Consider the following 56876-nt stretch of genomic DNA (forward strand, 5'->3'; position numbering starts at 1 on the left):
GGCCGCTCCTCCCTCTCCTCCCTCCCGGCCGTTCCCCGGGGGGATCCCGGAAGTCTTGTGGCGTTTCGGGGTGGGTCGGTCGGTCAAGGGTGGCCGAAGGCCATCGCGTAGCGACGCGACCGCAGGGAGCGCCCTTGAGGGACCGGCCCGCACCGAAAGGACACTGGACTGCCGGGCTCCCCCCGGACCCTCTCGAAGCCGAGCGCCGGCCCGCAGCACAAGGCCCACCCCCAAGCCCACCTCCCCCACCTCCCCCACTTCCGGGGTAGTGGCCGGAAGCCGCTAGCGGCATGGCACGCTTGGGGCATGGCCGTTCAGATCAATCCCAGCATCTTGTCCGCCGACTTCGCCCGGCTCGCCGAGGAGGCGAAGGCCGTTCAGGGGGCCGACTGGCTGCATGTCGACGTCATGGACAATCACTTCGTCCCGAACCTCACGCTCGGCGTGCCGGTCGTGGAGTCGCTGAGCCGGGCCACGGACATCCCGCTCGATCTGCACCTCATGATCGAGGACCCCGACCGGTGGGCCCCCCAGTACATCGAGGCCGGTGCCGGCTCCGTGACCTTCCACGCCGAGGCCGCCGCCGCGCCCGTGCGGCTCGCGCGGGAGATCCGGGCCAAGGGGGCGCGGGCGTCCATGGCGCTGAAGCCCGCTACGCCCATCGAGCAGTACGAGGACATCCTTCCCGAGCTCGACATGCTGCTGATCATGACCGTGGAGCCCGGCTTCGGCGGTCAGCCCTTTCTCGACATCATGCTGCCCAAGATCCGCCGTACCCGTGAGCTGATCTCCCGGCACGGTCTGGAGCTGTGGCTCCAGGTCGACGGCGGTGTCTCCGCCACGACCATCGAGCGGTGCGCCGAGGCGGGTGCGGACGTGTTCGTGGCGGGCAGCGCCGTATACGGAGCGGTCGATCCGGCGGCGGCCGTACGCACGCTGCGTGACCAGGCGGGTGCGGCGATCGCCGCGGCGCCCTGGGCTTGCAACCACTGAAACAAGGCTTGGTGAACAGCTCGGTGAACGGGAGCTGTCCAGGCTGATCAACGGCCGTCGGATCTGACAGGATGAACGGCGAGTCGAGAGTGTGAACACGAGAGTGTGAACAGCAGTGAGGAGAACGCGGTGTCTGCAATGTCGGCGGGACGGTCAGCCCTGCGGATGGGACCCGCGGAGCTCGTGCAGGCGGCGGCCATGGCGCGCCGTTTCTACCTGGAGGGGAAGTCCAAGATCCAGATCGCCGAGGAGTTCGGCGTGAGCCGCTTCAAGGTGGCCCGGGTCCTGGAGACCGCTCTGGAGCGCGACCTCGTACGCATCGAGATCCGCGTACCGGCGGAGCTGGACGCGGAGCGGTCCGACGCGCTGCGCGCCCGGTACGGGCTGCGGCACGCGGTGGTCGTCGAGTCCCCGGCCGATGCCACCGAGGACGCTCCGGACCCGGAGAACCTGGGTGCCGTGGCCGCCGATCTGCTGGGTGAGCTCGTCAATGAGGGGGACGTGCTCGGCCTCGCGTGGGGGCGGTCGACGATTCACATGGCCGCCTCCCTGCACCGGCTGCCTCCCTGCACCGTCGTCCAGCTGACGGGCGTGTACGACGCCGGTACGGCCGAGCGCGGGTCCGTGGAGGCCGTGCGCAGGGCCGCGCAGGTGTCGGGCGGCGACGCCCACCCGATCTACGCGCCGATGCTCCTGCCCGATCCGGCCACCGCGGCCGCCCTGCGCAACCAGACGGGGATCGCGCGGGCCTTCGAGTACTTCGACAAGGTGACGGTCGCCGCGGTCTCCATCGGGTCCTGGGAGCCGGGCATCTCGACCGTCCACGACATGCTGAGCGACGAGGAGCGGGCGCACTACGCCTCGCTGGGTGTCGCCGCCGAGATGTCGGCCCACCTGTTCGACGCCGAGGGGCGTCGGGTCGGGCGGGACCTCGGCGAGCGGTGCATCACCGTGGAGGCCGACCGGCTGCGCCGGATTCCCGAGGTCGTCGCCATCGCCGGCGGGCTGCGCAAGGCCTCCGCGATCGGGGCGGTGCTGCGCTCGGGGCTCGTGACCAGTCTCGTCACCGACACCGCCGTCGCGGACTACCTGCTGACCGAATCGGAGCCCGGTCTGCGGCCGGCGCTGGAGCGGGCCGACCCCGACGAGTGATGGTGCGGATTGGTCCGATTGTCCGGACGAATGCCGGTCAAACGCGCGCGCGTGAGGTTCGCCGATGCGGATGGTGCCGTAATTGAGATCCGAACGGCGGACCGTTCGACGGCCTGCTGGGCGCATACTGGGTGCAATGACAAAGTCCGCAGTACCTCGCCGCCATCTGCCGTCCAGCCCGTTCAAGGCCCCCGTGGAAGCGCCCCTCAGGCACTTCAGCGTCGGCGACCGGGTGTCTCACGATGAGCACGGCCTCGGCCGTGTCGTCGCCGTTGAGGAGGGGATCGCTGTCCTCGTTGAATTCGGGCCCGAGGTCCGTAAGCGCATCCTGAGTCCGTACACCAAGATGTCCGCCCTCTGAAGACACCGCGCAATTCGCGGAAGAATCGGATATTTGGCACGATCGGTGCATGATCTTTCGGAACGTGCCCCGATCGTTGCTGCGTGTGCTGGGGGCCGTGTTCCTCTGCGCGGCGCTGGTCGGTGCGGTGGGTTGCAGCGGGAAGAAACCCGCGCCTGCCGCGGCCACCAGTACGAGCGCGAGCGCCGGCTCCGGCGTTGACGTTGCCCCGAGCGGGGCGGCGCATTCGGCTGTGCCGACGCCCGGATGGGCGAAGGGCATGGCGACGGTACGGGCCTCGGCATTGCCGCAGCAGGCCCGGGACGTGCTCGCGCTGATCGACAAGGGCGGGCCGTACCAGTACCGGCAGGACGGGACCGTCTTCGGCAATTTCGAAAAGGTCCTGCCGCAGAAGAAACGTGGCTACTACCACGAGTTCACCGTGAAGACGCCCGGTGAACGGGACCGTGGGGCCCGGCGCATCGTGACCGGTGGGGGCGGGGAGTTCTTCTACACGGACGACCACTACGAGACCTTCAAGGCGGTTCTCCGATGACCTTGGACCCGCGACCCCTGGCCCCCGCGCTCGAAGCGGCCGAGGCCGCCGGGTGGACGACCGTACGGCTGGACCTGGACGGCGTACGGAGCAAGGCGGAGCTGATGCGGCGGTGCGGGGCGGCGCTGGCGGTTCCCGACTACTTCGGGGGGAACTGGGACGCGCTGGCCGATGCGCTGCGGGATCTGTCGTGGTGGCCGGCGGCGCCGGGGCGGCTGCTGGTCGTGACGTCCTGGCGGGGCTATGCGCAGGCGCGGCCCGCGGACTGGGAGACCCTGAGCGAGATCCTGGAGGAGGCCGTCGACTTCTGGCGGGCGGAGGCCGAGGACGAGGCCGAGGGGCCCGGGCTGACGGTGCTGCTCGCCGAGTCCGGCCCGGGGCCGGATGCCGGGGCTCCGCCCCGGACCCCGCGCCTCAAGCGCCGGCGGGGCTGAATTTCCCCTGGTGGGGCCGGATGGTGCGGCGGGGCCGAAGGTTTCGGGGGCTCCGCCCCGGACCTCGCGGCTCACACGCCGGCGAGGCTGGATTCGGCGGGCGGGCCGGCAGGGCCCGGCGGAGCCGAGGGTTCGGCTCCGCCGGGTTCCCGTATCAGGACTTCGGGATCCAGGGCGGGGTCTGGCCCCAGGACCAGACCGGGATGTCGGCCGCGTCGACCGGGGGCGGGTTGGGGCCCGAGTAGATCAGGGCCATGCGGGTGCCCCACTCGATGTAGTACGCGAAGACCGCGCGGAACTCCGGGTCCGTGGGCAGGCCCACCTCGTCGGCCGTGTCCGCCAGCAGGTCCACCCAGCGGCGGCGCTGCTGTTCGGTGATGCCGCGGCCCAGGTGCTTGGTGGCCATGTGCTGGTGGCCGCCGTGGGACGCGGTGTACTGCTTCGGGCCGCCGAAGACCTCCGCCAGCCAGACCGCCACGTGCTGCGGGTGCTCGGAGTCCATGCCCGCGAAGACCGGGGCCAGGATCTCGTCCTGCAGCGCGTGTGCGTAGAAGACGTCCGTGAGGCGGTTCAACGCCTCCTCGCCGCCCATCCACTCGTAGATCGTGGGCGTCGGGGGCTTGGTGGCCGGCGTGGTGTCGGGTGTGGTGCTCATGACGGGGTGGAAGCCTTTCCGGGGCCGGCCACCTTGGTGACGAGGTAGTGCTGCATCTCCTCGATGGCCGTGACGTAGGGGCGGATCGCGCCGAAGAAGGCGGGGAAGTGCTCGCCCTTGCGGAATCCGTTCAGGTGGGCGTCGATCGAGGTCCAGCGGATGCGGAGGATGTAGCGCTCGGGCTCCTCCTCGCAGCGGGCCAGCTCGTAGTCGATGCACTCCGGCGAGGCGGCGAGGGCCTCGGCGGCCCTGACGTACGCGTCCTCGAAAGCGGACTGATCGTCCAACGCGATCCGGTATCGGATGTATTCGACGGTGGTGGTCATGGTGCGGGCCTCTCCCTGGGGTCGGGCGTTGATCGCCGGTGGTCCGTGCCAGGCTTGCGCGATCTTGCGGGCGCGGGGAGATCTTTCGCCGTTATGACCCGGACTTCTGGGAGTCGGCGAGGTCCGGACCCTCGGCGCGGACCTGCTGGACCCGGTCCAGGGACTCGCGCAGGTCCGTCAGCCAGGTGTCGGTGTTGCGTCCGACCAGGCGGACGCACCAGGCCAGGGCGTCGGCGCGGCTGCGGGCGACGCCGCCCGCGACCAGGGTGTCGAGGACCTGGCGTTCGGGCTGGCGCAGGCGGGTCATGACGGGGACCGCGAGGTGGGTGAAGAGGGTCCGCTCCTCGCCCGACTGGGCGGCCCAGGACACCTTGCGGCGGTAGAGCTCCTCCGCCTCCCGGGCGACCTCCATGCGCTGCTCGCGGGTGCGCTCGCGGAAGGCGGCGACCGATTCGGTCTCGGGGATCGCGCCGACGACGGTGATCTCCTCCCGGTCGACCGTGACCGAGAGGAGGGAGGTGTAGACGTCCACCGGCAGGTGCTCGGCGAACCAGGTGCGGAGCTGTTCGTTCTGCTCGGATGTAATCATGTAATCAACGGTGCGTCCGGCTCCTCCTTGATCGCAAGTGGCCCGGCGCGCTGTTCGCTCTCAGCCCAGCGAAATCAGCCGGCGAAGTCGGCCCGGCGGAGTCAGCCCATCGAGCGGTAGCGGTGGATCAGGGAGACCGCCATGGCTCCCTCGCCCACGCCCGAGGCGACGCGTTTGACCGAGTGGGCCCGTACGTCCCCGGCCGCGAAGACCCCGGGAACGCTGGTCTCCAGCGGGTACGGGGCGCGCTCCAGGCTCCACTCCGCCGGGAGTTCGCCGCCGTTGGAGATGAGGTCCGAGCCGGTGAGGACGAAGCCGTACTCGTCGCGCTCCACCACCCCGGCCAGCCACCCCGTGTGCGGGCGGGCGCCGATGAAGGTGAACATGAAGCGGGCCGCGACCTCCCTGTCCTCGCCGGTCTCCGAGTCGTGCAGGGTCAGCCGTTCGAGGTGGTCCTCGCCGTGCAGGCGGACGACCGTCGTGTGCACCCGCACCTCGATGTTGGGGGTGCGCTCGATCTCGTCGATCAGGTAGCGGGACATGCTGTCGTCGAGGGAGGCCGCGCGGACCAGGATCGTGACCCGGGCGGCGTACTTGGCGAAGTGCACGGCGGCCTGGCCGGCCGAGTTGGCCCCGCCCACGATGAACACGTGCTGCGAGATGCACGCCGAGCTCTCGGTGGTCGCCGCGCCGTAGTAGAGCCCGGCGCCCTCGAAGCGGTCGGCGCCGGGGGCGTCCAGGCGGTTGTAGGACACCCCGGTGGCCAGGAGCACCGTCTCGGCGCTGATCTCCGTACCGTCGGCCAGCGTCAGGATCTTCGCCGGGTCGTCGCGGGTCAGCGAGGTCACCTCCACCGGGTGCAGGATCTCGGCCCCGAAGCGGGAGGCCTGGATGGTGGCGCGGCGGGTCAGGTCGCCGCCGGAGAGGCCCGAGGGGAAGCCGAGGTAGTTCTCGATCAGGCTGGAGGTGCCGGCCTGGCCGCCCGGGGCGCGGGAGTCCAGCATGAGCGTAGACAGGCCCTCGGAGGCCGAGTACACCCCGGCCGCGAGGCCCGCCGGGCCCGCGCCGACGATGACGCACTCGTAGTGCGGGCGCGAGGCGGTGGTGGCCAGGCCCAGGCGCTGGGCGAGCTGGGTGTCCGTCGGCGCGGAGACCACCGAGCCGTCCGGGAAGCGGACCAGGGGCAGGGCGGCGTCGGGCTGGGCGGCGGCGATCACGGTCAGCGCCTCCGGGTCCCGCTCCACGTTCAGGAAGCGGAAGGGCTGGCCGTTGCGGGTGAAGAAGTCCCGGACGGCGTGCGTGCCGGGGGAGACCAGGTGCCCCGCGACGATGATCCCGTCGTACGCCGGGCGGTAGGTGGCGAGCCAGTCGGAGAGCAGGTCGTCCAGGACCGGGAAGAGCCGCTCGTGCGGGGGGTCCCAGGGCTTGAGCAGGTAGTAGTCCAGGCGGACCCGGTTGATGGCGGTGATCGCCGCGTCCGTCTCGGCGTACGCGGTGAGGAGCACGCGGCGGGCGTCGGGGAAGCGGCTGACGGCCTCCAGCAGGAACTCCACCCCGGTGACGTCCGGCATCCGCTGGTCGACGAGGAAGAGGGCCGGATCGTGGCCGCGCTCGTCGAGGGAGTCCAGGATCTTCAGGGCGTCGGCGGCGGACGAGGCGCCGAGCACCCGGTAGCGGTCGCCGTAGGCGCTGCGCAGGTCGCGGCGGACGGCGCGCAGCACCTGCGGGTCGTCGTCCACGGCCAGGATGACGGGCTTGCGGTTCTCCGCGCGCGCCGCGGCTTCGGCGGTCGCGGTGGCCGTGCTCGTGGGCGCACTGCTCGTGGGCGCGTTGCCCGTGGGCGGGGTGCCCGCGGCGGCGCTCTCCGGGGCCGCGCTCACGCCGGGTCCAGCATCAGCTTGTCGGCGTAGCACCAGGCCCAGTCCTCACCGGGCTCGTGGGACGCGGCGATGGGGTGCCCGGTGGCCCCGTAGTGCCGGGTGGCGTGACGGTTCTTCGAGGAATCGCAGCAGCCCACGTGCCCGCAGCTCAGGCACATCCGCAGGTGCACCCAGCCGTCACCGGAGACGAGGCACTCCTCGCAGCCCTCGGTCCCGGGTTTCACCGGACGTATCGACTCGATGTGGGTGCACAACAGGTCCATCGTCATCGTCCCCGTCCCTCTCTCGCGCATCAGCGCTCTCGCGCATCGCGCCCGTGATTGCATTGCGCCCGTGATTCCGGCGCGTCCAGACCATAAGGCGGAGCCCCGGCGGCGGTTCAGGGATTCGGACGAAGTCAGGTAGTCCTGAAGCTACTTCATGACATCGCCGGACGACTTCATGAGGTGCCCCCACGACCTGGGCGACTACCTCACCAAGTCGCACACCAGCGCTTTGACGGGAACCCCGGGCGCGGCCAGTGTGGGGGACGCCAACGACAACAGGCGGCGCCTGGAGGAATCCGTGAGCAGAAAGATTCTGGTCATTGTCTCCGAACACGGTTACTGGGCCGAGGAACTGATCGGCCCCGTATCGCAGTTCGACGAGCAGGGCTATGAAGTCGTATTCGCCACGCCGACCGGAAAGCGTGCCCACGCTCTCCCGCCGAGCCTCGACGCGAACTACATCGATCCTCCGCTGGGACGCTCGGTCACCACGGAGGAGAACGCCCGGCTGGGCCGGGAGTTCGAGCAGTCGAGCCGGCTCGACTCCCCCCTCGACATCGAGGCGTGGGCCCCCGAGCGCCCGTACACGAGCGACTCGGCCTATCTGCCGAAGCTGGAGCAGTACCACCGCGATCTGGACAAGCTCCAGGCCGACATCGCCGGCTTCGACGCGGTGCTGGTCGTGGGCGGCAGCGGCCCGATCGTCGACCTCGCCAACAACGAGCGCGTGCACGCCCTGATCCTCGCCTTCAAGAACGCCGGCAAGGTCGTGGCCGCCGAGTGCTACGGCGTGGCCTGCCTGGCCTTCGCCCGGGACTGGGGCGACCGGCGCAGCATCATCTGGGGCAAGCACGTGACTGGCCACTGCAAGGAGTACGACTACAAGGACGGCACCGGATTCCTCGGTACCGATTTCAACATGGGGCCGCCGCCGTATCCGCTGGAGTACATCCTGCGCGATGCCACCGGGCCGCGCGGCGCGTACCACGGGAATTTCGGTCACCCGCTTTCGGTCATCGTCGACTTCCCCTTCGTCACCGGTCGTTCGACCCCCGACTCGTATCTCACGGGGCAGAAGATCGTGGAAGTCCTGGAGAACGGCCTCACCCGGTACGGCTGGTAATTGGCGGAAGCCCCGGTAACCCCGGTAACCCCGGCAACCCCGACAACTCGGTAACCCGGAACGACGGTACGCAAAGGAGGGGGAGTTCGATGAGTTCTGGAGCCACTCCCGGACGGGAAAGGCTGATCGACCAGTTCAAGGCCGACGGCCTGAACGTCATGTTCGGAAATCCGGGGACGGTGGAACAGGGATTCCTCGACGCGGTCGACGCGGCGGAGGACTTCCACTACGTCCTCGCCCTCCAGGAGACGGTGGCCGCCGGCATCGCCGACGGCTACGCCCGGGCCACCGGCGGGGCGGCGCTGCTCCAGCTCCACTCCGGAGTGGGCCTGGGCAACGGCATCGGCATGCTCTACCAGTCGCTGCGCGGGCACACCCCGCTCGTCGTCGTCGCCGGCGACGCCGGGGTGCGCTACGACGCCATGGACGCGCAGATGGCGTCCGACCTGGTGGCGATGGCGAAGCCGGTGACCAAGTACGCGACCCGGGTCACCGACCGGCACTCCGTGCTCCGCACGATCCGCCGGGCGGTGAAGATCGCCCTGACCCCGCCGCGCGGACCGGTGTTCGTGGCGCTGCCGATGGACGTGCTGGACGAGCTCAACTCCGAGCTCGTCCTGCCCGCCACGGTGCCGCTCACGGACGTGGCCCCGTCGGCCGCCTCGGTGGGGCGGGCGGCCGCGCTGCTGGCCTCCGCCGAGCGGCCGGTCGTTCTCGTCGGGGACGGGGTCGCGCTCTCCGGGGCGCAGCGCGAACTCGTCGCCGTCGCCGAGCTGCTCGGCGCCGACGTGTACGAGGTCGACTCCTCCGAGGTGAACATCGCGGCCTCGCACCCGCTGCGCCGCGGTCAGACGGGTCACATGTTCGGCCCGCACAGCAAGGAGCTGATCGGCCGGGCGGACGGGGTGCTGATCGTCGGCACCTACGTGTTCCCCGAGGTGTTCCCGGAGCTGGAGAGCCCCTTCCGGGACGGCGCGCGGGTCGTGCACATCGACCTGAACGCCTACGAGATCGCCAAGAACCACCCGGTGGACCTCGGGCTCGCCGCCGATCCGCGGCAGGCGCTGCGCGCCCTGGCCGGCGTACTGGAGCACGTGCTCACCCCCGCGCAGCGGGCGGCGGCGGCCGGGCGGCTGGACGCGCGGATCCGGGAGCGGGTGCGGGCGGACCAGGCGGAACGGGAGGCGAAGGCCTCCGACGAGGCGGACGGCTCGCCCATGGCGGTCTTCCTGCGGACCCTGGCCGAGCGCACGGGCGGGGACCTGATCGTCTTCGACGAGGCGCTGACCACCTCCCCGCTGGTCACCCGGTACCTGCCGCCGGAGCGGCCGGGGGACTACCACCTCACCCGGGGCGGATCGCTGGGCGTGGGCTTCCCGGGCGCGGTCGGCGTGAAGCTGGCCCGGCCGGAGCGGCTCGTCGTCGGCTTCGCCGGTGACGGCGGCTCGATGTACACGTACCAGGCGCTGTGGACCGCGGCCCGGCACGGCATCGAGGCCAAGTTCGTGGTCTGCAACAACCGCAAGTACCGGCTGCTGGACGACAACATCGCCCAGTACTGGCGGGAGCGGGAGATTCCGCAGCACGGCTTCCCGGGCTCCTTCGACCTCTCGCACCCCGAGATCGACTTCGCCGCCCTGGCCCGGTCGCTCGGGGCGGGCGGGATGCGGGTGGAGAAGGCCGACGAGGCGGTGGCCGCCGTGGGCCGGATGCTCGCCCACCCCGGGCCGTTCCTGGTCGACGTACAGATCTGACACCGAGCGCACGGACAGACGGACAGACGGACAGACAGGAGGAGACCGCATGCCCGCCGAGCGGCTGACCGAGGACGCGATCCGCGCCTTCGCCGAGAAGTGGTACGTGGCCCTGGACCAGCACGTCCAGCCGGCCGAGGTGCTGGCCCTGATCACCGAGGACCTGGAGTTCAAGGTCCCGGAGGACACCTTCCTCGGCCACCAGGGCTTCGGCCGCTGGTACGAGGCGGTCACGAACCGCTTCTTCGACGAGGTGCACACGGTCACGAAGGTGGAGCCCGTCATCGAGGGCGACCGGGCGATCGTCCGGGTGCTCGTCAACTGGCAGGCCAGGATCTGGGATCCGCCGGCCGCCCGCAGCGTGTGGCTCGGCTTCGACGCCGACCAGACCTGGACCGTGGTCGCCGGCCCCGACGGGCCGCTGATCAGGCAGTACACCGTCAACGAACTGGCGCCCATGCCCGGTTCCGCCTCCCTCTGAGCCCTGAAGGAGAAGCGACGATGACCGAAGTGACACGGGAGAGGGTCGAGGCGGCGTACCGCGCCCTCGGCTCCGGCGACCGGGCCAGGATCCTGGAGTACTACGCGGAGGACCTGCGCTGGCAGGTCCCCGGCAACCATCCGCTCGCGGGCTGGTACGAGAGCCTGGACGCCTTCCTGGAGCTGATGGGCCAGACCCACAAGCTCACGGGCGGCACCTTCCGCATGGACATCGAGGCGGTCCTCGTCGGCGAGGACTGCAGTGCGGACGTCTGCCGCAACGTCGCCGTGCGCGGTGGCGCCGACGAGTCGAGCGGCTCCCCGTACGAGCGGATGGACTACCCGGTCTTCCACTTCATGCGCTGGCGCGACGGCCGGATCGTCGAGGGCCACGACGGCCTGTTCGGCGACACGGCCACGGCCTTCAGCCAGTTCTGGGCGCCCTTCGCGCCCGACGGAACCCGCAGGGACCAGTAGGGGGTTGAGCGCCATGGACGCGCGGCAGATCTTGCAGAAGTACTACGAGTACGCCAACGCCGGTGACTGGGACAGCTGGTGCGACCTGTTCGCCGAGGACCAGGTCATGGACGAGCAGCTCGCCGGCCACATCGAGGGCCTGGAGACGCTGCGGTCGATGATGAAGGGCATGGGGACCATGTACCGGGTCTTCCGCAACGAGCCCGTGCACTTCCTCGTCGACGGGGAGAAGGCCGCGGCCGTCTCCCACCTGACCGCGGTCACCCCCTCCGGGGAGGAGATCGAGGCCGAGGTCATGAACTTCTTCCGGATCGTGGACGGAAGGATCGCCTACATGGCGAACTACCACGACACGGTTCCCTTCCAGGTGCTCGGCCAGGGCTGAGGGGGCGCGCGATGGCCGTGGATGAGTACGACTACATCGTCGTGGGATCCGGCACCGCCGGCAGCGTCCTGGCGAACCGCCTCTCCGAGGACCCGGACGTCACCGTCCTGGTCCTGGAGGCGGGAGCGGGCCGCATCCCTCCCGAGGTGGACGATCCGTCCTCCTGGTACAAGCTGCTCGGCGGGCCCGTCGACTGGGGTTACACCAGCGTCCCGCAGCCCGGCCTGGACGGCCGCCGCACGTACGAACCGCGCGGCAAGGCCCCCGGGGGCAGCAGCAACCTCTACATCATGATGCACATCCGGGGCCACGCCTCGGACTTCGACAACTGGGCCTACCAGGGCGCGGCCGGCTGGGCGCACGAGGACGTACTGCCCTACTTCGCGCTGCTGGAGGGCCAGGAGGACGCCACCGCGCCGACCACCGGCACCCGCGGGCCGCAGCGCATCACCCACGCCGGGCGGCACGGGCCCAACCCGGTTTCCCGCGCCTTCATCGACGCGGCCGTCGAGCTCGGGCACGAGGAGATCGCCGACTTCAACACCGACGGGCCGCGGCGCGGACTCTTCGGCACCGGCTGGCACCACATCGACGTGGCCGACGGCCGCCGCCAGGGCGTCCTCGCCGCCTACCTGGAGCCGGCCCTCGACCGCTCCAACCTGACCCTGCGCACCAGTGCGCAGAGCACCCGGCTGCTCTTCGACGGGGACACCTGCACGGGCGTGGAGTACGTCCAGCTCCAGGCCCCCGCGGAGATACCGGGCCGGACCGTGCGCGACGGGCACAGCGCCGCCTCCGAGCCCGGGCTGCACACCGTACGGGCCCGCCGGGAGGTGATCGTGGCCGCCGGGGCGATCGAATCGCCGAAGCTGCTGCTGCTCTCCGGGATCGGGAACCCCGGGCAGCTGGGCGAGCACGGCATCGCGACCGTCGCGGAGCTGCCGGGGGTCGGCGAGAACTTCCACAACCACGTACTGACCGGGCTGATGGCCGAGGTCACCCAGGAACTGCCGCCGCCGGCGCAGAACTTGTCGGAGAGCGCGCTGTTCCTCTCCTCCCGGCCGGGACTGCCCGCGCCGGACCTGCAGATCGCCTTCGTGCACGTGCCGTTCGACGTGATCGTCGGCCAGGACCACCCGAACACGGTGTCCATCCTGCCCGGCGTGGTCCGGCCCGTCTCGCGCGGCTGGATCAGGCTGGCGAGCGCCGATCCGCTGGCCCACCCGCTGATCAACCCCAACTACCTGGGCGACCGCTGGGACCTGGAGCGGATGGTGCAGGGCGTCAAGACCGCCCGGGAGCTCTTCGCGACCTCCGCCTTCTCGCCCTGGTACAAGCAGGAGCTCCAGCCCGGACCCGGTTACGTGTCCGACGAGGACCTGCGCACCTTCGTGAAGCAGAAGTCGGAGAGCTACCACCACCAGGCCGGCTCCTGCCGGATGGGCATCGACGACCTCTCCGTCGTCGACCCGGAACTGCGGGTGCACGGCGTACGGAACCTGCGCGTCGTCGACGCGAGCGTGATGCCCGCCGTCCCGTCGGGCAACTGCCACACCGCCATCGCGATGATCGCCGAGCGCGCGGCGGACTTCCTGAAGGGGGTGTCCCGTGCCTGACGTGGTCCTGCGCGAGGGTGCGCTGAGCGGAACCAGGATCGCGGTCCTGGTCGAGAGCGACTTCTACGAGCCGGAGATCTTCTACTACGGCCACCGGTTCGCGGAGGAGGGCGCCGAGGTCGATTTCCTGACCCGGCTGTGGGGCAACGACTCCATCACCTTCTCCGGGCACGAGTACCGGGCGCCGTTCACGGCGACCCAGTCGCTGGAGGGGCTGAGCGACGAGGACCTGCGGCGCTACTCGGCGATCATCGTGCCCTCGGGCATGGTGGCCGACCGGCTGCGCTACACCGAGGACGTGGACGTCCTGGCCCCGGCGACGGAGCTGCTGCGCCGGGCCTTCGAGGAGCCCACGGTCCTCAAGGGGATCATCTGCCACGGCATGTGGCTGGCCGCCTCGATCCCGGACAAGATCCGCGGCCGCAAGGTCGTCTGCCACAACAACCTCATCGGCGACGTCCGCAACATGGGCGGCGAGTACGTGGACGAGGACGTGGTCGTCGACGGCGACCTGGTCACCGGCCGCACCGGGGCCCACCACCACCTGTTCGCCCGCAGGATCATCGAGCTGATCGCCGCCGACCGGGGCGCGCGAGGCGCTCGCGGCGCCGGCTGATGGCCCCGATGGTCTGGTCGCACGTGGGCCTGAACTGCGCCGACCAGAAGACCACCGAGGAGTTCTACACCCGGTACTTCGGCTTCACCCGGGCCCGGGTGGTCGACCTCGGAGACGCACAGATCATCTTCCTCCGCCAGGGGGACGTGTACCTGGAGCTCTTCGCGGCGGGCACCGTGCCGGCCGACACGCCCCAGCACGACGGCCCGGCGGCGCCGGGCCGGATGCGGCACCTGGCCTTCCAGACCGACAGCGTGGACGGCTTCCTGGCCACGCTCGGCGAGGCGGCCGAAGTGACCCTGGGACCGCTGGACTTCGACGACTTCATCTGCGGCTGGCGGACCGTGTGGGTCCGCGATCCCGACGGGGTGATCGTCGAGGTCAGCCAGGGATTCGAGGACGAACACGGTCAACACGACAAGGACGGTGCATGACATGGCGGACGCCGTGAGCTTCTCCTTCTCCGACACGATCGCCGGCTACGTCGGCCGCTTCGACTCCGGGTCCCGGCTGCTGAGGCTGAAGACCTCGGACGGCCGCGAGTTCGACGTCTCCCTCGCCGGGGACCCCAGCGCCGAGCTGGTCCGCAACCTGGACGAGCCGTACATCGACGCCTCCGGGCACATCGACGAGATGCTCTCGCCGGGACGGTTCCTCTACGTCTACGGGGTGCACTACCCCGAGCAGGGCGGCCGCTTCGAGGCCAAGCGCCTGGTGTTCCTGGGCCGCGGGGCCGAGGACTACCGCTTCGAGGAGCCCAGCTGGTGGATCAAGCAGATCGAATCGCTGGCCGACTTCTACAAGCGGGCGCAGTTCGGTGACGGGCCGGTGGACTTCACCGAGTACCGCACCGAGATCCGGCTCGGCGGGGACAAGACCGCCAGTCATGTCCAGGAGACCGACACGATCTCCCGCCTGGTCTACGGCATGGCCTCGGCCTACCTGCTGACCGGCAAGGACGAGTACCTCGAGGTCGCCGAGCGCGGCACCGAGTACCTGCGCAAGCACATGCGCGTCGTGGACAGCGAGGAGGACGTGGTCTTCTGGTACCACGGCATCAGCGTCGACGGGGACAGCGAACGCAAGCTGTTCACCTCGGAGTTCTCCGACGACTACGACGCGATCCCGATGTACGAGCAGATCTACGCGCTGGCCGGCCCGATCCAGACCTACCGCGTCACCGGCGACATCCGGATCAAGAACGACGCGGACGCCACCATCCGGCTGTTCGACAAGTTCTTCAAGGACCCGGAGCAGGGCGGCTACTACTCGCACATCGACCCGATCCTCTTCAGCGCCGACCACGAGTCCCTCGGGGAGAACGCGGAGCGCAAGAACTGGAACTCGGTCGGCGACCACGCGCCCGCGTACCTGATCAACCTGTACCTGGCGACCGGGGAGCAGCGCTACGCGGACTTCCTGGAGTACACCTTCGACACGATCGCCGACAAGTTCCCGGACTACAAGAACAGCCCCTTCGTCCAGGAGCGCTTCTTCCGCGACTGGTCCCACGACACCGCGCACAGCTGGCAGCAGAACCGCGCGGTCGTCGGCCACAACCTCAAGATCGCCTGGAACCTGATGCGGATGAACTCGCTGAAGGCCAAGCCGGCCTACGAGGAGCTCGCCCGCAAGATCGGCGAGATCATGCCGGCCGTCGGCAGCGACGTGCAGCGCGGCGGCTGGTACGACGTGGTCGAGCGCGTCAAGCACGGCGACGAGGAGACGTATCGTTTCGCCTGGCACGACCGCAAGGCCTGGTGGCAGCAGGAGCAGGCGATCCTCGCCTACCTCATCCTGAACGGCACCGTCGGCGGCGACGGATTCCTGCGCGAGGCCCGGCAGGCCCAGTCCTTCTACAACACCTTCTTCCTCGACCACGACGAGGGCGCCGTCTACTTCAACGTGCTCGCGAGCGGGACCCCGTACCTGCTCGGGACCGAGCGGCTCAAGGGCAGCCACTCGATGTCCATGTACCACTCGGCGGAGCTCTGCTACCTGTCCGCCGTCTACAACAACCTGCTCGTCAACGGCCGGGAGATGGACTTCCACTTCCAGCCCGACCCGACGAACCTGCCCGACCGCGTGCTGCGCGTCTCGCCCGACCTGCTCCCCGCCGGCTCGGTGCGGATCGCGTCCGTCGAGATCGACGAGAAGCCGTACACGGACTTCGACGCCGACGCACTCACCGTCCGGCTGCCCGACGTCCAGGGCCGGGTCAAGGTCAAGGTCCGGCTCCGCCCGACCGCCCAGTAGCGCTCAACGGGGGCGCCCCACCCAGAGGGGAAAGCAATGACCCTGAACGTGAAGGAACGCCGCAACAAGGCGGGCACCGTACTCGTCGCCACCGGCGAGATCAACAGTGAGACCTCCGGATCGCTGCTGCAGAGCCTGCTGCCGCTGGTCCGCGAGGGCCGGCCGCTGCGCATCGACCTGACGGCCGTCACCTACGTCTCCAGCGCCGGGCTGCGCACGCTGCTCGTCGTCTACCGCGAGGCCCAGCACGCCGGGGTCGCCGTCACCCTCTACGGGGTGAGCGAGGAAGTCCGGTTCGTCATGTCGGCCACCGGGTTCCTCGACTTCTTCTCCACCGGCGAGGCCGAGGCGGCCGCCGCCAAGGCCGCCGCCAAGGCCGCGGTCAAGACGGCCGCCAAGCCCGCCGCCGCCCGGGCCGCGCGATGAGCGAGTCGTCGTCCGAACAGGTGCTGCGCGTCGACGCGTACCCGACCCACGAGGTGGGCGGGTACCGCGTCCGCGCCGGCAAACCGTTCCCCTTCGGGGCCAACGTGGTCCCCGGCGGGGTCAGCTTCTCCGTCTTCTCCGACCAGGCCACCTCCATGACCCTGGTCATCTACAAGCGCGGAGAGCCCGAGCCGATGGCCGAGCTGGAGTTCCCCCAGGAATTCCGCACCGGAAGCGTCTTCGCGATGACGGTCTTCGGCCTCGACCACGAGAACATCGAGTACGGCTACCGGGCCGACGGACCCTACGACCCCGTCACCGGCCACCGCTTCGACGCCCGCCAGGTGCTCTCCGACCCCTACGCCCGGCTGATCGCCGGCCGCGACGTGTGGGGCGTGGAGCCGGACCGCAGCCGCGGCTACCAGTACCGCTCCCGCGTCTGCCTCCAGGACTTCGACTGGGGCGACGACACCCCGCTGGGCACGCCCGCCGAGGACCTCGTCGTGTACGAGACCCACGTGCGCGGCTTCACCCGCCACCCCTCCTCCGGGGTCACCGCCCCCGGCACCTTCGCGGGGCTGCGGGAGAAGATCCCGTACCTGAAGGAGCTCGGGATCAACTGCATCGAGCTGCTGCCGGTGTTCGAGTTCGACGAGAGCGACAACATGCGCTCCAACCCGGAGACGGGCGAGCAGCTCTTCGACTACTGGGGCTACAACACCGTCTCCTTCTTCGCCCCCAAGGCCGGCTACGCGGCCACCGGACGCTACGGCATGCAGGGCGACGAGTTCCGCACCCTGATCAAGGACCTGCACGCGGCCGGCATCGAGGTCATCCTCGACGTCGTCTTCAACCACACCGCCGAGGGCAACGAGCTGGGCCCCACCATCTCCTTCAAGGGGCTCGACAACGCCACGTACTACATGCTCACGCCCGAGGGGTACTACTTCAACTTCAGCGGCACCGGCAACACCGTCAACTGCAACCACCCCGTCGTGCGCAACTTCGTCCTCGACTGCCTGCGCCACTGGGTCGCCGACTACCACATCGACGGGTTCCGCTTCGACCTCGCGGCCATCCTCGGCCGCTCCGCGGACGGCACCCCGCTGCCCAACCCGCCGCTGCTGGAACTGCTCGCCTACGATCCCGTCCTGCGGCACACCAAGCTCATCGCCGAGGCCTGGGACGCCGGCGGCCTCTACGAGGTCGGCAACTTCCCGGCGTACGGCCGCTGGGCGGAGTGGAACGGCAAGTACCGCGACACCGTGCGCAGCTTCCTCAAGGGCGACCCCGGGGTCACCGGGGAACTCGCCACCCGCGTCGCGGGATCGCCCGACCTCTACTCCACCCGCGGAACCTCGGCCTCGGTCAACTTCCTGACCGCGCACGACGGTTTCAGCCTGGCCGACCTGGTCGCGTACAACGACAAGCACAACGAGGCCAACGGCGAGGGCAACAACGACGGCGGCAACGACAACGCCAGCTGGAACTGCGGAGCCGAGGGACCGACCGACGATCCCGAGGTCAACGCGCTGCGGCTGCGCCAGATGAAGAACGCCCTGGCCATCCTCTTCACCAGTCAGGGCATCCCGATGCTGCTGTCCGGCGACGAGGTGGCGCGCACCCAGCAGGGCAACAACAACACGTACTGCCAGGACAACGAACTGTCCTGGTTCGACTGGAACCAGGTCGACGAGAACTCCGAACTGCTCCGGTTCACGCGGGAGATGATCGCCTTCCGCAAGCACCACCGCGAGCTGCGCTCCACCCTGCACCCCACCGGACAGCTCCGCGACAGCCTCGGGCTGCCCGACATCAGCTGGCACGGGGAGCGGGCCTGGCAGCCCGACTGGTCGGCGGACAGCCGGCTGCTGGCGGTGGCCCGCTGCGGCACCGGTGACGACGACGTGGTGTACGTGGCCATGAACTCCCACTGGGAAGCGCACGACCTGGAACTGCCCGCCCTCCCGGGCGGCCGCAGCTGGCACCTCTTCGCGGACACCGGGGCCCCGGCCCCGTACGACATCCGCACCCCCGGCGCCGAACTCGAACTGGAGAACGCCGGCAAGTACCTGATCGGTCCGCGCTCGGTCGTGATCCTCGTCGGCCGCACGCCCGACACCGAGCTCTAGCCCCGCCCCCGTACGAAGGAGACCTGACATGCCGCTTTCCGTGTCCCTGAGCATCGAGGGCGACACCACCGTGATCGAGCTGGAGGGCGAACTGGACGCCAAGACCGCGCCGGACTTCCACCAGACCATCGAGAAGGCCGCCGGCCACGGCACCAGCACCGTCGAGATCCGCATGGCCGGCGTCGGCTACATGGCCAGCGCCGGACTGCGCTCCCTGGTCTTCGCCCAGCAGAAGGTGGGCAACCACGTCACCATCAAGGTGGTCGGCGCCATCGAGCCCGTCTCCCGGACCATCCGGACGGCCGGGCTCGACCGCAGCATCGTGCTCTCCGACGACTGACCCCGATGGACGAGGCGGTCAAGACGGCGAGGACGTCCGCCGAGCTCGAAGTGCCCGCCACCCTGGAGGCACTGGGCGACATCGCCGCGCTCGTCCTGCGGCTGGCCGGGAGCGCGGGCCTGGGCAAGGGAGCCTCGTACCGGATCCGGCTGGCCGTGGACGAGCTGGCCACCAACATCGTGATGCACGGGTACCGGGGCGGCGACGGACGGATCACCGTCCGCGGCCGCTCCGGCCCGGGCCGGGTACGGATCTCCCTGGAGGACCGCGCCCCGGCCTTCGACCCCCTCCGGGGGCGACTGCCGCCCGAACCGCACACCGCTCCCGAGCGGCGCCGGATCGGCGGACTCGGCATCCACCTCGCACTGACCAGCGTGGACGAGTTCGACTACGTACGCAGGGACGGCCGCAACATCAGCACGCTGACTGTGATGGCTGAGGGGACGGACCCATGCCCTCCACAACCGTGATCATCCTCGACGAGTACCCGCCACCTCCCCTGGAACTCCTCGGAGCACTGGAGGAGATGGGCGCGGCACTCGTTCCGCGCACGCTGGCCGAACTCCTGGCCGGCCCCCTGGAGGAGCTGCCCGAAGCGGACGTACTGCTCGCCCCGGCCCAGGCCGACGGGGAGTCCGTACGGACCGCCGTGCGCCGGCTGCGCCGCTGGGCCGGGGCCCCCATCGTCGTCGTCTGGACCGTGACGGAGTTCGCCGCCCTGGAGGAACACGTCCGGATCGGGCACGACTACCTCGTACCGCCCTTCCTGCCCGCCCTCGTCGGGGCCCGGCTGCACAGCTGCTCGGAGCGCGCCGGACTCGGCCGCACCCTGCGCGAAGCCGACGCCCGCGCCGAACTGATGGGATACGAGAAGGAGTTGGAGATCGGCCGCGAGATCCAGGCCGGATTCCTGCCGGAATCCCTGCCGGTCCCCGAAGGCTGGGAGATCGACGTGTGCTTCCGGCCCGCCCGGCAGGTCGCCGGGGACTTCTACGACGTCTTCGAGCTCTCCCGCGGCAGACGCCTGGCCTTCGTCGTCGCCGACGTCTGCGACAAGGGGGTCGGAGCCGCGCTCTTCATGGCGCTCATCCGCTCCCTGCTGCGGCACACCGCCGAGAACAGCGGCCTCCAGCACCTGGTGGCCGCCGGCCGGACCGGCAACAGCCGGCGCATTCCCGTGGTCGGCGCCACCCCGCTGCTCAACGCGGTCACCGCCACCAACGGCTACCTGACCCGCAACCACCTGCGGCAGGGCTACTTCGCCACCCTCTTCTTCGGGGTGCTCGACCCGCTCACCGGATCCCTCGTCTACATCAACGGCGGCCACAACCCGCCGCTGCTGCTGGACGGGGACGGCGGCGAGCCGCGCACGCTGGAGGTCACCGGCCCGGCCGTCGGAGTGCTCCCGGACTGTGTGTACACGCTCGGCTACGCACAGGTGAACCCGGGCGACACGCTCTTCGTGTTCACCGACGGAGTGCCCGAGGCGCGCTGCCCCAGCGGCGGCTTCCTCGGGGACGAGCGGATGCTGCAGCTGCTGTCCGGCCCCCCGGTCAGCGGCAGGGAGGTGGTTCATCGCATGGACACGGCCGTACGCGAGCACACCGGAACAGCCGAACAGCACGACGACGTCACCATGCTGGCCCTGCACCGGCCACGCGCGGCGCGGGGGCCGCACGCGGGCGGGGCCGATTGCCAGGTCGTGGCCTGATGACCCGGACCATCGTGGTGCACTCGTACCGCGGCGGTACCGGAAAGTCCTCGGTACTGGCGAACCTGGCCCTGCTCCTGGCGGGCGAGGGACGCCGGGTGGGGGTGATCGACACGGACATCCAGTCGCCCACCCTGGACCTGCTCTTCCGGCTCCGCCCCGGCCCCTCGCTGGCCGACTACCTGCTCGGCCGGTGCGAGATCGAGGCCGCCGCCCAGGAAGTCGTCACGGGCTGCGGCCGCACCCTGTACGTCGTACCGGCGCGGACCGGGACGGCGGCCCTGCGCGAACTCATGACCACCGGCTACGACGTGGGGCTGCTGCCCGAGGGCTTCGACCGGCTGGCCGTGCACCACGCCCTGGACGTCCTGCTGCTCGACACCCACGCCGGGCTCAACAACGAGTCCGTCACCGCGATGGCCAGCGCCGACGTCCTGCTCATCATGGCCCGGGCCGACCGGATCGACCTCCTCGGCGTCGAGGAGACCATCGCCCTGACCGGCCGGCTCGCCTGCCGGCGGACCCTGGTGATGAGCATGGCGCCCGAGGGCATCGACCGGGCGGCCGCCCGGCGGCGGGCCGAGAACGTCTACCGGACGCCCCTGGCCGGAATCCTTCCCTATGTTCCGGAAATGGCCGCACTCTACGGGGAACGCATATTCTCCGAAGCTCATCCCGACCATCCACTGGTCGGTGAATTCCGCACCATCATCTCGGCGTTGGACGCACGTGACGAAGTATCACGGGCCTGACGCCTCCCCCTTACGCCCCTAGCGGGGGGCGTGTTGAATCGGCAGCGAATCCAGACGGACCAAGGAGAAGAGTCATGAAGATTCTCGTCGTCATGACGGCCAAGGCCACGCTTCATCTGCTGGACGGGGAACAACACCCCTCGGGTTTCTGGGCCGAGGAATTCGCCGTTCCCTACACCCTCTTCAAGAACGCGGGCCACACCGTGGACGTGGCGACGATCGCGGGCGAGACCCCGACGGTCGACGCGACCAGCATCGACCCCCAGTTCCTCCAGTGGGTCCGCCCCCAGGGATCCGCCGACACGGACGCGGCCAGCGCGGCGGAGTACACCCGCGTCATAGAGAACACCCCGCAGCTGAGAAACCCGATCGCCCTGGAGAGCCTGGGCGAGAAGGACATCGCCGACTACGACGGGATCTACATCAGCGGCGGCCACGGAGCCATCGGGGACCTGCCCAAGTCCGACGAGCTCGCGCAGATCCTGCGCTGGGCCATCGCCCAGGACAAGCCCCTGGCCACGGTCTGCCACGGGCACACCGCCCTGCTGGCCCTGCGCGACGGCGAGGGCCAGTGGCCCTTCGCGGGGTACCGGATGACGGCCTTCTCGCACAGCGAGGAGCTCGTCACCAACATGGCCGGCCGCCTCCCGCTGATCCTGGAGGCCGAACTCACCCGGCTCGGCGCCCGCTACGAGAAGGCCGACGCGATCTGGGACTCGCACGTGGTGGTGGACCGCAAGCTCACCACCGGCCAGAACCCCTACTCCTCCAAGGCCCTCGCGGAGACGTTCTTACGTCAGCTCGCGCAGGGCTAGCCGCCCAGCCCCTCGCACCCGAAACCGGAAGGCAGCCACCGCCATGCCCCAGCGCGCGCTCAGCGACCAGCCTTTGGCCAACCCCGGGAAACTGTTCATCGGCGGCACCTGGGTCCCGGCCCAGGACCACCGCACCGAACCGGACATCAGTCCCGTGGACGGCCAGGAGATCGTGCCGGTGGCCCAGGCCTCCGCCGTCGACGCGGACGCGGCCGTGGCCGCCGCCCGCACGGCGTACGAGGAAGGTCCCTGGAGCAGACTGTCCGCCCAGGAACGCGCGCTGAGGCTGAACCGGGTCGGGGAGCTCATCGAGCGCGACCTGGAGGAGATCGCCCTGCTGGAGACGGTGGACATGGGCAAGCCGTTCGCCTTCTCCTCCACGGTCGACGCCCCCATGGCCGCCCAGCTCATGCACTACTACGCCGGCGCCGTGACCCGGGTGGACGGCTCCTCCCGGGCCCCGGCCGGCGGGCAGCTCGCGTACACCCTGCGCGAACCGCTGGGCGTGGTCTGCGCGATCACCCCCTTCAACTTCCCGCTGCTCCTGTCGATGACGAAGATCGCCCCGGCCCTCGCGGCCGGGAACACGGTGGTCCACAAGCCCTCGCCCGCCACCCCGCTGACCGCCCTGAAGATCGCCGAGCTGTTCCAGGAGGCGGAGATCCCGGACGGGGTGCTGAACGTCATCACCGGTCCGGGCGTGGAGCTGGGCGAGACCCTCACCGGACACCCCGGCATCGACAAGATCGCCTTCACCGGCTCCACCTCCGTGGGCCAGTCGATCATCCGCAAGGCGGCCGGCACCCTGAAGAAGGTGACGATGGAGCTCGGCGGCAAGTCCGCCAACATCGTCTTCGCCGACGCCGACCTCGACGCCGCCGAGGAACTCGCCTTCTTCGGCATCTACTACAACAAGGGCGAGATCTGCACCGCCGGCTCCCGGCTGCTGCTGCACCGCCCGATCCACGACGAGATGGTCGAACGGCTCGTGGCCCGCGCGGCCGCCCTGCTGCCCGGAGACCCGCGCGACCCGGCCACCCTCTTCGGACCGCTCGCCCACCGCGGCCAGTTCGACAAGGTCAGCTCGTACATCGAGGTCGGCGAGAAGGAAGGCGCCGTCCTGCGCACCGGCGGCACCGGCTGGACCCCCGAAGGGGCCTCCTCCGAAGGCCTGTACTTCCTGCCGACCATCTTCACCGGGGTCGACAACGGCATGCGGATCGCCCAGGAGGAGATCTTCGGACCCGTCCTGTCGATCATCCCCTTCGACACCGAGGAGGACGCCGTGCGCATCGCCAACGACAGCGCGTACGGCCTCGCCGCCGGAGTCCACACCAAGGACCTGCGGCGCGCCCACCGGGTCGCCTCGCAGATCAAGGCCGGCACGGTCTGGGTCAATTGCTACAACCAGTACGACCCCTCCGTGCCCTACGGCGGCTACAAGGCCTCCGGTTACGGGCGCGAGTGCGGCCCCGAGTCGCTGGAGAGCTACACCCAGACCAAGTCGGTCTGGATCGGCATGGACTGACGTCCCCGCCGACGGCCCGGACCGTGTTGCGGCCGTGTCCCGGCCGTGTCCCGGCCGTGTTCCGGGCCGACGTCCCGCGCTCGTACTGAGACCACCTGAGGAGCCCTCATGCGGATCGGCATCATCGGAACGGGCCGGATCGGATCGACCCTGGCCAGGATCCTCGTGGCGGCGGACCACCAGGTCGTGCTCGCCAACGCCCGGGGCCCGCAGAGCCTCGCGCCCCTGCTGGCCGAACTGGGCCCCGCGGCCTCGGCGGCGTACCCCGCCGAGGCCGCGGCCCGCTCCGAAGTCCTCGTCCTGATGCTGCCGTTCGACGGCGTGCAGGGGCTGCTGCCCCCGGAAGCCGTACGGGACACCGTGCTGGTGGACGCCACCAACGCCTTCGACGGCCCGGGCAACGCCCGGAACCTCGGCGGCCGGGGATCCAGCGAACTCGTCGCCGAATGGTATCCGGGGACCCGGATAGTGAAATCCCTGAACACCATGCATTTCGAGACGCTCGCCGTCGCCGGCACCGCACCGGGCCCGCGTCTGGCCCATTTCACGGCGGGCGACGACGGGAAAGCCAAAGAAATAGTCGCGGGAATCATCACGGATCTCGGATTCGCTCCCGTGGACACCGGTCCGCTGCACTCCGGAGGAATTCTCCAGCAGCCCGGCGGGCCCCTCTTCAACCGGCCGCTCACGGAAGCGCAGGCGCTGGCATGGACCTCTCACTGAACGTCAACGGAAGACCCGAGCAGTTCTCGGCGCAGCCGAACGAACTGCTCGTGGAACGGCTCCGCGAGGGCCTCGGACTGACCGGCACCAAGGTCGGCTGCGACACCGGCCAGTGCGGCACCTGCGTCGTCCGCCTCGACGGCCGCTCCGTCAAGAGCTGCCTGATCCTCACCGCGGCGGCCGCCGGCTCCGCGGTGACCACCATCGAGGGGGTCACCACCCCCGGCGGTGAACTCACCGGCCTCCAGGAGGCCCTGCGCGAGGAACACGGCACCCAGTGCGGCTTCTGCACCCCCGGGATGGTCATGGCCCTGGGGGAACTGGTCGACAACACCTCCGACCGCGAAGCGCCCACCGAGCCCGAGATCCGCGAATGGCTCACCGGCAACCTGTGCCGCTGCACGGGCTACCACAGCGTCGTACGGGGCGTGCAGCGCGCCTGCTCCGCGGCCCGCGCGCAGGTGCCCGTGGAGCAGGGCACCGCGCAGCCGGCCACCGCCGCCGCGTCCGGACAGGAGGGGTGAGGGAGATGACCGCAGTCACGGGGGAGACCCCGCTCCAGGCGCCGGTCCAGGGCAACGGCCTGCTCGGACAGCCGCTGGACAGCCGCGAGGACCCGCAGCTCCTGCGCGGCGAGGCCACGTACGTGGGAGACATCGACCTGCCGGGCACCGCCCACATGGCGATCCTCGGCAGCCCCGTCGCCCACGCCAGGATCCTCTCCATCGACACCAAGGCCGCCGAGCAGCTGCCGGGCGTGCTGAAGGTGGCCACCGCGGCCGATTTCACCGACGTCATGCCGCTGCCCTGCATCTGGATACCCGGCGGGGTCGAGAGCCACTTCCCGCCCCACCCCTACGGACTTCCCGGCTCCCGCCCGGTGCTGTCCGGCGACACCGTGCGCCACGTCGGCGACCCCGTCGCCGTGGTCGTCGCCGAGACCCCGCGCCAGGCCGCCGCCGCGCTCACGGCCATCTCCGTCGAGTACGAACCGCTGCCCGTGGTGACCCGCGCCGACGAGGCCCTCGCCGAGGGCGCGCCCCAGCTCCACGAGGCCGTCCCCGGCAACCTGAACGCGTACTGGACCTGCGGCGACAAGGACCGCACCGACGCGGCCATCGCCGCGGCCGAGGTCACCGTCGAGCTGGACCTGGTCAACCAGCGCACCATCAACAGCCCCATCGAGCCGCGCGGCGCGGTCGGCGACTACAACCCCGCCACCGGCGAGTACACGCTGTACGCCTCCACCCAGGGCCCGCACAACCACCGCTTCCTGCTCTCCGCGCTGGTCCTCGGCATCCCCTTCAACAAGCTCCGCGTCGTCGCCCCGACCGTCGGCGGCAGCTTCGGCACCAAGGGGTACCTGTACCCCGACATGCCGCTGGTCCTGCTGCTCTCCAAGGCGCTCGGCCGGCCCGTGAAATGGGTCGACACCCGCACCGGGCTGATGAACTCCACCGTCCAGGGCCGCGACCACCGCCAGCACGTCACCCTGGCCGGCACCCGCGACGGCCGGATCACCGCCGTGCGCTGCACGAGCTACGCCAACCTCGGCGCCTACCCCTCGACCATCGGCCCCGGCGTCGCCACCGCCCTGATGGGCCGCTCCATCAGCGGCATGTACGACATCGACGCGGCGTTCTGCGAGGTCTACGCGGCCTTCACCAACACCGTCTCGCTCGGCGCCCAGCGCGGCAGCGGGCGGGCCGAGGCCGCGTTCCTGATGGAACGGCTCGTGGACCGCTACGCCTCGGAGATCGGCATGGACCCGGCGGCGGTGCGCCGCCTGAACCTGGTGCCGAAGGAGAAGTTCCCGTACGACAACGGGCTCGGCTGGACCTACGACTCGGGCGACTACCAGCTCAACTTCGACCGGGCCATCGAGCTCTCGGGCTACGCCGACATGCCCGCCCGCAAGACCGAGGCCCGCGCCCGCGGCAAGCGGCTCGGTGTCGGCATCGCCTCCTACGTGGCGATCTGCGGGGTCGGCCCCTCCACCCGGATGTCCAAGGAGGGCATGCTCGGCGGTACGTGGGAGAGCGCGAACATCCGGGTGCACCCGACCGGCGAGGTCACCGTCACCGTCGGCTCCGCCTCCACCGGCCAGAGCCACGGCACCGTCTTCGCGCAGGTCGCCGCCGACGAACTCGGCATCGACCCGGCGACGGTCCAGGTGTACGAGGGGGACACGCTCAAGGCCCCGTACGGGCAGGGCACTTACGGCTCGCGCTCCTACAGCATGGCCGCGCCGGCCATCGCCCTCACCGCCCGGAAGATCAAGAGCAAGCTGGTCAAGGCGGGAGCCGTCTTCCTCGGCGTCCCCGAGGACAAGGTCGTCTACGCGGACGGCAAGGTCTTCGAAGAGGGCAACGAGGAGAACACCAAGACCTTCGCCGAGCTGGCGATGGCCATGTGGTACGGCTGGGGCCTGCCCCCCGAGATCGAGCCCGCCCTCGACGAGACCACCCACTTCGACCCGCCGGACTTCAACTACCCCTTCGGGACGCACGTGGCGGTCGTCGAGATCGACGAACTGACCGGCGAGACCGAGGTGGTGGCCTACACCGCCGTCGACGACGCGGGGAACATCGGCAACCCGAAGATCGTGCTCGGCCAGATCGAGGGCAGCATCCTGCACGGCCTCGGCCAGGCCCTCATGGAGCACGCCGAGTACGACCCGGACGGGCAGCTCGTCAGCCGCGACCTGAACCACTACGCGCTGCCGCGCGCCGCCGACGCACCCTTCTTCACCCTCGACAAGACCACCACGCCCTCCCCGCACAACCCGCTCGGGGCCAAGGGCGCGGGCGAGATCGCCACCGTGCCGCCCGCCGCGGCCGTCGTCAACGCCGTCGTCGACGCCCTGTCCGACCTGGGCGTGCAGCACATCGACATGCCCGTCACCCCCGAGAAGGTCTGGCGCCGCCTGAGAGGGGAAGCCCAGTGATCCTCACCGAGTTCGACTACGTACGCCCCGTCGGCCTCGACGAGGCACTGACCCTGCTGGCCGGCCGTCCCGGCGCCCGGGTGCTGGCCGGCGGGCAGAGCCTGCTGCCCGGCCTGCGCGCGGGGGAGGAGCGGGCCTCCCTCCTCGTCGACCTGCGCCGGCTGGAAGAGCTCCGCGGGATCGAGCCGGTCCCCGGGGGGCTCCGGATCGGCGCCCTGACCACCCTGGCCGAACTGGCCGCCGACCCCCTGGTGCTGGCCGGGGCCCCGGAGATCGCCGCCGCGGCCCGCGCCAACGGCGACCCCCAGGTCCGCAACCTCGGCACCGCCGGGGGCAACCTCGCCGCCACCGGCCGGGCCACCGACCTGCCCGTCGCCGCCCTCGCGGCCGGCGCCACGGCCGAACTGGCCGGTCCCGGCGGGGTGTCCACGCTCACCGCCGAGGAACTGGCCGCCTCCGGGGTCCCGGCGGGCAGGGTCGTCACCGCCCTGCTCGTCCCGGTCGTCGCCGGCGGCGGCGCCGCCTTCGAGAAGACCGCCGACCGGGCGACCCGCTACCCGGTCTGCGCCGTCGCCGTACGGATCACCCCCGACGGGCCGCGCATCGCGGTCACCGGGGCCACCGCCCGCGCGCAGCGGCTGCGCGGGGTCGAGGAACGGATCGGCGGGGGGCCGTACACCACGGAGAACGTGCTGGCGGCCTTCCGCGCCGAACCCCGGGAGCTGTTCGTCCCGGGGCGCGGCACCTCGGCCGAGTACCTCGGCCACCTCGCGGGCGTACTCACCGCCCGCGCGCTCACGAGGGCCGTGCAGGCACCCGCCTGACCGCCCACGACGGGGGAGTTGAAGCAGTGGAACCGTTGCCCACGACAGCACGGACCGCGCCGTCCACGACCACCACGGGGGTCCCCTTGCGTCCAGCCGCCGGCGCCGCGGGCGCACCGGGAAGCTCCGGCTTCTGGGTGGTGGGCGCGGTCCTCGTCCTGCTGATGCTCTCCTCCTCCGTCCCCTCGGCCCTCTACGTGCTCTACCAGCAGGAGTGGGGCCTGTCCTCCGGCATGATCACGGTGGTCTTCGCCCTGTACGCCGTCACCGTGCTCGCCGGACTCCTGCTGTTCGGCTCCCTGTCCGACACCCTCGGCCGGCGGCCCGTCCTCGCCGCCGGGCTGGTCCTGGCGATCGTCGCCATGGGGCTGTTCGCCTCGGCCCAGGGGCTCGGGCTGCTGCTCGCCGCCCGCGCCGTGCAGGGGCTGGCGGTGGGCCTGGCCACGGGGGCCATGGGCGCCGCCCTGCTGGAACTCGCCCCGAGGTCGCGGCCCGCGCTCGGCGCCCAGGTCAACAGCGCCGGCCCGACGGTGGGCATCGGCCTCGGCGGCATCGGGGCCGGGCTGCTGGTGCAGTACGCACCCGCTCCGACCGTGCTGACCTACCTGCTGCTCGTGGGGGCCTTCGCCGTCTCCCTGGTCGGCGTGGCCCGGATGGCGGAGAGCGCGCCGGGGCGGGCCACGGAGGGCGCGGCCGGGCGGGCGGCGGGGAGTGCGTCCGGGCCGGCGCCACGGGGCCGTTTCACGCTGGCCCCGCACCGGATCCACATCCCCGCCGCCGTGCGCGGCCGCTTCGCCGTGCTGATCCTGACCATCGTGGCCGTCTGGTCGGTCGGCGGGTTCTACCTCTCGCTCGGCCCGCACCTGGCCCTGTCCCTGCTCAAGAGCACCAACTACCTCGTCGGCGGAGCCACCGTGGCCCTCCTCGCCGGAGCCGCCACCGCCGCCCAGCTCCTGCTCGGCCGCACCGAGGCCCTGCGCACCGCCGTCCTCGGCCTGCTCGGGCTGCTGAGCGGGCTGGCCCTGGTGCTCCTCGCGCTCGGGCTCGGCTCGGCCCCCGTGTTCCTGGTGGCCACCGCCGTACTCGGAGCCGGCTGGGGCGCCGCCTTCCTCGGCTCCTTCCGGGCCCTGAGCGCCCTGGCCGAACCGGCCCACCGGGGCGAACTCACCGCGGCCGTCTACGTGTTCGCGTACCTCGCGATGAGCGTGCCGGCGGTGCTGGCCGGACTGCTCACCAACATCCACGGACTGCACCGCACCTCGGTCGGCTTCATGGCCACCGTCGCCGCGGTGTGCGCCCTGGCCCTGCTGGCCACCCTGCGGCTGGCGGCCCGGAACAGGACGGAAGGGAGCACCGCATGACCGGAGCCCCGGACACGGCCGCGCTGCGCACCGCCCTGCGCGGGCTGGAGATCTTCGAGGGCCTCACCGAGGAGCAGCTGGACTGGCTGGTCTCGGTCTCCGCACCGCGGGTGCTCGCCGACGGGGAGGTCCTGTTCCGCGACGGGGAGGAGGCCACGGGCTTCCACGTCCTGCTCTCCGGGGGCCTGGTGGTCACCAAGGTCGTCGACGGCCGCGAGGAGGTCCTGACCCGGCACTCCACCGAGGAGGAGAGCGCGGCCGCCGAGGACCACGACGGAAAGCCCTCGGCCGCCCACCGGTTCACCGGCGAGCTGCCGCTGCTGACGGACGGGGCGTACGTGGCCACGGCCGCGGCGAGCGGGCCGGCCACCACCGTGGTGGCGTACGCGAAGCCGGTCTTCTTCGAGATGCTGACCCGCTGCCACGGGGTGGCCGCCGTACTGATCCCCGTGCTGGCCTGGCGGATCAAGTCCTCCGAGGTCCAGGCCCGCAAACGGGCCACCGTCGAGGCGCTGGGCACCCTGGCGGCCGGCCTCGCCCACGAGCTGAACAATCCCGCCGCCGCCGTGGCCCGGGCCGCGCAGGAACTGGCGCCCGCCCTGGACCAGCTCACCCGCACCGCCCGGGCCTGGGGCGCGGCCGCGACCGGCGCCGAGTGCGCCGTGTTCGACCAGCTCGCCGAAGAGCTGGACAAGGCGGCGCCGCCGGAGGTCACCGATCCGCTGGCGCAGGCGGACGCCGAGGAGGAGATCGCCGACTGGGCCGAGGAGGCGGGCGCGGAGCGGGCGGGACTGCTCGGCTCGGGCGTCTCCGACCTCGGACTGAACCTGGGCGGGCTGCTGGAGCGGCTGGAGGGGGTCGGCGAGCGGGCCCTGCCGGCGGCCCTGGACCATCTGGCGGCCCTCCTGGAGATCCGCTCGCTCGCCGCCGAGCTGCGGGCGGCCGGTCCGCGGATCTCGCAGCTGGTGGCGGCCACCCGCGATTACGCCAATCTCGACCGGGCCCCCGAGCAGCGGTTCGCGGTGACCGACGGGCTGGAGAACACGCTGGTCGTCCTGCGTGCCAAGCTCGCCGGCATCGGGATCGTGCGCGCGTACGACCCGGACCTGCCCGAACTGACGGGCTATCCCAGCGAGCTGAACCAGGTGTGGACCAACCTGGTCGACAATGCCGCGGCGGCCATGGAGGGCGCCGGCACCCTCACCCTGCGGGCCCGGGTCGAAGGCGTCTGCATGGTGGTGGAGATCGCCGACACCGGCTCGGGCATCCCCGCGGAATCCCTGCCGAGGATCTTCGAACCCTTCTACACGACCAAGGACGTGGGGAAGGGCACGGGACTCGGTCTCCACCTCAGCTACCGCATCGTGACCCAGCGCCACCACGGTTCGATCACGGCCCGCTCGCGGCCGGGGGAGACCCGGATGACCGTCCGGCTGCCGCTGTCCGGGACCGATCCGTCCTGCGCCGCGCCGGCCGCGGCCACGGAACCCACCGATCCACCCACACGGAAGAGTTGAAAGGGAGTCGACATGCCCAAGTACGACATCTCCACGCTGCACCCGGTGTTCGTCCGGCAGATGGACGCGCTCGCCGCGCTGGACATCGAGGCCGTCATGAAGAACTACACCGACGACGCCGTGCTGTTGCGCTTCGAGGGCGTCTCCGTCGGCATCGACGCGGTGCGCGAGACGTTCACCGGGTACCTGACGGTGAAGCCCACCCTCGTGGAGTTGCAGGAGTACGTCGAGACCGACGACACGATCTTCTACCGGGCGATCATGAACCTGAACGGCGAACCGGAGCACGCGTTCGGAACGCTCGTGGTCCGGGATGGCCGGATCTGGCGGCAGACTGCCGGATTCGGCGGCTGATTGCGGAAATCTGGGTAGCGTGTGCGGGGAGGGTGGGGATGTGCACCCTCCCCGTATGTGCGACAGCCGTAGATATATGCAAGAAGCGTGAAGGGGAGGTCATGGAAACGGAAACCGGCCGGGTCGAGGCATTCAGTGATGGCGTATTCGCGGTCATCATCACCATCCTTGTCCTGGAATTGAAAGTTCCGGAAGAAACCGGCTCCGACTTCTGGCACGGAGTGCGCGAACAGTGGCCGCACTACGCCGCTTATGTGGTGAGTTTCCTCATCATCGGCGTGATGTGGGTGAACCACCACACCATCTTCAGTCACATCAAGCGCGTCGACCGCCCTTTGCTGTTCCTGAACCTCCTGGTGCTGATGGTGGTATCGGTGGTTCCGTACACCACCAATGTGCTCGCCGAACACCTCATGGAAGAAGGCGGATCGGCCAACGACGCGGCCGTCCTCTACAGCCTCCTCACCGTGGCCTACGCCCTGGCCTTCCTGGCCTTCTGGTGGTACGTCACCCGCGTCGGACACCTCTTCCACGACCAAGTGGACAAGGACGGCGCACGAGCCACCAGGGTCCGCTTCGGTCTGGGTGCCATCGCCTACCCGTGCACCGTCGTCCTGGCGTTCTTCTCGGCTCCGCTCACTCTCGTCGCACACTTCCTGATCGCGCTCTACTATGCGGCGAACCAGATCCCCATCCCCCTCGTGGTAGAGGAAGAGCGGCTCGAAACTGCCAGCGACCTCAGGAAGTAGCCGCCGGGACCTACGGCCGTTCTCCGCGGCCAAGTAGGGTAATGGATCTAGCTGGTCGCGGGGGAGGCCCAGATGGCTCGAGTAGTCCTGCCGGAGGAATCCACGAAGGAAATCTCCGAATTGATCGACGTACTGATCTCGCTCTTCTTCGAGTCGTTACCCCGGCGGGACCAGCGAAACTGGGCCCGCGTATACCTGAACGGCCTGGTGCAGACGAACGGCAAGAAAACAATTCGTAACATCGCCGGAACCGGGGCCAGTTCCGTCGAGCAGAGCCTCCAGCAGTTCATCAGCAAATCCCCCTGGGACTGGACCCCGGTCCGCCGCTCCCTCGCCCAGCACCTGGAACGCACCGCGCAGCGCCCGCTGGCCTGGGTGGTGCAGCCCATGGTCATCGAGAAGGCCGGCGACCGGTCCGTCGGCGTGGGGCGGCAGTTCGTCCCCCAGCTGGGCCGCACCGCCAACTGTCAGCAGGCCAGCGGGATCTGGCTGACCTCCAGCGACGCCGGTTTCCCCGTCGAATGGACCCTCACCCTCCCCGGGCCCTGGACGGCGGAACTCCTGCGGCGCCGGCGGGCCGGCATCCCCGACACCGCCCGCTCGCTCACCCCCGCCCAGGACGCGGTGCACGCGGTCCAGCGGATGGCCGCCACCTGGCAACTCCAGCGGCGGCCCGTGGTGATGGAGGTGTCCAACACCGAACTGCCGCAGTGCATCGAATCGTTCGCCATGCAGGACATCCCCTTCGTATTCAAAGTGGACGGCACCCTGCCCGTCTCCTTCGGCGGGGCCGGCCGGCACAAACCCGGACCGCACACCGCACCGGCCCGTGAGCTCATCGACTCCCTGCGCTCCCAGCGCCGGGTCGTCGAATGGACCCGGCACGGCCGCGCCGAGGGAGCGGTCACCCTGCTCACCTCGGCCGCCATCTTCGCCACCCCCGGCGAGGACCGCCTCGTACCGGCGCCGCCCACACCGCTGCTGCTCGTCGGGGCCTGGACCGAAACCGCCCTGCTGCCCTCGGAGTTCTGGATCACCAACATCGGGGACCGGCCGCTCGCGCAGCTGTTCCTTCTCGCCAAGCTCACCGACCGGGTCGCGCTCGACTTCACCGAGGTCTGCGAACCCGCCGGCATCCGGGACTTCGAGGGCCGCTCCTTCCGCGGCTGGCACCACCACGCCACCCTCGCCAGCGTCGCCCACGCCGCGATGCTGCTGGGCGCGCGCGGCCGAAGCCCCCACCCGTCACAGGCCGAGCCGTACCCCGGCCCGGTCCGCACCGCGCCCACCCGCGCGATCGCCGCCCACGCCGCCGGACCCCCCGTCCTGCCACCGAGACCGGTCCTCCCCGGGCAGAGCCCGCGCCGCGAGTTCATCCGCTGATGCTCGACATAGCCGAAGAGCTACGCGCGTGGTGCGCCGCCGGACGGGACTTCGCCGTGGCCACGGTGGTCGCCGTCAGCGGCAGCGCGCCGCGCGGCCCCGGCGCCTCACTGGCCGTCGACGCGAGCGGCACCGCACTCGGCTCCCTCTCCGGGGGCTGCGTGGAATCCGCCGTGCACGAGCTGTGCCTGGAGGCGATCGGCTCCGGGGACAGCAGTGTGCACCGCTTCGGATACAGCGACGACGACGCCTTCGCGGTCGGGCTGACCTGCGGGGGAGTCCTCGACGTCCTGATCACCCCGGTGCGCCGGCTCGACCCGGTGCGGCCCGTCATCGGCGCCGTGCTCGACGCGGCCTGCGGCGGGACCCGCTCCGCGCTGGGCCGGGTGGTCTGCGGGCCGCCGGAACAGCTGGGCCGGGCCATCGCCGTGCACGCCGACGGTTCCTACGAGGGCCGCCTCGGCGGGGGCGCCGAGCTGGACCGGGCCGCCGCCGAGCGGGTCCGGGGCTGGCTCGCCGCCGGCCGCACCGGCACCGCCGAGCTGGGCACCGCGGGCGGCCTGTGCGGGCAGCCCCTGACCCTGCTCGTCGAATCGGCCGCCGAACCGCCCCGGCTCCTGGTCTACGGGGCCATCGACTTCGCCGCCGCCCTCACCCGCGTCGGCGCCTTCCTGGGCTACCGGGTCACGGTGTGCGACGCCCGGCCCGTCTTCGTCACGGCGGCCCGGTTCCCCGACGCCGACGAGGTGGTCGTGGACTGGCCGCACCGGCACCTGGCCGCGGAGTGGGAGGCCGGCCGCCTGGATTCCCGTACGACGGTGTGCGTACTGACCCACGACGCCAAATTCGACGTCCCGCTGCTCGCCCTCGCGCTCGGGCTGCCGCTCGGGTACGTCGGAGCCATGGGCTCGCGCCGCACCCACGAGGACCGGGCGCGCCGGCTGCGCGCCGAGGGGGTGGCGCCGGCCGCGCTGGCCCGGCTGCGCTCACCGATCGGGCTCGACCTCGGCGGGGCGACCCCCGAGGAGACCGCGCTCGCCATCGCCGCCGAGTTCACGGCCGTCCGGTACGGCGGAACGATCCTTCCGCTGGCGTGGAGCCAGGGTCCCGTGCACGGCCCGGCCCAGGGTCCCGTGCACGGCCCGGCCCAGGGTCCCGTGCACGGCCCGGCCCAGGGTCCCGTCCAGGGCCCGGCCCATGGGTTCGTCCAGGGCAGGGCCGACCCGCCACTGCCCGCCCGGAGGGCCAAAGTCCCGTAGGAACCGACCATCCGGCCCCACATGTCATGGACGTTTCGCCGGGGCGGTGTGAACTCCAGGTCGTGTGAGAATGAAGTACGTGCGTTCCTCGACTGCCCTGTCGGGGTCACCTCCGAACGACTGGGATGTTCTGCACGTGCGTTTCCTCAATGACCTGAAGCCGCCGTACGACCTGACGTACGACGACGTATTCATGGTGCCGAGCCGCTCCGCGGTCGGTTCCCGCCAGGGCGTCGACCTTTCCGCGCCTGACGGCACCGGCACCACCATTCCGCTGGTCGTGGCCAACATGACCGCCATCGCCGGCCGCCGGATGGCCGAGACGGTCGCCCGCCGCGGCGGCATCGTCGTCATCCCGCAGGACATCCCGATCGACGTCGTCACCGACGTGATCTCCTGGGTGAAGACCCGCCACCTCGTGCTCGACACCCCGATCACGCTGGCCCCCACCCAGACCGTCGCCGACGCGCTGTCCCTGCTGCCCAAGCGCGCGCACGGCGCCGGCGTGGTCGTCGACGCGGACGGCCGCCCGGTGGGCGTCGTCACCGACCACGACCTGACCGGCGTGGACCGCTTCACCCAGCTCTCCGAGGTCATGTCGAAGGAGCTCCTGCTCATCGACGCCGACATCGACCCCCGCGAGGCCTTCACCAAGCTCGACGCAGGCCACCGCAAGCTGGCCCCCGCCGTCGACAAGGACGGCAGGCTCGTCGGCATCCTCACCCGCAAGGCCGCGCTGCGCGCGACCCTGTACACCCCCGCCACCGACGCCAACGGCAAGCTGCGCATCGCCGCCGCCGTCGGCATCAACGGCGACTTCGTGGAGAAGGCCAAGCAGCTGCTCGACGCGGGCGTCGACACGCTCGTCATCGACACCGCGCACGGCCACCAGGAATCGATGATCAACGCGATCAAGGCCGTCCGCGCCCTCGACCCGCAGGTCCCGATCGTGGCCGGCAACATCGTCGCCGCCGAGGGCGTCAAGGACCTGATCGACGCCGGCGCCGACATCATCAAGGTCGGTGTGGGCCCCGGCGCCATGTGCACCACCCGCATGATGACCGGCGTGGGCCGCCCGCAGTTCTCCGCGGTGCTGGAGTGCGCGGCCGAGGCCAAGAAGCACGGCAAGCACGTGTGGGCCGACGGCGGCGTCCGCCACCCGCGCGACGTGGCGATGGCGCTGGCCGCCGGTGCCTCGAACGTCATGATCGGCTCCTGGTTCGCCGGTACGTACGAGTCCCCGGGCGACCTGCAGCAGTCGGCCGACGGCCGCCTGTACAAGGAGTCCTTCGGCATGGCCTCCGCGCGCGCGGTCCAGAACCGCACCTCGGAGGAGTCCTCCTACGACCGCGCCCGCAAGGGTCTCTTCGAGGAGGGCATCTCCACCTCGCGGATGTTCCTGGACCCGGCCCGTCCCGGCGTCGAGGACCTGATCGACTCGATCATCGCGGGCGTCCGCTCCTCCTGCACCTACGCCGGTGCGGCCTCCCTCGCGGAGTTCGAGGAGAAGGCCGTCGTCGGCATCCAGTCCGCGGCGGGCTACGCCGAGGGCAAGCCGCTGCACGCCAGCTGGAGCTAGTCACCGCCTCACCACTGCGCCGGGGTCCCCGTGGGGGCCCCGGCGCAGTGCTGTCCGCCGTTCGTTCTGCCGTTCTGCCGTTCTGCCGCTCTGCCGCTCTGCCTTTCTGCCGAGCTGCCGCTCAGCCGTTCTGCCGCGCCGCCGCCCGTCCGAGTGCTGCGCTAGCGCCCCGGCCCAGACTGGCGGCCGCCGACGACGCGTCGTGCTGCCCCAGGCCGTGGAGAGGTGAAGACAGGTGGACGCATTCAGCCGGGACTTCGGGCGGACTTCCTTCGTACCGCCCGAGGCGGTGGTGCGGGAGGACGAGGGCGACACCGTGGCGCGGGCGATGCGGGAGGCGGCCGCGGCGGGCCGGGACATGACCGTCCGCGGAGCCGGCCGCTCGACCAACGGCCAGACGCTCTCCCCCGGGGTCGTCATCGACAACTACCGCCCGCAGGCGGCTCCGCGGTTCGTGGGGGACGAACACCTCGTGGAGGTCCCGAGCGGGATCACCTGGCTCGCACTGGAGAAGTGGCTCAACCGCCACGGCCGCTCCAACCCCGTCCTCCCCAGCTACCTCGACATCACGGTGGGCGGGAACCTCTCCATCGGGGGATTCGGCCTCGCGTCCTGCCGCTCCGGAATCCAGAGTGACCAGGTGCACGAGATCGAGCTCGTCGACGGGACGGGCCGCTCGCGCCGGTGCTCCGAGCGGGAGAACCCCGAGCTGTTCCGCTACGCCCTCGGCGGCCTGGGACAGGTGGGATTCATCAGGAAGGTGGTCCTGAGGACGGTTCCGTACCGGCCCGTCACCCGTGCGGCCCGGATCGAGCACACCGGCCTCGCCGACCTCACGGAATTCATGATCGACGGCGTCCAGGAACCGTGGGTGTCGAGCTTCTTCGGCATGTACGACCGGGCCGCCTGGTACTCGCACGTCTCGCTCACCGACGACGCGCCCGCGCCCGCGGATCCGGCGCAGGAGTTCCTGGTCCCGGACTACATGCTCTTCAGCCACGGCGAAACCGCGAAGCACCTCCACCACCTGCTCGAAGAGGACTCCCACGCGAACATGTGGGTGGACCACGTCTTCGACGAGGAGGGCTTCCGGCTCTTCACGAAGAAGGTGGAGGGCATGCTCGACGCGTACCCGCTCTCCGAGACCCTGGTCGCCCTGTACTTCCTGGTGATCCGGCGCCCCGAAGCGGCCACGCCCTTCGTCCTGGCACCCGTGGTCGACGCCCCGGTCCAGTACCTCATCGGCATCTTCACGGCGGCCGCGACGGCCGATTCCCGCGGGATCTCCGAGACGAAGCGCGTCCTGCGGGAACTGCTGGAGGCCTGCGCGGAGGCGGGCGGCCGGCCGTACCTCTACGGCACCCACGACTTCGACACGGACCTGCTGGAGCGCATCTACGGAGCTCCGGCCCTCCAGCGCCTGCGGGAACTGCGCGAGGAGCACGCACTGACCCACTTCGCCCGCCGGGCCTTCGGGGACGTACGGCCGTAGGGCCCCGGTGGCCCCGGGACCCCGGTGGCGGCCGAACGCCGGCCGGGCCGCGGAATCCCGGCGCCGTCCCCGCCCGCGGACCGACGGGCGGGGGCGGGTGCGCGATGCCACGCTGGTCGTACCCGATCCGCGAAAGGCAGTCGTCATGATCACCACTGACTTCGTCCCCGGCTCCCCCTGCTGGCTCGACCTCGGCGCACCCGACGTCCCCGCCACCGCGGCCTTCTACGGAGCCGTCCTCGGGTGGGACTTCGAGTCCATGGACGAGGGGGAGGACATGGAAGGCGGCATGTTCCGGAAGGACGGGAAGGTCGTCGCCGGGCTGGGCAAGCTCACCGAGGAGGGCGCCCGCCCGGCCTGGATGATCTACTACAGCGTCCCCGACGCCGAGGCCACGACCCGCGCCGTTCGGGACGCCGGCGGCACCGTCCGGGTCGAGCCGAGGAAGCTGGACGCGTGGGGCACGATGGCGCAGTTCAGCGACCCGCTCGGGAGCCAGTTCGCCGTCTGGCAGCCGGGGGACAACAAGGGCGTCGACCTCGTGGACCAGCCGGGCTCGCTGTCCTGGACCGAGCTGTACACGAGCGACGCCGCGGCGGCCCGGGAGTTCTACGGGAGCGTCTTCGGCTGGCAGTTCAGCGACATGCGGATGCCGGGCGGCGAGGGCACGTACACGCTGATCACCCCCGCCGGGCAGCCCGAGGGGAGCATGCAGGGCGGGCTCATGGAACTCACCGCGGAGGACCTCGCGGTGGCGGGCGGACGGCCGTACTGGCACCCGGTCTTCCACGTCACCGACTGTGACGCCGCGGTCGCCGAGGTCACCGGGCGCGGGGGCAGCGTGCAGATGGGGCCCGCGGACGCCGAGGGCGTCGGACGGCTGGCCGTCTGCCTCGACCCGTCGAACGCCGACTTCGTGGTGCTGGACCCGTCCCGGGACTGAGCCCCTTCCCCCGGCCCCCTCCCTCGCGGCCCCGCCGCCGTCCGTCCGGACGGCGGCGGGGCCGTTCGCGTACCGCTCCGCGCGCCGCCGCACCCCGGGGACGACCGTTCACCGACGGGGGACGACCGGTCGGCGCACGGTGCGGTGGGATACGTCAGGCGGCGGATAACTCCACGCGCGCGGTCCGGCACGCTCGGTGCACACGCACCTGTATGGGGACTTGCACACCGACGCGCATCCCGATGCGCCATCCCGACCCGATCCCGACCCGATCCCGACCCGGAAGGGGCAGCCCATGTCGCCCATGTCCGCGACCGCCGGCACCGTCACGGTCCCCCGCCGCCGCACCGACGCGTACGCCCTCGCCCGGCTGGAGAGGGAACACGGCAAGGCGCTCCACGGATTCCTCCTCGGTCTCACGTTCGGTGACCGCCACCGGGCCGAAGACCTCGTCCAGGAGACCCTGTTCCGCGCCTGGAAGAACCCGGAAGCCCTGGAGAACGGCGCCCACGCCTCCCTGCGGCCCTGGCTGTACACCGTCGCCCGGCGGGTGGCCATCGACGCCCGCCGGGCCCGGCTGTCGCGCCCCACCGAGGTCGGGCCCGACGGGCTGGAGCAGTCGCCGGCCGACGAGGACCGCACCGAACGCTCCGTCGCCGTCCTCGACGTCCGCGACGCCCTGCGCTCACTCAGCCCCGATCACCGGGCCGTCCTCCTCCAGATCTACTTCCGCGGGGCCAGCGTCTGCGAGGCCGCCGAGGCGCTCGGCGTACCGGCCGGCACGGTCAAGTCCCGTACGTACTACGCGCTGCGGGCCCTGCGCGCCCTCCTGCCCGGCTACGACGACGGCCACCTCCGCGCGTGAGCGGACCTCCAGCTTCGCCAGGATGTGCGAGACATGGGTCTGGACGGTCCGGCGGGACAGGAAGAGCGCCGAGGCGATCTCCGGATTCGTCCGGCCCCGCGCGACCAGCAGTGCCACCTTCAGCTCCGCCGGAGTCAGCGCCTGCCACCCCCGCGCCGGCCGCCGCCGGGCCGCCCGGCTGCCCCGCCGCACCCCCAGGCTCCGCAGCCGGGCGTCGGCCCGGGCGATGTCCCAGCGGGCACCGAGGAGTTCGTACGAGGCCACCGCGCCGGTCAGCGCCGACCGCGCGGCGGGCAGGTCCCCGTGCCAGGCCCGGGCCACCGCCAGGTCCTCCAGCGTCTGGCCCGCCACCAGCCCGCCCCGTGCCAGCGCCGCCGCCTCCACCAGCAGTTCCGGGTCCTGCGCGAACAGCCCGCGGGAGCGCAGCAGCGCCAGGGCCGGACCCGGCTGCTCCGGCAGCGCCGCCGCCGTGCGCGCGCAGGCGGCCAGCGCCGACCGGGCCGTACCGGTGTCCCGGTCCTCCAGCGCGAGGCGGACCGCCTCCGACAGCGCCCAGGGACGGTCGAAGGCCACCGCCTCGTCCACGCCGTCCTCCAGCGCGGGCAGCAGCGCCTCCAGCGCCGCGCGGGGGCTCCCGTCGCGCTCCGCGAGCAGCGCGCGGGCGAGCAGTACCTGCGCGGTGTGCCGGCGGGCCGCGGGCGGCTCGTACGCCGCCGGACCGAGCGCAGCCAACTCCGCCCGCGCTGAACTCTGTTCGCCCCGGTGGCCCAGGATCAGGGCGCGCAGCCCGCGGGTCAGCACCGGCAGCCAGGCGTCCGAGACGGGCATGCCCTCGGCCCGGGCGAGGCCGGCCAGCGCGGCGTCCCAGTCGCCGAGCCGGTAGCGCAGATCGGCCAGCAGCACCTCCGTGACGACGAGCCGGCCCGTCGAACCGGTCCGGGCCGCCAGCTCCCGGGCCTCGCGCAGCGCCGCGGCGGCGGAGTGCGGCTCGTCGAACCGCAGATGGCCCTCGGCCTGGTTGGCGAGCAGCAGCAGCCGCATGTCGTTGGCGGCCGGGCTGCGGCGGGCGTGCGCGATCCCGGCCGCGACGTGACGCAGCGATTCCCGGCCCCGGTTCAGGTGGAACAGCGCGAAGGACATGGCGTGTTCGGCCTCCGCGCCGCAGAGCGGATCACCGAGCAGCCGAGCCCGCTCCACCAGCGGCCCGGCGAGCGCGTACGCCTCCTCGGGCCGATGCAGATCGGCCAGCGCCAACACCCGACACGCCTCGAGCCGCAACCGCATGACACCCCCGGGTCCGTTGCCTCCGGGTTCCTCGGCCCCGGGTCCGTTGCCTCCGGGTTCCTCGGCCCCGGGTCCGTTGCCCCCGGGTCCCTCGGCCCCGGGTCCCTTGCCCCCGGGTCCCTTGCCCCCGGGCCCCTTGCCCCCGGGCCCCTCGGCCCTGGGTTCCTCGGCCCCGGGTCCCTTGCCCCCGGGTCCCTTGCCCCCGGGCCCCTCGGCCCTGGGTTCCTCGGCCCTGGGTTCCTCGGCCCCGGGCCCCTCGGCGGTTGCCGCCGCCCCGGCTGTCCACGGACCGGCCGACGCCGCTCCGGTCGTCCCCACTGCGGCTGTCGCCGGACCGGCCAGGGCTGCCTCGGCTGTCGCCTCACCCGCGAGGCCCTCCTCGGCCGTCACCGCACTGGCTGCCGCCGGACCGGCGAGCACTGCCTTGCCGGTCGCCGTCCTGGCCGGCGCCGCCTCGGCTGTCGCCCCAGCCGTCAGGGCCTTCTCGGCCGGCACTGCCCCGGCCGCCCCGGCTTTTGCCTCTTCGGCCAGTGCTGCCTCGGCCAGGGCCTCCTCGGTGATCTCCAGGGACTGGGCCATGTCCCCCTGGATCATCAGCGCCGACACCAGCTTGAAGGCGAGCGCGGTCCGCCGCGCGGGATCCTGCGCCCGCTCCCGCAGCGTGCGGATCAGCTCCACGGACTCGGGCCGCCGCAGCATCAGTGCGGCCTCGGCGAGCCCGTCCTCCAGGGCCTCCCGGTACTGGCTCCCGGGCCGGTCGGGGGTCCGGTCCGCGCGCCGCTCCCGGTCAGGTCGGCTCCTCCGGGTCGCGTCGGGCGAGTCCGCGGCGTCCGGTGCCGGGTCCGGGTGTGCTGTCGGGGCGTTCGCGTACGGGGCGTATGGGGTCGCCTCGGCAGTGTGGCCAGGCATGGTGCCGGGCATCGCCGGCCCGGCGGGATCCGAAGGAGACGACCTGGGTCCGGCGTCGTGCGCCTGGGGTCGCCCCGGGGCCCGTTCGGTGCCCCGTCGTGCGGTCTGCGCCGCGGACTCTGCGTCCTGCCCCGCGCTCCATCCCGGGCCTTGTGCCGGTTCCTGTTCCGGTTCCGCGCTCTGTTCTGCGTCCCGTTCCGGGGCCTGTTCCGGGCCATGTTCCGGGTCCTGTCCCGGGTTCTGTGCCGCGTCCCGTGCCGGGCCTCGTTCCGGGGCTGGATCCTGGTCCTGCCCAGGGTCCACGCCCCGTTCCGCGTCCTGGGCCGCGCTCTGTTCCACCGCGCGGCTCAGCAGTGCCGCCGCCGTTTCGGGGGACGCCGTGATCAGGGCCCGGGCCGACTCCGCCGTCCAGCGCACCGCCCACGGCTCCAGCGCCCCGCCGGCCAGTAGCTGTGCCGCGGTGCGGGTGGGATCGAGGTCCGCCGCGGCGAAGGCTCGTGCGGCGTCCTGGTGGAGGGCGCTGCGGGCGGCCCGGGGGAGCTCCGCGTACAGGGCCAGCCGTACGGCCGGCTGCCGGAAGCGCAGGGCGTCGCCGCCGGGCGCCGGGAGTCCGGCGGGCAGGGCGGCCGGTTCCAGTACCCCGGTGACCAGGGGCGTCTCCAGGTCCGCGAGCAGGTCCCGGACCGGGAGCGACCGTACGAGGGCCAGCTCGCGCGCCGTGAAGGCCGGTCCGAGCAGGGCGGCCTGCCGGAGCGTGGCCACGGCCGCCCGGGGGAGCCGGCCCAGCTCACGGGTCGCCGACTCCGGGGGTGGCGGCAGGTCCGCCACGGGGAGGGTGAGTTCGGCCTGGTCGGCGCGGACCTCGATGAGGGCGGACCAGTGCGCGAGCAGCTCCCGCAGCAGCCGGGGATTGCCGCCCGCGTGCCCGGCGGCCTCCCGCAGCCGGGGGCCGGGCGCCGCGCCCAGCACCTCCCGGACCAGCGCGGCCGATTCCGCCCCGGTCAGCGGCTCCAGCCGGAGCGTGCGCCCGCCCGGCCCGCCGCCCAGGGAGGCGCACAGCTCCTCCACCTCCGGCCGCCGGGGCAGCCGCCGCCGGGCCGTCAGCAGCAGCAGCGGCAGCCGCTGCGCGGCCCGCGCGAGGTGGCGCCAGAGCAGCAGGGTGGCCGGATCCGCCCACTGGAGGTCGTCCAGGGCGAGGAGCAGGGGCCGCCGCGCGCACCACTCCTCGACGTCGGCGGCCAGCAGGTCCACGGCCGCCAGCAGCGCCCCGCCGGGTTCGGCCGACCGGGCGGCCTCCCGGAGCAGCGCCAGTGCCCGGGCCCGGCCGGGGCCGGACGGATGCAGGCAGTCCAGCGCCGCGCGCAGCGGGAGCCCGGCGCCCAGGGACTCGGCGGCCCCGTACCGGACCCGGCATCCGAGCGCGGCCGCGTCGGCCAGCGCCTCGCGCAGGAAGGAGGTGCGGCCCGCGCCGGGCTCCCCCTCCACGAGCAGGCAGGCTCCGCCGCCCTCCCCGCCGATGGCCCCCCGCACCCATGTCCGTACCACGGCACGGCACTCGTCGCGGTGCTGTTCTCGCCCGACCCGCACGTCGGCGATCCCTCCGGTCGTTCGCGCCCCTTCCAGAATGGCAGGCCGCGGGCCGCTCAGCGCCGGGGAATTCGGCCAGGTGAGGCCGAACTGTGCACCCCTGCACGGTATTTGGGAATCCGGACCGTTATCTTCATGCCCGCGCCCACACCCGTTTCGATGACGAGCCCGTGGCCGTCCCCGTAGACCTGGCGCAGCCGGTCGTCCACATTGGGCAGCCCGATGCCGGAGGAGGAGCCCGGCTGTTCCCCGGCCAGGATCCGGCGCAGCAGGGACGGGTCCATGCCGACGCCGTTGTCCTCGATGGTGATCAGCGCCTCCGCGCCCGCGTCCCGGGCTGCGATGGTGATCCGGCACTCCTCGGTGGAGTCCTCCAGCCCGTGCTTGACGGCGTTCTCCACCAGCGGCTGCAGGCACAGGAAGGGCAGCGCCACCGGCAGCACCTCGGGCGCCACCTGCAGGGTCAGCTTGAGCCGTTCCCCGAACCGGGCCCCGGCCAGCGCCAGGTACTGCTCGATGGACCGCAACTCCTCGGCCAGCGTGGTGAACTCCCCGTGCCGCCGGAAGGAGTAGCGGGTGAAGTCCGCGAACTCCAGCAGCAGGTCCCGGGCCCGCTCCGGATCGGTGCGTACGAACGAGGCGATCGCCGCGAGGGAGTTGAAGATGAAGTGCGGGGAGATCTGTGCGCGCAGCGCCTTGATCTCGGCCTCCATCAGCCGGGTCCGCGAACGGTCCAGCTCGGACAGCTCCAGCTGTACGGACACCCAGCGCGCGACCTCGGTGGCGGCCCGCACCAGCACCGCCGACTCCCGCGACCCGTAGGCCACCAGCGCGCCCAGCATCCCGTCCTCGCCGGTCAGCGGGGCCACCACGGCCCATTTGAGGGGGCAGTCGGGCCGCTCGCACTCGGTGCGCACGCTCTGGCTGCGCCCGGAGTCCAGCATGACCGCGACCCGGGCCATCGCCCGGCGCTCGTGGTGATCGGCGCCCGGGCCGTCCCAGGCGAGGACGTGTCCGCGGTCGGTCAGGCACAGCGCCTCGGTGCCGAGGAGGGAGCGCAGCCGCTTGGCGGCCTTGCGGGCGGCGTCCTCGGTGAGTCCGGCCCGCAGCGGGGGAGCGGCGAGGGAGGCGGTGTGCAGGGTGTGGAAGGTGGCCCGTTCGACGGGGGTGCCCAGGTCGAGGCCGAGGGCGCGCTCGTCCTGCCGGGCGTGCCACCGGCCGCCGGCCCAGCCGAGGCCGAGCAGCAGCGCCCCGCCGGCCGCGACGAGCACCGAGAGCAGTGCTCCGGTCATGGTGTGCCGCCCTCCTCCGCGAGCAGTGCTCCGGTCGTGGTGTGCTGCTTCTCGTGGTGAGCAGTGCTCCGGTCAGCGTGTGCCGCCCTTGAGTGAGAGCAGTGCTCCGGGACGGAGCGCCGGTCTCTGCTGTGCGCGCCGCTCCGGTCGCAGAGCGCGGCTCCGGTCACGGAGCACTGCTCTTTCCGGCCCGGGCGGCAGCATCGGCACCGGCGGCCCCGGAGCCGCCCGCGGGGCCGCCGCCGCCCGCGGGAGCCGGTTCCGACACCGCCTCCGGGAGGTGGAGCCGGGCCAGCGTCGCGGCCGTGCCCGGCGGGATCCGCCCGCGCGTGCCCAGCGACACCGCCACCATCGTCAGGAACCCCAGCGGGACGGACCACACCGCCGGCCACGCCAGCAGCGTGTTCACCCACCCCGCCGGCGCCAGTCCGGCCCGCGTCGCCAGCACCGCGCTCAGCGCCGCCCCGCCCCCCGTCACCAGCCCGGCCACCGCCCCCGGCGGTGTCAGCCCGCGCCACCAGATGCCCAGCACCAGCAGCGGACAGAACGAGGACGCCGACACCGCGAAGGCCAGCCCCACCGCGTCCGCCACCGGCACCTCCGTCACCGCCACGCTCCCGGCCAGCGGCACCAGGATCGCCACCAGCACCGCGACCCGGAAGCTGCGCACCCCGCGCGAAGGCAGCACGTCCTGGTGCAGCACCCCCGCCACCGCCATCGTGAGCCCCGAAGCCGTGGACAGGAACGCCGCGAACGCGCCCCCCGCCAGCAGCGCCCCCAGCAGCTCCCCGGCGAACCCGCCCACCAGCCGGTCCGGGAGCACCAGCACCGCCGCGTCCGCCTCCCCGGTCAGGGCCAGCTCCGGGGCGTAGATCCGGCCCAGGGCCCCGTAGACCGGCGGCAGCAGGTAGAAGGCGCCGACCAGGCCGAGCACGACCAGCGTGGTGCGCCGGGCCGTCCCGCCGTTCGGGCTCGTGTAGAAGCGCACCGCCACGTGCGGCAGCCCCATGGTCCCGAGGAAGGTGGCCAGGATCAGCCCGTACGTGGCGTACAGCCGCAGTTCGGGCCGGTCCCCGGACAACGGCTCCGACCAGCTCGACACCCCGGGTCCGCCCTCCGCCCGGCTCTGCGGCACCGCGGAGTCCGGGGCGAACTCCAGCCGCGCGTGCGCCCGTACGGAATGCTGCCCGGCGCCGAGGGTCACGGACTGCCCGGTGTACGCCCGCCCGTCGACCTGCCCGGTCACCGTCACCGTCAGCGGCTCGTCCAGGGACAGCCGTACGTCCTCGGCCAGCGTGACGGCGGTGTGCTCGCGGAACACCGCCGGGGCGTCGAAGGAGGCGCGCGGGGCGCCGTCCCCCGCCCAGGCCGCCAGCAGGAAGAAGGCGGGCACCAGCAGGGCGGTGAACTTCAGCCAGTACTGGAAGGCCTGCACGAACGTGATGGACCGCATCCCGCCGGCCGCCACCGCCGCCGTCACCACACAGGCGACGACCACCCCGCCCACCCAGTGCGGGGCCCCGGTCAGGATCTCCAGCGTCAGGCCGGCGCCCTGGAGCTGCGGCAGCAGGTACAGCCAGCCGACGCCGAGCACGAACAGCACCGCGATCCGGCGCACCGCCTGCGATTCGAGCCGGGCCTCGGCGAAGTCGGGCAGCGTGTACGCGCCCGAGCGGCGCAGCGGGGCCGCGACCAGCACCAGCAGCACCAGGTACCCGGCGGTGTAGCCCACCGGGTACCAGAGCATCTGCGGCCCCTGGAGCAGCACCAGCCCGGCCACGCCGAGGAAGGAGGCCGCCGAGAGGTACTCGCCGCCGATGGCCGCCGCGTTGAGGCGCGGGCCGACCGTGCGCGAAGCCACGTAGAAGTCCGAGGTGGTCCGGGAGATCCGCAGGCCCAGCGCGCCGACCAGCACCGTGACCAGGACGACGACGGCGACCGCGGTCAGCGCGTACGTCTGGTTCACCGGGACGGTCCTTCGGCTGGGCGCGGGCGCGGCCCGGCGCGGGTGTCGGATCCCGGCCGTGTGCCGGGGCTCCGGGAGTCTACGCACGCCCCCGGACCGGGCGACAGGCCCGCTCGCAGGTCAGGCCGGATATGGCTCAGCGGGCGGGATCGCGGTGCTCCGCGCAGTCCCGCAGGGCGATCTCCAGCTCCACGTACGATTCCTCGGCGCGCCGGAAGGCCAGCGTCAGGGCCGCCTCGGCCCGGGGCGGCAGCTGTCCGTACGCGCCCTCGTGGGCCTCGTACAGGACGTCGGCCCAGCGCGCGGCCGCGCTCCGCAGGCGGGCCAGCAGCACCTCGGCCTCGGCGGGACCGGCCGGCCGGGTGCGGGGCAGTCCGGTCAATGCGTCGAGGAGCGCCTGGATTTCGGACATCTGCCACCTCCCAGGGCCGAAGATCCACGATACCCGCGGGGGTCCGCGCGGGCGGCCGGTCAGGCCGCCGCTGCGGCCGACGGCCCGGGCGGATCGCCGTACGCGCCCGCCCGCACGGTGAACGGTCCGCCGCCGCGCCGGACGGTCGGCGCGGGCCCTGCGGGGCTGTCCCCTACCCACCCTTCGCCCGTTCCCCGGGGCTGCGCCCCGGACCTGCCTCGGGGCTGCGCCCCGGACCTGCCTCGGGGCTGCGCCCCGGATCAGGGGGGGGGTCAGCCCATCGCCTGGCGCATCAGCAGGTCCCGCAGCTCCCGTGTGTGTCTGCGGCTCACCTGGAGTTCGGCCGAGCCGACGCGGACCGTGGTCGTCCCGGAGTCCAGGCGCAGTTCGTCGATGCGGGCCAGCGCGACCAGGTGGCGGCGGTGGATGCGAACGAACCCGCGCGCCGCCCACCGCTCCTCCAGGGTGGCCAGCGGGATCCGCACCAGATGGCTGGTTCCCTCGTCGGTGTGCAGCCGGGCGTAGTCGCCCTGGGCCTCCACGTACGCGATGTCGGCGATCGCCACGAAGCGGGTGACGCCGCCCAGTTCGACGGCGATCTGGTCCGGCGCGCGGTCCGCGCCGCGGGCGGCGGTCGCCGCGACGGGCGACCCGGGGATCCGGGGGGCGGCCGCGCGGGCCGCCGGTACGGCGGGCACGGCCTCGGGGGCGGACGCCACGGGCTGTTCCCCGGACCGCCCGGACTGTTCCCAGGCCCGCCGCACGGCCTCGGCCAGCCGCTCCGGCCGTACGGGCTTCAGCACGTAGTCCACGGCCTTGAGGTCGAAGGCCTGTACGGCGAACCCCTCGTGCGCGGTGACGAACACGATCAGCGGCGGCCGCGCGAACCCGGCCAGCAGCCGGGCGATGTCCAGCCCGGTCAGCCCCGCCATGTGGATGTCGAGGAAGACCACGTCGATGACGTCGGCCCCGTCCGGGCCGCTCTCCAGCGCCCGCGTGATCCGGCGCAGCGCCTCCGTGGCGTCCGAGGCGCCCTCGGCGCTGAGCACCCGCGGGTCCGAGCGCAGCAGGTAGAGGAGCTCTTCCAGCAGGGGCTTCTCGTCGTCGACGGCCAGTACGCGCAGCATGATGCGGAGTCTAGGTTCCGCCCGGCCGGTGCGAAACGGTGCGCGGCCCCCGCCCCGGGGGGAGGGGAGGCGGGGGCCGCGCGGTCGGGTGGTCGCGGGGGCGCCGGTCGGCGCGGGGCCGGCGGGGCCGGCGGGGCCGGCGGGTCTACTGGCTCTATTGGTCTATTGGGGCTATTGGGGCTACTGGACCGTGATGAGCTTGCCGTCGGGGGCGACGGCGTACCAGGTGCCGCCGACGCCCTGGCCGTTGGTGTCGCCGGCCTTCTTGTCGCCGGTGAAGGTGTAGACCGGCCAGCAGTTCACCGTCTGCTGCTTCTTGCCGTCGGGGCGGTCGAGCACCAGGTAGTTCTTCTCGATGATCCCCTTGGTGTTCGCCCGGTCCACCGGCGGCACGACCGGCCACTTGGCCACGCAGGCGCCCTCGCACTTGGAGACCATGGGCCACGCGGTGTCCGGCTTGAACCGGTAGACCGTCATGCCGTTGCCGTCGACGATGTGGTCACCGAGCTTCGGGTCCTTGGCCACGGTCAGCGCGCCGGAGGCCTGGCCCGCGCCGGCCGGCGCGGGGGCCGCCTTCGCCGCCTTCTTGCCGTCGGGGGCCGCCGCGAACCAGGTCCCGCCGACGCCCTGCCCGTTGGTGTCGCCCGCCTTGGTGTCCTTGCTGAACCGGTACACGGGCCAGCCCGCCACCGTCAGCTGCTTGCTGCCGTCGGTACGGACCACCTCGCCCAGCAGCGCCGGGTCCATGCCCGCGGCCGCGGTGGCGTCGCCGGCCGCGACCACCGGCCAGGTCTTCGCGCAGTCCCCGTCGCAGGAGGACTTCGACGGCTCGGCGGTGTCCTTGTCGAAGCGGTAGAGGGTGAAGCCCGCGCTGTCGGTGAGTACCGAGCCGAGCTTCTCGTCCTGGGCGATGGCCAATTGACCGCCGGGCTTGGCGTCACCGGCGGAGGCGGCCGCGTCGGATCCCGAGCCGTAGTCGTAGCCGTCGCCCGAGGAGGGGGCCTGGGAGGGAGCGGCGACCGCTCCGGCCGGCTTGGCCGTGTCGCCCGCCGAGTCGCTCCCGCCGCACGCGGTCGCGGTGAGTGCGACGACGACCGCCACGGCCGCCAGGGTGGTTCCGCGCTTGATGCCCATGTTGATCTCTCCCACGTGTGTGTCCCTGCCTGCGCCGCCGCGTCCATCCGTCCGAGCGGAGTGGGGCGGCGGCAACTCTGCGCAGGACACGCCTCGTCGGAGCCGATCTGTTCAATTCCCCCGATGTGGGCTGTTTCACTCACCCCAGGTCGAACCCGGCCCGCCTCATGGCCGTGGCCACAGCGAGGCCGAGCGTGCGGTGTCCGGCGTCGTTCGGGTGCAGCCCGTCCGCCAGGTGCTCGGGGCCCAGCAGCTCCCGCCCCGGCAGCAGCGCCAGCCGCTCGTCCCCGGCCGCGATCCGCTCCCGGGCGGCCCGTTCCATCGCGTCCCGCAGGGCGCCCAGGGTGGCGCCCAGCTTGTTCGGGGTGCGTTCCGCGTCGGGGCGCAGCACGGGGGAGAGGAGGAGCAGCGGGGTCCGGGGGTGGCCCTGGCGGACCAGTTCGAGGAACGCGCGGGTGGTCTCGTACAGCAGGGGGGCCGAAAACGGCACGCGGGACCAGCAGTTGGTGCCGAAGGCGAGGGTGATGACATCGGCGGGGAGTCCGGCGATCTGCTCGGCGCAGGCCAGCTCGCCGCGCGCGGCGCCCGCGTAGCCGAGGTTGACGGGGTCCCAGCCGAGGGCGCGCCCCGCCACCGAGGGCCAGCCGTGCGCGGGCCGGGTGGACCACCAGCCCTCGGTGATGGAGTCGCCGTGCACCACCCAGCGGGTGGCCGGCGGCGCGGGGGCGACCGGGCCGCCGATCCCGCGCAGGCCGAGGATCAGCGGGGACTGGGTCTCGGGCGGGTGGATGGTGAACGGGCCGGAGCCGCCGGGCAGTTCGATCCGTACGACGGCCTCGGCGGCGGGTTCGGTGTACAGCTCGCTCACCACGCCGTGCCGGTCCCACAGGGCGAAGCCGTGGGCGAGGTCGCGCAGCGCGTCGGTGGGGCCGGGCACGGTCGCCCGGTAGTGGATCTCCACGGCCCGGGCGCCGGGCGCGGTGAACTCCAGGCGCACCCCGATGGGCAGCGTGGCCCGCTCGCCGGTGTCCCAGGGCAGCCGCATGGTGTCGGCCGGGTCGGCCCGCACGGGGCGGCCCCCGTCCAGCCAGGCCACACCGCGCAGGAAGGGCCCGGGGTCCAGCCAGGGCCCGGCGTCCGCGGCGGTGTGCGGCCCGGCGTCCGCGTCCGCGTCCGGTCCGGCTTCCCGTGTGCTCATCGTGCGCCTCCGACCGTCGGGTACGGGAACTTCACGGCGACGCCGCCGTCCACCACCAGCGTCTGCCCCGTCATGTACGAGGACTGCGGCGAAGCCAGGAAATACAGCGCGGCCGCGATGTCCCGGGGCTCCGCGACCCGGCCCAGCGGAGCGTTCTCCGCGTTGAGCCGGCGCCCCTGCGGACCCAGCAGGGCGGCGACCCGCGGGGTCCACACCACCCCCGGCGCCACCGCGTTGACCCGTACTCCGCGCGGGCCCAGCTCCACCGCCGCCGAGCGCACCAAGGACATGAGTCCCGCCTTCGCGGCGCCGTACGCGGCGTGCAGCGGGGCCGCGGTGAGTCCGGAGACGGAGGCGACGAAGACCAGCGGGCCGCCGCCGGCCGCCGCGACGGCCTCGCCGCCGTACTGGACGGCCAGCCAGGCGTGCCGCAGCACCAGGTCGAAGTGCCAGTCCCATGCGGAGTCGTCCAGCTCGGGCAGCGCGGCGTACCGGGCCATGCCGACGATGTCGACGACCCCGCCGACCGGGCGGCCGCCGAGCAGTTCCGGCGCCGCGGCGAAGAGCTCCCGCACGGTCTCGCGGTCCGTGACGTCGGCGGCGTACGGGACGCCCCCGGTCTCGGCGGCGACCGCCCTGGCCCGCTCCTCGTCCACGTCCACGCACAGCACGAGGGCCCCGCCCGCGGCGAGCGCGTGGGCGGTCTGGCGGCCGATGCCGTTGCCGGCGCCGAGCAGGACCAGGGCGCGGCCGTCGAGGCGGTGCAGGGCGGCGTAGTCGGGGACGGGGGAGGTGTCGGGGGCCGCGTCGGCGGCCGCGGAAGCGGTGTCGGGGCCCTCGCTCACGCGGACGCCTTCCGGGGGGTGTGGCGGGCCAGCTCCGGGATGACTTCCTTGCCCAGGATCTCCAGGGTCCGCAGGATCTCCCGGTGCTCCAGGTACCCCCACTGGACGTAGCAGATGAGCTGGTCGACGCCGAGGTCCGCGTACCGCTTGGCCTTGGCGACGATCGTCTCCGCGTCCCCGATGAGGATCATGTCCCCGTCGCTGAACTCCCGTACGGGCACGTTCCCTTCGATGATCGGGGTGAGCAGAGGAAAGGTCCGCTCCCGCTCCTGCGGGCTCAGGTGGGGCAGCTCCCACTCCAGGGTGAACCGCGCCAGGTTGGAGTACCACCAGGCGACCGACTCCCAGACCCGGGGGCCCGGCTCGGCGCGCGGCCCGGTCGCGTGGACCAGGGTGTAGGCGGCGACCCGGTCGGTGGTGACGTCGGTGAGGGGGCTCGGTGCGGCGGCCGCGGCCCGGTAGGCGGCCACCTGGGCGGCCATCGCCTCCAGCGGCTGCATGATCGAGAAGGAGAGCAGCCCGAGGCCGTGCGCGCCCGCGACCTCCGCGGAGCCGGGGGAGGTGGCCGCCATCCAGGCGGGAGGGTGGGGATCCTGCACCGGCTTGGGGGTGACCATGCGGCGCGGGAAGGTGAAGCGCTCCGATTCATAGGCGAAGTACTCCTCGCGCCACATTCCGGTCACGATCTCGATGGCCTCGCGCCAGTCCTCGCGGGACTTCTCCCGGTCCACCCCGAAGGCCGCCTGCTCCATGGGCGTGGACCGGCCGGTGCCCCATTCCACCCGGCCGCCGGAGAGCACGTCGACGGTGGCGACCTTCTCCGCGATCCGCTGCGGCGGGGTGAAGGCGAAGGGGGTCAGGGTCACGCCGAAGCCCAGCCGGATCTGCTCGGTCAGCCCCGCCAGGTGTCCGAGGAGCACCTCGGGGGCCGGGCAGTGCGAGCGGCCCTCGCGGAAGTGGTGCTCGACCGCCCAGACGGTACGGAAGCCCATCCGGTCGGCGAGCCGGATCTGTTCCACCGCCTCCCGGTAAGCGCGCTGCTCAGCGGCCCGCTGGCCGTGCGGGTGGGCTCCCCGCCAGGGCCGCGGCACGTCGATCTCGTAGAGCACGTCCAGGTCCATGGCGGCACGCTGCGGCAGATCTGACGAAGTGTCAAGAATGCCGGTCGAGGTGGCCCGCGCACTGATCGATCATCCCCGCGCAACAAAGGACCATCCAGGACAGATCCGCGCAACGATCAGTCGCCTATGTGCAAGGATGGTGCATTACGGGCGGTATCACTCAGCTCGTAGGCTCACTCGCTGTACGTGGAGTGGCGTGGACCGCCTGCTCGGCGGTCCGCATGCCCAGGCCCTCTCGGCCTGCTCCTGCTCCGGACCGCTGCGGTCGACGCCTCACACCCCACCCGCAGTGACAAGGAGTCCCCTCGTGCTCGATCACGGCCAGGCGCCACCGCTCACCCCCGAGCGCCCCAAGGCGGCCCACCCCCTGCTGCGCCGCAAGCCGGTGGAGCAGCTGGTCGCCGAGGGCGGCCAGGGCGAGGGCGGCTCGCTGCGCCGCTCGCTCACCATGTGGCAGCTCACGATGATCAGCATCGGTGCGACGCTCGGCACCGGCATCTTCGTCGTCCTCGGCACCGCGGCCCCCAAGGCCGGCCCCGCCGTCACGATCTCCTTCGTCATCGCGGGCCTGACCGCCCTGTTCTCGGCCCTCTCCTACGCGGAGCTGGCCGGATCGGTGCCGGTCTCCGGATCCTCGTACTCGTACGCCTACGCCACCATGGGCGAGCTCGTCGCCTGGGTCTGCGGCTGGTGCCTGATCCTGGAGTACGGGGTCTCCGTGGCGGCGGTCGCCGTCGGCTGGGGCGAGTACCTCAACGAGTTCCTCGACGGGACGATAGGCGTCAAGATCCCGGAGAGCATCTCCGCCCCGATGGGCGAGGGCGGCTTCATCAACCTGCCGGCGCTCGTCGTCGTCCTGCTCGCCATGGTCTTCCTCATGCGCGGGGCCAAGGAGAGCGCCCGGATCAACTCGATCATGGTTGGCGTGAAGATCGTCACCCTGCTGCTCTTCATCGGCATCGGTGCCATGGGCATCAAGTCCGGCAACTACTCGAACTTCAACCCGCTCGGCCGGGAAGGCATCACCGCTGCGGCCGGCACCCTCTTCTTCTCCTACATCGGCTTCGATGCCGCCTCCACCGCCGGTGAGGAAGCCAAGAACCCCAAGCGCGACCTGCCCCGCGCGATCATGCTCTCGCTGCTGATCGTCACGGTCCTCTACGTCCTCGTGGCCTTCGTCGCCGTCGGCGCCATGCCCTGGCAGGACTTCGAGGGCACCGAGGCCGCGCTCGCCCAGATCATGACCGACGTCACCGGCCACAACGTCTGGGGCGTCGTCCTCGCCGCGGGCGCGGTCGTCGCCATCGCCTCGGTCGTCTTCGCCGTGCTCTACGGCCAGACCCGCATCCTCTTCGCGATGTCCCGCGACGGCCTCGTGCCCAAGGCCTTCGGCAAGGTCAACGCCCGCACCGGCGTCCCCCGCGCGAACGTGGTGATCGTCGGTCTCTTCTGCGGACTCCTCGCCGCCACCATCCCGCTGGGCAAGCTGGCCGACGCCACGAGCATCGGCACGCTGTTCGCCTTCGGCCTGGTCAACGTTGCCGTCATCATCCTGCGCTTCACCCGCCCGGACATGCCGCGCACCTTCAAGGTGGCCCTGTTCCCGCTCACGCCGATCCTCGGCTTCCTCGCCTGTGCCTGGGTGATGTGGAGCCTCGACGCCGTCACCTGGCAGGTCTTCGGTGGCTGGATGGCCGTCGGGCTCGTGATCTACTTCCTGTACGGCATCCGCCGCTCCCGACTGGCCTCAGCAGAACCGGCCACAGCAGAGAAGTGATCCACGCGCAGTGCGACTGAACGATCTCGACGAACGCATCGTGCACGCCCTCGCCAAGGACGCACGCCGTTCCTTCGCGGACATCGGCTCCGAGGTCGGACTCTCGGCCCCCGCCGTGAAGCGGCGTGTGGACCGGCTGCGTGCCGAAGGGGCCATCACCGGCTTCACCGTCCGCGTGGACCCCGCCTCGATGGGCTGGGAGACCGAGGGCTTCATCGAGATGTACTGCCGCCACAACACCTCGCCGGACGACATCCGGCGGGGGCTGGAGCGCTACCCCGAGGTGGTGTCCGCGTCGACCGTCACCGGCGACGCGGACGCCCTCGTGCAGATCTTCGCCTCCGACATGAGGCACTTCGAGCGGGTCCTGGAACGGATCGCGGGCGAGCCCTTCGTGGAGCGCACCAAGTCCGTGCTCGTCCTCTCCCCGCTGCTGCGCCGCTTCACTTCCGGCGCGCCCGCGTAGCGGGCCCGCTCCGTCCGGTCCGTCCGTCCGGCGCGGTGGACGGCGCGGCGGCGGCGCCGCCGGCCGGGCCCCTGCCGGTCCGGGAGCGGGCGAGCGTGCGGCGCTCCTCCTCGGTCAGGCCGCCCCACACCCCGTACGGCTCCCGCGTGCGCAGGGCGTGGTCCAGGCACGCCGCGCGCACCGGGCATTCGGCGCAGACCCGCTTCGCGGCGGCGTCGCGCTGCTCCCGGTCCTCGCCCCGCTCGTCCGCGGGATGGAAGAACCGGTTCCATCCGAGGTCGCGGCAGGCCGCACGGGTCTGCCACTGCCACTTGTGTCCGGCGGAGCCGGGCAGCCGGTCCACACGGGGCGCGGGGATGCGGGGGGTCGCGGAGGGTGCGGTGGACGTGGTCGCCCTGGAGGCCCTGGGGGTCATGACGGTTCCTTTCGCGCTGGATTCGCCGGCAGGTCTCCTGCGCGTGTGACCGCTCCGCACCGCACCAAACCCCGCCTGCCGCAACCCGGGATCGAGGGACGCGGCCCCAGCCGCCCAGGCGCCCAGCCGCCGGGCCGCCCAGCCCCCAGCCGCCGGGCCGGCAGCCCCGCCGGCCCTACCAGCGCAGGTGCCCCCGGCGGGCCCACTCCCCGGCCAGCAGCCGGTACGAGCGCACCCGGTCGGCGTGCCCGTGCGTGATCGTGGTGATCAGCAGCTCGTCCGCGCCGGTCGCCTCCCACAGCCGTTCCAGCGCGTCGGCCACGGTGGCCGGGGAGCCCGCGAACTGGGTCTCCACCCGGTCCGAGACCAGCTCGTGGTCGGCCGCCGACCAGTCCCGGGTCAGCGCCCGGGCCTCCTCCGGCGAGGGGAAGGGGATCGCCCCGTCGCCCGTCCTGATGCTGTGCACCCAGGGCGCGTACCCGGTGGCCAGTTCCCGGGCCTCGTCGTCGTCCGGAGCCACCACCACGTCGGCGGACACGCTCAGGTACGGCCGGTCCAGCCCGCCCGGCTCCGACGAGGGCTTGAAGGCCGCCCGGTAGGCCTCGGCCGCTTCCAGCACGCTCGCCGGGCTCACGTGGTAGTTCGCCGTGAACCGCAGCCCGCCCGCCCCGGCCGTCTCCGCGCTCACCCCCGCGCTGCTGCCCAGGATCCACACCTGTACGTCGGCGCCCTCCCCGGGTACGGCGTGCCCCTCCACCCCCTCCGGCGAGCGGTACTCCCCGCGCAACAGGGCCAGTACGTCGCCCACTTGCTCGGAGTACTCCTGCGGGGTGGCCCCCGGCAGCTGCAGCAGACGGTGCTGGAGCGCGATGCGCGGGTGATCGCGCAGGTGGGCGAAGGAGAACGGCTTCGGGATGCGCAGCCCGTTCGCCGTCGTGTACGCCACCGGCGGCTCGGCGCCGGGCCGGCGCACGGGCGGACCACCCGCCGAGCGGCCCAGACCGAGGTCGATCCGCCCCGGGTGCACCGCGTCCAGCAGGCCGAACTCCTCGACGGTGGACAGGGCCGTACGGTGCCCGAGCTGGACCGCCCCCGAGCCGATGCGGATCGTGGAGGTGGCCGAGGCGGTCAGAGCCAGCACGACGGCGGGAGAGGTCCCGGCGACCCCCACGTTCAGGTGGTGCTCGGCGAACCAGTAGCGGGTGTACCCGAACCGCTCGGCCTGCCGGGCCAGGTCGACGGTGCCGCGCAGGGCCTCGGCCGCCGTGGAACCGGACGGGATCGGTATGAGGTCGAGGACCCCGAGCGGGATGCCGGGCATGGTGTGCCCCTTTCTCTGTGACGGACTTCGGTCGCGGGCCCGCGGGCGGGCACGCGGTCGTACGGGTGCGGGAGCGGCCGTGGCTGCGGTCGTGGTTGCGGCTTCGACCGCGGGCCGGGGTGCTTCAGCCGCGGACCGGGGCGAGCGCGCGCGGCGCGGCCAGGCCGAGGTGGTCGCGCAGCGTCGGCCCCTCGTACGCGCGGCGGAACACCCCGCGCTCCTGGAGCAGCGGGACCACGGTGTCCGCGAAGGCGTCGAGCCCGCCGGGGGTCAGGTGCGGGACCAGGATGAATCCGTCGGCCGCGTCCGCCTGGACCAGGGCGTCGATGGCCTGGGCGACGGTGAGCGGCGAGCCGACGAAGGACTGCCGGGCGGTCGTCTCGATCACCAGTTCCCGGATCGACAGCTTCTTGGCGGCGGCCAG

54 protein-coding genes and 1 pseudogene (1 of these 55 running past the window's edge) are annotated in these 56876 nt (G+C 72.2%); 38 read left to right on the plus strand and 17 right to left on the minus strand.

Features of this window, described 5'->3' with window-relative positions; translation table 11 throughout:
- Positions 1 to 306 precede the first annotated feature (306 nt).
- From rpe to ACWCP2_RS22370, 5 genes are all read left to right on the plus strand, one after another.
- On the plus strand, positions 307 to 993 hold the full coding sequence (gene rpe, locus ACWCP2_RS22350) for a ribulose-phosphate 3-epimerase (RefSeq protein WP_266876495.1): 687 nt from the start codon (positions 307 to 309) through the stop codon (positions 991 to 993).
- A gap of 138 nt (positions 994 to 1131) precedes the next feature.
- Positions 1132 to 2145 carry a sugar-binding transcriptional regulator gene (locus ACWCP2_RS22355; protein ID WP_243334549.1) on the plus strand — a complete coding sequence of 338 codons (1014 nt, stop codon included), beginning with the start codon at positions 1132 to 1134 and terminating at the stop codon, positions 2143 to 2145.
- Positions 2146 to 2281: 136 nt separating this feature from the next.
- Positions 2282 to 2506: a hypothetical protein gene (locus ACWCP2_RS22360; RefSeq protein WP_243334368.1), complete on the plus strand. Its 225-nt coding sequence runs from the start codon at positions 2282 to 2284 to the stop codon at positions 2504 to 2506.
- Positions 2507 to 2555: 49 nt separating this feature from the next.
- Complete coding sequence (locus tag ACWCP2_RS22365) at positions 2556 to 3041, plus strand: ribonuclease domain-containing protein (protein WP_450910331.1); 486 nt, start codon at positions 2556 to 2558, stop codon at positions 3039 to 3041.
- Positions 3038 to 3475 carry a barstar family protein gene (locus tag ACWCP2_RS22370; protein WP_450910332.1) on the plus strand — a complete coding sequence of 146 codons (438 nt, stop codon included), beginning with the start codon at positions 3038 to 3040 and terminating at the stop codon, positions 3473 to 3475. The genes ACWCP2_RS22365 and ACWCP2_RS22370 overlap by 4 nt, the downstream gene beginning before the upstream one ends.
- 154 nt (positions 3476 to 3629) lie before the next feature.
- Here the strand turns inward: ACWCP2_RS22370 and ACWCP2_RS22375 are convergent, their stop codons facing one another.
- The 5 genes from ACWCP2_RS22375 to ACWCP2_RS22395 form a co-directional block, all read right to left on the minus strand.
- Positions 3630 to 4130, minus strand: coding sequence for a group II truncated hemoglobin (locus ACWCP2_RS22375; RefSeq protein ID WP_450910333.1), 501 nt, complete (start codon positions 4128 to 4130; stop codon positions 3630 to 3632).
- A complete protein-coding gene (locus ACWCP2_RS22380) occupies positions 4127 to 4456 on the minus strand; it encodes a putative quinol monooxygenase (protein ID WP_450910334.1) in 330 nt (109 codons plus the stop codon). Before ACWCP2_RS22380 ends, ACWCP2_RS22375 begins: the two co-directional genes overlap by 4 nt.
- A 91-nt stretch (positions 4457 to 4547) precedes the next feature.
- Positions 4548 to 5045 (minus strand): hypothetical protein, encoded by a 498-nt coding sequence (locus ACWCP2_RS22385; protein WP_450910335.1) that lies wholly within the window; start codon positions 5043 to 5045, stop codon positions 4548 to 4550.
- Positions 5046 to 5146: 101 nt separating this feature from the next.
- Positions 5147 to 6790, minus strand: coding sequence for an FAD-dependent oxidoreductase (locus ACWCP2_RS22390; RefSeq protein ID WP_450910414.1), 1644 nt, complete (start codon positions 6788 to 6790; stop codon positions 5147 to 5149).
- Positions 6791 to 6921: 131 nt separating this feature from the next.
- A complete protein-coding gene (locus ACWCP2_RS22395) occupies positions 6922 to 7194 on the minus strand; it encodes a UBP-type zinc finger domain-containing protein (protein WP_450910336.1) in 273 nt (90 codons plus the stop codon).
- A 295-nt stretch (positions 7195 to 7489) separates the two neighbouring features.
- Here ACWCP2_RS22395 and ACWCP2_RS22400 point away from each other — a divergent pair, with 295 nt between their 5' ends.
- From ACWCP2_RS22400 to ACWCP2_RS22550, 31 genes are all read left to right on the plus strand, one after another.
- A complete protein-coding gene (locus ACWCP2_RS22400) occupies positions 7490 to 8314 on the plus strand; it encodes a type 1 glutamine amidotransferase domain-containing protein (RefSeq protein ID WP_450910337.1) in 825 nt (274 codons plus the stop codon).
- Positions 8315 to 8403: 89 nt separating this feature from the next.
- A complete protein-coding gene (locus ACWCP2_RS22405) occupies positions 8404 to 10068 on the plus strand; it encodes a thiamine pyrophosphate-binding protein (protein ID WP_450910338.1) in 1665 nt (554 codons plus the stop codon).
- A gap of 49 nt (positions 10069 to 10117) precedes the next feature.
- Positions 10118 to 10549 (plus strand): nuclear transport factor 2 family protein, encoded by a 432-nt coding sequence (locus ACWCP2_RS22410; RefSeq protein WP_450910339.1) that lies wholly within the window; start codon positions 10118 to 10120, stop codon positions 10547 to 10549.
- Between the two features lie 20 nt (positions 10550 to 10569).
- Entirely contained in the window at positions 10570 to 11025 is a 456-nt protein-coding gene (locus tag ACWCP2_RS22415; protein ID WP_389437341.1) for a nuclear transport factor 2 family protein, read from the plus strand.
- A 13-nt stretch (positions 11026 to 11038) separates the two neighbouring features.
- Positions 11039 to 11410, plus strand: coding sequence for a nuclear transport factor 2 family protein (locus tag ACWCP2_RS22420; RefSeq protein WP_383954429.1), 372 nt, complete (start codon positions 11039 to 11041; stop codon positions 11408 to 11410).
- 11 nt (positions 11411 to 11421) lie between these two features.
- On the plus strand, positions 11422 to 13026 hold the full coding sequence (locus tag ACWCP2_RS22425; RefSeq protein WP_450910340.1) for a GMC family oxidoreductase: 1605 nt from the start codon (positions 11422 to 11424) through the stop codon (positions 13024 to 13026).
- The gene (locus ACWCP2_RS22430) at positions 13019 to 13642 is read left to right on the plus strand and encodes a DJ-1/PfpI family protein (protein WP_450910341.1); all 624 of its coding nucleotides are present in this window, start codon (positions 13019 to 13021) and stop codon (positions 13640 to 13642) included. The genes ACWCP2_RS22425 and ACWCP2_RS22430 overlap by 8 nt, the downstream gene beginning before the upstream one ends.
- Positions 13642 to 14076: a VOC family protein gene (locus ACWCP2_RS22435; protein ID WP_450910342.1), complete on the plus strand. Its 435-nt coding sequence runs from the start codon at positions 13642 to 13644 to the stop codon at positions 14074 to 14076. Before ACWCP2_RS22430 ends, ACWCP2_RS22435 begins: the two co-directional genes overlap by 1 nt.
- A 1-nt stretch (position 14077) precedes the next feature.
- Positions 14078 to 15898 carry an AGE family epimerase/isomerase gene (locus ACWCP2_RS22440; RefSeq protein WP_450910343.1) on the plus strand — a complete coding sequence of 607 codons (1821 nt, stop codon included), beginning with the start codon at positions 14078 to 14080 and terminating at the stop codon, positions 15896 to 15898.
- 36 nt (positions 15899 to 15934) lie between these two features.
- Positions 15935 to 16324, plus strand: coding sequence for an STAS domain-containing protein (locus ACWCP2_RS22445; protein ID WP_450910344.1), 390 nt, complete (start codon positions 15935 to 15937; stop codon positions 16322 to 16324).
- Entirely contained in the window at positions 16321 to 18456 is a 2136-nt protein-coding gene (gene glgX / locus ACWCP2_RS22450) for a glycogen debranching protein GlgX (protein WP_450910345.1), read from the plus strand. The genes ACWCP2_RS22445 and glgX overlap by 4 nt, the downstream gene beginning before the upstream one ends.
- A gap of 28 nt (positions 18457 to 18484) precedes the next feature.
- Entirely contained in the window at positions 18485 to 18796 is a 312-nt protein-coding gene (locus ACWCP2_RS22455; protein WP_450910346.1) for an STAS domain-containing protein, read from the plus strand.
- Between the two features lie 5 nt (positions 18797 to 18801).
- Positions 18802 to 19266, plus strand: coding sequence for an ATP-binding protein (locus ACWCP2_RS22460; RefSeq protein ID WP_450910347.1), 465 nt, complete (start codon positions 18802 to 18804; stop codon positions 19264 to 19266).
- Positions 19248 to 20507: a PP2C family protein-serine/threonine phosphatase gene (locus ACWCP2_RS22465; protein ID WP_450910348.1), complete on the plus strand. Its 1260-nt coding sequence runs from the start codon at positions 19248 to 19250 to the stop codon at positions 20505 to 20507. The genes ACWCP2_RS22460 and ACWCP2_RS22465 overlap by 19 nt, the downstream gene beginning before the upstream one ends.
- Entirely contained in the window at positions 20507 to 21259 is a 753-nt protein-coding gene (locus tag ACWCP2_RS22470) for an AAA family ATPase (protein ID WP_450910349.1), read from the plus strand. Before ACWCP2_RS22465 ends, ACWCP2_RS22470 begins: the two co-directional genes overlap by 1 nt.
- Before the next feature lie 74 nt (positions 21260 to 21333).
- Complete coding sequence (locus tag ACWCP2_RS22475) at positions 21334 to 22074, plus strand: type 1 glutamine amidotransferase domain-containing protein (RefSeq protein WP_450910350.1); 741 nt, start codon at positions 21334 to 21336, stop codon at positions 22072 to 22074.
- A 43-nt stretch (positions 22075 to 22117) separates the two neighbouring features.
- Positions 22118 to 23602, plus strand: coding sequence for an aldehyde dehydrogenase family protein (locus ACWCP2_RS22480; RefSeq protein WP_450910351.1), 1485 nt, complete (start codon positions 22118 to 22120; stop codon positions 23600 to 23602).
- Between the two features lie 108 nt (positions 23603 to 23710).
- On the plus strand, positions 23711 to 24325 hold the full coding sequence (locus tag ACWCP2_RS22485; RefSeq protein ID WP_450910352.1) for an NADPH-dependent F420 reductase: 615 nt from the start codon (positions 23711 to 23713) through the stop codon (positions 24323 to 24325).
- Positions 24310 to 24849 (plus strand): (2Fe-2S)-binding protein, encoded by a 540-nt coding sequence (locus tag ACWCP2_RS22490; protein WP_450910353.1) that lies wholly within the window; start codon positions 24310 to 24312, stop codon positions 24847 to 24849. The genes ACWCP2_RS22485 and ACWCP2_RS22490 overlap by 16 nt, the downstream gene beginning before the upstream one ends.
- Positions 24850 to 24854: 5 nt before the next feature.
- Entirely contained in the window at positions 24855 to 27272 is a 2418-nt protein-coding gene (locus tag ACWCP2_RS22495) for a xanthine dehydrogenase family protein molybdopterin-binding subunit (protein WP_450910354.1), read from the plus strand.
- Complete coding sequence (locus ACWCP2_RS22500) at positions 27269 to 28096, plus strand: FAD binding domain-containing protein (protein ID WP_450910355.1); 828 nt, start codon at positions 27269 to 27271, stop codon at positions 28094 to 28096. Before ACWCP2_RS22495 ends, ACWCP2_RS22500 begins: the two co-directional genes overlap by 4 nt.
- 86 nt (positions 28097 to 28182) lie before the next feature.
- On the plus strand, positions 28183 to 29457 hold the full coding sequence (locus ACWCP2_RS22505) for an MFS transporter (protein ID WP_450910356.1): 1275 nt from the start codon (positions 28183 to 28185) through the stop codon (positions 29455 to 29457).
- Entirely contained in the window at positions 29454 to 30974 is a 1521-nt protein-coding gene (locus tag ACWCP2_RS22510; RefSeq protein WP_450910357.1) for an ATP-binding protein, read from the plus strand. The genes ACWCP2_RS22505 and ACWCP2_RS22510 overlap by 4 nt, the downstream gene beginning before the upstream one ends.
- 12 nt (positions 30975 to 30986) lie before the next feature.
- Complete coding sequence (locus tag ACWCP2_RS22515) at positions 30987 to 31328, plus strand: nuclear transport factor 2 family protein (protein WP_243334431.1); 342 nt, start codon at positions 30987 to 30989, stop codon at positions 31326 to 31328.
- Between the two features lie 101 nt (positions 31329 to 31429).
- Complete coding sequence (locus tag ACWCP2_RS22520; protein WP_450910358.1) at positions 31430 to 32077, plus strand: TMEM175 family protein; 648 nt, start codon at positions 31430 to 31432, stop codon at positions 32075 to 32077.
- Between the two features lie 72 nt (positions 32078 to 32149).
- Positions 32150 to 33460 carry an IS701 family transposase gene (locus tag ACWCP2_RS22525; protein ID WP_450910359.1) on the plus strand — a complete coding sequence of 437 codons (1311 nt, stop codon included), beginning with the start codon at positions 32150 to 32152 and terminating at the stop codon, positions 33458 to 33460.
- Positions 33460 to 34719, plus strand: a complete 1260-nt coding sequence (locus tag ACWCP2_RS22530; protein WP_450910360.1) for an XdhC family protein — start codon at positions 33460 to 33462, stop codon at positions 34717 to 34719. The genes ACWCP2_RS22525 and ACWCP2_RS22530 overlap by 1 nt, the downstream gene beginning before the upstream one ends.
- A gap of 136 nt (positions 34720 to 34855) precedes the next feature.
- Positions 34856 to 36298, plus strand: a complete 1443-nt coding sequence (locus tag ACWCP2_RS22535) for a GuaB1 family IMP dehydrogenase-related protein (protein ID WP_243334437.1) — start codon at positions 34856 to 34858, stop codon at positions 36296 to 36298.
- Between the two features lie 235 nt (positions 36299 to 36533).
- Positions 36534 to 37790, plus strand: a complete 1257-nt coding sequence (locus tag ACWCP2_RS22540; protein WP_450910361.1) for an FAD-binding protein — start codon at positions 36534 to 36536, stop codon at positions 37788 to 37790.
- A 145-nt stretch (positions 37791 to 37935) separates the two neighbouring features.
- Positions 37936 to 38733, plus strand: a complete 798-nt coding sequence (locus ACWCP2_RS22545) for a VOC family protein (protein ID WP_450910362.1) — start codon at positions 37936 to 37938, stop codon at positions 38731 to 38733.
- A 295-nt stretch (positions 38734 to 39028) separates the two neighbouring features.
- Positions 39029 to 39598, plus strand: a complete 570-nt coding sequence (locus ACWCP2_RS22550; protein WP_450910363.1) for a sigma-70 family RNA polymerase sigma factor — start codon at positions 39029 to 39031, stop codon at positions 39596 to 39598.
- 36 nt (positions 39599 to 39634) lie between these two features.
- On the opposite strand, the pseudogene ACWCP2_RS22555 reads toward ACWCP2_RS22550, so the two are convergent.
- From ACWCP2_RS22555 to ACWCP2_RS22595, 9 genes and pseudogenes are all read right to left on the minus strand, one after another.
- A pseudogene (locus ACWCP2_RS22555) lies at positions 39635 to 43378 on the minus strand (AAA family ATPase); the annotation flags it as partial.
- 56 nt (positions 43379 to 43434) lie between these two features.
- Positions 43435 to 44670, minus strand: a complete 1236-nt coding sequence (locus ACWCP2_RS22560) for a histidine kinase (protein ID WP_450910364.1) — start codon at positions 44668 to 44670, stop codon at positions 43435 to 43437.
- A gap of 166 nt (positions 44671 to 44836) precedes the next feature.
- Positions 44837 to 46636, minus strand: a complete 1800-nt coding sequence (locus tag ACWCP2_RS22565; protein ID WP_450910365.1) for a sodium/solute symporter — start codon at positions 46634 to 46636, stop codon at positions 44837 to 44839.
- Positions 46637 to 46772: 136 nt separating this feature from the next.
- Positions 46773 to 47048: a hypothetical protein gene (locus ACWCP2_RS22570; RefSeq protein ID WP_399452829.1), complete on the minus strand. Its 276-nt coding sequence runs from the start codon at positions 47046 to 47048 to the stop codon at positions 46773 to 46775.
- A gap of 272 nt (positions 47049 to 47320) precedes the next feature.
- Positions 47321 to 48175, minus strand: a complete 855-nt coding sequence (locus ACWCP2_RS22575) for a LytR/AlgR family response regulator transcription factor (protein ID WP_450910366.1) — start codon at positions 48173 to 48175, stop codon at positions 47321 to 47323.
- Between the two features lie 180 nt (positions 48176 to 48355).
- Complete coding sequence (locus tag ACWCP2_RS22580; protein WP_450910415.1) at positions 48356 to 49309, minus strand: SCO0930 family lipoprotein; 954 nt, start codon at positions 49307 to 49309, stop codon at positions 48356 to 48358.
- Positions 49310 to 49448: 139 nt separating this feature from the next.
- Positions 49449 to 50507: a GDSL-type esterase/lipase family protein gene (locus tag ACWCP2_RS22585; protein WP_450910367.1), complete on the minus strand. Its 1059-nt coding sequence runs from the start codon at positions 50505 to 50507 to the stop codon at positions 49449 to 49451.
- Positions 50504 to 51352 carry an SDR family NAD(P)-dependent oxidoreductase gene (locus tag ACWCP2_RS22590; RefSeq protein ID WP_450910368.1) on the minus strand — a complete coding sequence of 283 codons (849 nt, stop codon included), beginning with the start codon at positions 51350 to 51352 and terminating at the stop codon, positions 50504 to 50506. The genes ACWCP2_RS22585 and ACWCP2_RS22590 overlap by 4 nt, the downstream gene beginning before the upstream one ends.
- Positions 51349 to 52473, minus strand: a complete 1125-nt coding sequence (locus ACWCP2_RS22595) for an LLM class flavin-dependent oxidoreductase (RefSeq protein ID WP_450910369.1) — start codon at positions 52471 to 52473, stop codon at positions 51349 to 51351. The genes ACWCP2_RS22590 and ACWCP2_RS22595 overlap by 4 nt, the downstream gene beginning before the upstream one ends.
- A 307-nt stretch (positions 52474 to 52780) precedes the next feature.
- On the opposite strand from ACWCP2_RS22595, the gene ACWCP2_RS22600 reads away from it, so the two are divergent.
- Together ACWCP2_RS22600 and ACWCP2_RS22605 are read left to right on the plus strand one after the other, a co-directional pair.
- Positions 52781 to 54250, plus strand: coding sequence for an amino acid permease (locus tag ACWCP2_RS22600; protein ID WP_450910370.1), 1470 nt, complete (start codon positions 52781 to 52783; stop codon positions 54248 to 54250).
- A gap of 10 nt (positions 54251 to 54260) precedes the next feature.
- Positions 54261 to 54716, plus strand: a complete 456-nt coding sequence (locus tag ACWCP2_RS22605; RefSeq protein WP_243334460.1) for an Lrp/AsnC family transcriptional regulator — start codon at positions 54261 to 54263, stop codon at positions 54714 to 54716.
- Here the strand turns inward: ACWCP2_RS22605 and ACWCP2_RS22610 are convergent.
- The 3 genes from ACWCP2_RS22610 to ACWCP2_RS22620 all read right to left on the minus strand — a co-directional run.
- Positions 54694 to 55131: a WhiB family transcriptional regulator gene (locus ACWCP2_RS22610; RefSeq protein WP_450910371.1), complete on the minus strand. Its 438-nt coding sequence runs from the start codon at positions 55129 to 55131 to the stop codon at positions 54694 to 54696. The genes ACWCP2_RS22605 and ACWCP2_RS22610 overlap by 23 nt on opposite strands.
- 175 nt (positions 55132 to 55306) lie before the next feature.
- The gene (locus tag ACWCP2_RS22615) at positions 55307 to 56452 is read right to left on the minus strand and encodes an LLM class flavin-dependent oxidoreductase (protein ID WP_450910372.1); all 1146 of its coding nucleotides are present in this window, start codon (positions 56450 to 56452) and stop codon (positions 55307 to 55309) included.
- 124 nt (positions 56453 to 56576) lie between these two features.
- A protein-coding gene (locus ACWCP2_RS22620) for an NtaA/DmoA family FMN-dependent monooxygenase (RefSeq protein WP_450910373.1) crosses the window boundary here: on the minus strand, positions 56577 to 56876 show its 3' portion. It continues 1068 nt past the right edge of the window; the window shows 300 of its 1368 coding nt (coding positions 1069-1368); its start codon lies beyond the right edge, outside the window; its stop codon occupies positions 56577 to 56579.

It is taken from the genome of Streptomyces sp. NPDC002104 (assembly GCF_053593795.1).

Coding starts and splice junctions, on each gene's coding strand:
- ACWCP2_RS22530 (WP_450910360.1), top strand. CDS start 33,460: ATGCTCGACATAGCCGAAGAGCTACGCGCGTGGTGCGCCGCCGGACGG.
- ACWCP2_RS22445 (WP_450910344.1), top strand. CDS start 15,935: ATGACCCTGAACGTGAAGGAACGCCGCAACAAGGCGGGCACCGTACTC.
- ACWCP2_RS22525 (WP_450910359.1), top strand. CDS start 32,150: ATGGCTCGAGTAGTCCTGCCGGAGGAATCCACGAAGGAAATCTCCGAA.
- ACWCP2_RS22560 (WP_450910364.1), bottom strand. CDS start 44,670: ATGACCGGAGCACTGCTCTCGGTGCTCGTCGCGGCCGGCGGGGCGCTG.
- ACWCP2_RS22475 (WP_450910350.1), top strand. CDS start 21,334: ATGAAGATTCTCGTCGTCATGACGGCCAAGGCCACGCTTCATCTGCTG.
- ACWCP2_RS22405 (WP_450910338.1), top strand. CDS start 8,404: ATGAGTTCTGGAGCCACTCCCGGACGGGAAAGGCTGATCGACCAGTTC.
- ACWCP2_RS22415 (WP_389437341.1), top strand. CDS start 10,570: ATGACCGAAGTGACACGGGAGAGGGTCGAGGCGGCGTACCGCGCCCTC.
- ACWCP2_RS22365 (WP_450910331.1), top strand. CDS start 2,556: ATGATCTTTCGGAACGTGCCCCGATCGTTGCTGCGTGTGCTGGGGGCC.
- ACWCP2_RS22355 (WP_243334549.1), top strand. CDS start 1,132: ATGTCGGCGGGACGGTCAGCCCTGCGGATGGGACCCGCGGAGCTCGTG.
- ACWCP2_RS22520 (WP_450910358.1), top strand. CDS start 31,430: ATGGAAACGGAAACCGGCCGGGTCGAGGCATTCAGTGATGGCGTATTC.
- glgX (WP_450910345.1), top strand. CDS start 16,321: ATGAGCGAGTCGTCGTCCGAACAGGTGCTGCGCGTCGACGCGTACCCG.
- ACWCP2_RS22580 (WP_450910415.1), bottom strand. CDS start 49,309: ATGGGCATCAAGCGCGGAACCACCCTGGCGGCCGTGGCGGTCGTCGTC.
- ACWCP2_RS22385 (WP_450910335.1), bottom strand. CDS start 5,045: ATGATTACATCCGAGCAGAACGAACAGCTCCGCACCTGGTTCGCCGAG.
- ACWCP2_RS22480 (WP_450910351.1), top strand. CDS start 22,118: ATGCCCCAGCGCGCGCTCAGCGACCAGCCTTTGGCCAACCCCGGGAAA.
- ACWCP2_RS22490 (WP_450910353.1), top strand. CDS start 24,310: ATGGACCTCTCACTGAACGTCAACGGAAGACCCGAGCAGTTCTCGGCG.
- ACWCP2_RS22570 (WP_399452829.1), bottom strand. CDS start 47,048: ATGTCCGAAATCCAGGCGCTCCTCGACGCATTGACCGGACTGCCCCGC.
- ACWCP2_RS22510 (WP_450910357.1), top strand. CDS start 29,454: ATGACCGGAGCCCCGGACACGGCCGCGCTGCGCACCGCCCTGCGCGGG.
- ACWCP2_RS22585 (WP_450910367.1), bottom strand. CDS start 50,507: ATGAGCACACGGGAAGCCGGACCGGACGCGGACGCGGACGCCGGGCCG.
- ACWCP2_RS22440 (WP_450910343.1), top strand. CDS start 14,078: ATGGCGGACGCCGTGAGCTTCTCCTTCTCCGACACGATCGCCGGCTAC.
- ACWCP2_RS22375 (WP_450910333.1), bottom strand. CDS start 4,130: ATGAGCACCACACCCGACACCACGCCGGCCACCAAGCCCCCGACGCCC.
- ACWCP2_RS22460 (WP_450910347.1), top strand. CDS start 18,802: ATGGACGAGGCGGTCAAGACGGCGAGGACGTCCGCCGAGCTCGAAGTG.
- ACWCP2_RS22515 (WP_243334431.1), top strand. CDS start 30,987: ATGCCCAAGTACGACATCTCCACGCTGCACCCGGTGTTCGTCCGGCAG.
- ACWCP2_RS22495 (WP_450910354.1), top strand. CDS start 24,855: ATGACCGCAGTCACGGGGGAGACCCCGCTCCAGGCGCCGGTCCAGGGC.
- ACWCP2_RS22380 (WP_450910334.1), bottom strand. CDS start 4,456: ATGACCACCACCGTCGAATACATCCGATACCGGATCGCGTTGGACGAT.
- ACWCP2_RS22545 (WP_450910362.1), top strand. CDS start 37,936: ATGATCACCACTGACTTCGTCCCCGGCTCCCCCTGCTGGCTCGACCTC.
- ACWCP2_RS22595 (WP_450910369.1), bottom strand. CDS start 52,473: ATGGACCTGGACGTGCTCTACGAGATCGACGTGCCGCGGCCCTGGCGG.
- ACWCP2_RS22610 (WP_450910371.1), bottom strand. CDS start 55,131: ATGACCCCCAGGGCCTCCAGGGCGACCACGTCCACCGCACCCTCCGCG.
- ACWCP2_RS22425 (WP_450910340.1), top strand. CDS start 11,422: ATGGCCGTGGATGAGTACGACTACATCGTCGTGGGATCCGGCACCGCC.
- ACWCP2_RS22465 (WP_450910348.1), top strand. CDS start 19,248: ATGCCCTCCACAACCGTGATCATCCTCGACGAGTACCCGCCACCTCCC.
- ACWCP2_RS22370 (WP_450910332.1), top strand. CDS start 3,038: ATGACCTTGGACCCGCGACCCCTGGCCCCCGCGCTCGAAGCGGCCGAG.
- ACWCP2_RS22550 (WP_450910363.1), top strand. CDS start 39,029: ATGTCGCCCATGTCCGCGACCGCCGGCACCGTCACGGTCCCCCGCCGC.
- ACWCP2_RS22395 (WP_450910336.1), bottom strand. CDS start 7,194: ATGACGATGGACCTGTTGTGCACCCACATCGAGTCGATACGTCCGGTG.
- ACWCP2_RS22470 (WP_450910349.1), top strand. CDS start 20,507: ATGACCCGGACCATCGTGGTGCACTCGTACCGCGGCGGTACCGGAAAG.
- ACWCP2_RS22575 (WP_450910366.1), bottom strand. CDS start 48,175: ATGCTGCGCGTACTGGCCGTCGACGACGAGAAGCCCCTGCTGGAAGAG.
- ACWCP2_RS22360 (WP_243334368.1), top strand. CDS start 2,282: ATGACAAAGTCCGCAGTACCTCGCCGCCATCTGCCGTCCAGCCCGTTC.
- ACWCP2_RS22485 (WP_450910352.1), top strand. CDS start 23,711: ATGCGGATCGGCATCATCGGAACGGGCCGGATCGGATCGACCCTGGCC.
- ACWCP2_RS22435 (WP_450910342.1), top strand. CDS start 13,642: ATGGCCCCGATGGTCTGGTCGCACGTGGGCCTGAACTGCGCCGACCAG.
- ACWCP2_RS22455 (WP_450910346.1), top strand. CDS start 18,485: ATGCCGCTTTCCGTGTCCCTGAGCATCGAGGGCGACACCACCGTGATC.
- ACWCP2_RS22410 (WP_450910339.1), top strand. CDS start 10,118: ATGCCCGCCGAGCGGCTGACCGAGGACGCGATCCGCGCCTTCGCCGAG.
- rpe (WP_266876495.1), top strand. CDS start 307: ATGGCCGTTCAGATCAATCCCAGCATCTTGTCCGCCGACTTCGCCCGG.
- ACWCP2_RS22420 (WP_383954429.1), top strand. CDS start 11,039: ATGGACGCGCGGCAGATCTTGCAGAAGTACTACGAGTACGCCAACGCC.
- ACWCP2_RS22615 (WP_450910372.1), bottom strand. CDS start 56,452: ATGCCCGGCATCCCGCTCGGGGTCCTCGACCTCATACCGATCCCGTCC.